Origin of the sequence: Xenorhabdus sp. TH1 (assembly GCF_037260955.1) — a bacterium.
GTDB classification, from domain to species: Bacteria; Pseudomonadota; Gammaproteobacteria; order Enterobacterales; family Enterobacteriaceae; genus Xenorhabdus; species Xenorhabdus griffiniae.
On record NZ_CP147734.1, the window covers coordinates 3,016,029 to 3,073,699 of the forward strand.

54 protein-coding genes (2 of these 54 cut by a window edge) are annotated in these 57,671 nt (G+C 43.3%); 27 read left to right on the top strand and 27 right to left on the bottom strand.

Annotated features, from left to right (window positions below; translation table 11 throughout):
- Both WDV74_RS13160 and WDV74_RS13165 read right to left on the bottom strand, forming a co-directional pair.
- On the bottom strand, nucleotides 1-1,307 hold the 5' portion of the coding sequence (locus WDV74_RS13160) for a SmdA family multidrug ABC transporter permease/ATP-binding protein (protein WP_338883223.1). It extends 442 nt beyond the left edge of the window; only the first 1,307 of its 1,749 coding nucleotides appear in the window; it begins with the start codon at nucleotides 1,305-1,307; its stop codon lies beyond the left edge, outside the window.
- 57 nt (nucleotides 1,308-1,364) lie between these two features.
- On the bottom strand, nucleotides 1,365-1,838 hold the full coding sequence (locus WDV74_RS13165; protein WP_338883224.1) for an Lrp/AsnC family transcriptional regulator: 474 nt from the start codon (nucleotides 1,836-1,838) through the stop codon (nucleotides 1,365-1,367).
- Between the two features lie 122 nt (nucleotides 1,839-1,960).
- Between WDV74_RS13165 and WDV74_RS13170 the strand changes: the two genes are divergently transcribed.
- Together WDV74_RS13170 and queC are read left to right on the top strand one after the other, a co-directional pair.
- Nucleotides 1,961-3,013 carry a PLP-dependent cysteine synthase family protein gene (locus tag WDV74_RS13170; protein WP_338883225.1) on the top strand — a complete coding sequence of 351 codons (1,053 nt, stop codon included), beginning with the start codon at nucleotides 1,961-1,963 and terminating at the stop codon, nucleotides 3,011-3,013.
- Between the two features lie 32 nt (nucleotides 3,014-3,045).
- On the top strand, nucleotides 3,046-3,744 hold the full coding sequence (queC, locus tag WDV74_RS13175; protein ID WP_338883226.1) for a 7-cyano-7-deazaguanine synthase QueC: 699 nt from the start codon (nucleotides 3,046-3,048) through the stop codon (nucleotides 3,742-3,744).
- Nucleotides 3,745-3,819: 75 nt separating this feature from the next.
- Here queC and WDV74_RS13180 read toward each other — a convergent pair whose 3' ends face one another.
- From WDV74_RS13180 to bolA, 9 genes are all read right to left on the bottom strand, one after another.
- Complete coding sequence (locus WDV74_RS13180) at nucleotides 3,820-4,227, bottom strand: thioesterase family protein (RefSeq protein WP_338883227.1); 408 nt, start codon at nucleotides 4,225-4,227, stop codon at nucleotides 3,820-3,822.
- Between the two features lie 147 nt (nucleotides 4,228-4,374).
- Nucleotides 4,375-4,749: a ComEA family DNA-binding protein gene (locus WDV74_RS13185; protein ID WP_338883228.1), complete on the bottom strand. Its 375-nt coding sequence runs from the start codon at nucleotides 4,747-4,749 to the stop codon at nucleotides 4,375-4,377.
- Nucleotides 4,750-4,897: 148 nt separating this feature from the next.
- Nucleotides 4,898-6,778 carry a peptidylprolyl isomerase gene (ppiD, locus tag WDV74_RS13190; protein WP_338883229.1) on the bottom strand — a complete coding sequence of 627 codons (1,881 nt, stop codon included), beginning with the start codon at nucleotides 6,776-6,778 and terminating at the stop codon, nucleotides 4,898-4,900.
- Nucleotides 6,779-6,952: 174 nt separating this feature from the next.
- Nucleotides 6,953-7,237 (bottom strand): nucleoid-associated protein HU-beta, encoded by a 285-nt coding sequence (gene hupB, locus WDV74_RS13195; RefSeq protein ID WP_338885614.1) that lies wholly within the window; start codon nucleotides 7,235-7,237, stop codon nucleotides 6,953-6,955.
- 386 nt (nucleotides 7,238-7,623) lie between these two features.
- Nucleotides 7,624-9,978, bottom strand: a complete 2,355-nt coding sequence (gene lon / locus WDV74_RS13200; protein ID WP_338883230.1) for an endopeptidase La — start codon at nucleotides 9,976-9,978, stop codon at nucleotides 7,624-7,626.
- Nucleotides 9,979-10,181: 203 nt separating this feature from the next.
- Entirely contained in the window at nucleotides 10,182-11,453 is a 1,272-nt protein-coding gene (gene clpX, locus WDV74_RS13205) for an ATP-dependent protease ATP-binding subunit ClpX (RefSeq protein ID WP_338883231.1), read from the bottom strand.
- A 143-nt stretch (nucleotides 11,454-11,596) separates the two neighbouring features.
- Nucleotides 11,597-12,220 (bottom strand): ATP-dependent Clp endopeptidase proteolytic subunit ClpP, encoded by a 624-nt coding sequence (gene clpP / locus WDV74_RS13210; protein ID WP_338883233.1) that lies wholly within the window; start codon nucleotides 12,218-12,220, stop codon nucleotides 11,597-11,599.
- 273 nt (nucleotides 12,221-12,493) lie between these two features.
- Complete coding sequence (tig, locus tag WDV74_RS13215) at nucleotides 12,494-13,798, bottom strand: trigger factor (protein WP_338883235.1); 1,305 nt, start codon at nucleotides 13,796-13,798, stop codon at nucleotides 12,494-12,496.
- 394 nt (nucleotides 13,799-14,192) lie between these two features.
- Nucleotides 14,193-14,516 carry a transcriptional regulator BolA gene (gene bolA, locus WDV74_RS13220; RefSeq protein ID WP_338883236.1) on the bottom strand — a complete coding sequence of 108 codons (324 nt, stop codon included), beginning with the start codon at nucleotides 14,514-14,516 and terminating at the stop codon, nucleotides 14,193-14,195.
- Nucleotides 14,517-14,765: 249 nt separating this feature from the next.
- On the opposite strand from bolA, the gene WDV74_RS13225 reads away from it, so the two are divergent.
- The 9 genes from WDV74_RS13225 (at nucleotide 14,766) to WDV74_RS13265 (ending at nucleotide 24,653) form a co-directional block, all read left to right on the top strand.
- Entirely contained in the window at nucleotides 14,766-15,353 is a 588-nt protein-coding gene (locus tag WDV74_RS13225) for a lipoprotein (RefSeq protein WP_338883237.1), read from the top strand.
- A 71-nt stretch (nucleotides 15,354-15,424) separates the two neighbouring features.
- Nucleotides 15,425-16,954: a muropeptide MFS transporter AmpG gene (gene ampG, locus WDV74_RS13230; protein ID WP_338883239.1), complete on the top strand. Its 1,530-nt coding sequence runs from the start codon at nucleotides 15,425-15,427 to the stop codon at nucleotides 16,952-16,954.
- A gap of 278 nt (nucleotides 16,955-17,232) precedes the next feature.
- Complete coding sequence (locus tag WDV74_RS13235) at nucleotides 17,233-18,000, top strand: outer membrane protein OmpK (protein ID WP_338883240.1); 768 nt, start codon at nucleotides 17,233-17,235, stop codon at nucleotides 17,998-18,000.
- A gap of 350 nt (nucleotides 18,001-18,350) precedes the next feature.
- Nucleotides 18,351-19,316 (top strand): cytochrome o ubiquinol oxidase subunit II, encoded by a 966-nt coding sequence (gene cyoA / locus WDV74_RS13240; protein ID WP_338883241.1) that lies wholly within the window; start codon nucleotides 18,351-18,353, stop codon nucleotides 19,314-19,316.
- A 4-nt stretch (nucleotides 19,317-19,320) separates the two neighbouring features.
- Nucleotides 19,321-21,303, top strand: a complete 1,983-nt coding sequence (gene cyoB, locus WDV74_RS13245) for a cytochrome o ubiquinol oxidase subunit I (protein ID WP_338883242.1) — start codon at nucleotides 19,321-19,323, stop codon at nucleotides 21,301-21,303.
- Complete coding sequence (locus tag WDV74_RS13250) at nucleotides 21,303-21,914, top strand: cytochrome o ubiquinol oxidase subunit III (RefSeq protein ID WP_338883243.1); 612 nt, start codon at nucleotides 21,303-21,305, stop codon at nucleotides 21,912-21,914. The genes cyoB and WDV74_RS13250 overlap by 1 nt, the downstream gene beginning before the upstream one ends.
- Nucleotides 21,914-22,246, top strand: a complete 333-nt coding sequence (locus WDV74_RS13255) for a cytochrome o ubiquinol oxidase subunit IV (protein ID WP_074019286.1) — start codon at nucleotides 21,914-21,916, stop codon at nucleotides 22,244-22,246. Before WDV74_RS13250 ends, WDV74_RS13255 begins: the two co-directional genes overlap by 1 nt.
- Nucleotides 22,247-22,258: 12 nt before the next feature.
- Entirely contained in the window at nucleotides 22,259-23,143 is an 885-nt protein-coding gene (cyoE, locus tag WDV74_RS13260; RefSeq protein WP_338883244.1) for a heme o synthase, read from the top strand.
- A gap of 142 nt (nucleotides 23,144-23,285) precedes the next feature.
- Nucleotides 23,286-24,653, top strand: a complete 1,368-nt coding sequence (locus WDV74_RS13265) for an MFS transporter (RefSeq protein WP_338883246.1) — start codon at nucleotides 23,286-23,288, stop codon at nucleotides 24,651-24,653.
- A 75-nt stretch (nucleotides 24,654-24,728) separates the two neighbouring features.
- On the opposite strand, the gene WDV74_RS13270 is transcribed toward WDV74_RS13265, so the two are convergent.
- Nucleotides 24,729-25,220: a YajQ family cyclic di-GMP-binding protein gene (locus WDV74_RS13270; RefSeq protein WP_189758908.1), complete on the bottom strand. Its 492-nt coding sequence runs from the start codon at nucleotides 25,218-25,220 to the stop codon at nucleotides 24,729-24,731.
- A gap of 125 nt (nucleotides 25,221-25,345) precedes the next feature.
- Here WDV74_RS13270 and panE point away from each other — a divergent pair, with 125 nt between their 5' ends.
- Nucleotides 25,346-26,257 (top strand): 2-dehydropantoate 2-reductase, encoded by a 912-nt coding sequence (panE, locus tag WDV74_RS13275; protein ID WP_338883247.1) that lies wholly within the window; start codon nucleotides 25,346-25,348, stop codon nucleotides 26,255-26,257.
- Entirely contained in the window at nucleotides 26,220-26,816 is a 597-nt protein-coding gene (gene yajL, locus WDV74_RS13280) for a protein deglycase YajL (protein ID WP_338883248.1), read from the top strand. Before panE ends, yajL begins: the two co-directional genes overlap by 38 nt.
- 89 nt (nucleotides 26,817-26,905) lie before the next feature.
- Here yajL and thiI read toward each other — a convergent pair whose 3' ends face one another.
- Nucleotides 26,906-28,354 carry a tRNA uracil 4-sulfurtransferase ThiI gene (gene thiI, locus WDV74_RS13285; protein ID WP_338883250.1) on the bottom strand — a complete coding sequence of 483 codons (1,449 nt, stop codon included), beginning with the start codon at nucleotides 28,352-28,354 and terminating at the stop codon, nucleotides 26,906-26,908.
- A 254-nt stretch (nucleotides 28,355-28,608) separates the two neighbouring features.
- On the opposite strand from thiI, the gene xseB reads away from it, so the two are divergent.
- The 10 genes from xseB to WDV74_RS13335 all read left to right on the top strand — a co-directional run bounded on the left by xseB (nucleotide 28,609) and on the right by WDV74_RS13335 (nucleotide 39,737).
- A complete protein-coding gene (xseB, locus tag WDV74_RS13290; RefSeq protein WP_338883251.1) occupies nucleotides 28,609-28,866 on the top strand; it encodes an exodeoxyribonuclease VII small subunit in 258 nt (85 codons plus the stop codon).
- Nucleotides 28,867-28,870: 4 nt separating this feature from the next.
- On the top strand, nucleotides 28,871-29,803 hold the full coding sequence (ispA, locus tag WDV74_RS13295; protein WP_338883252.1) for a (2E,6E)-farnesyl diphosphate synthase: 933 nt from the start codon (nucleotides 28,871-28,873) through the stop codon (nucleotides 29,801-29,803).
- Nucleotides 29,804-29,912: 109 nt separating this feature from the next.
- Complete coding sequence (gene dxs / locus WDV74_RS13300; RefSeq protein ID WP_338883253.1) at nucleotides 29,913-31,778, top strand: 1-deoxy-D-xylulose-5-phosphate synthase; 1,866 nt, start codon at nucleotides 29,913-29,915, stop codon at nucleotides 31,776-31,778.
- A gap of 115 nt (nucleotides 31,779-31,893) precedes the next feature.
- A complete protein-coding gene (locus WDV74_RS13305; RefSeq protein WP_338883254.1) occupies nucleotides 31,894-32,046 on the top strand; it encodes a 2OG-Fe dioxygenase family protein in 153 nt (50 codons plus the stop codon).
- A gap of 17 nt (nucleotides 32,047-32,063) precedes the next feature.
- Nucleotides 32,064-33,290, top strand: coding sequence for an MFS transporter (locus WDV74_RS13310; protein ID WP_338883255.1), 1,227 nt, complete (start codon nucleotides 32,064-32,066; stop codon nucleotides 33,288-33,290).
- Between the two features lie 418 nt (nucleotides 33,291-33,708).
- Entirely contained in the window at nucleotides 33,709-34,383 is a 675-nt protein-coding gene (locus tag WDV74_RS13315; RefSeq protein ID WP_338883256.1) for a PAS domain-containing protein, read from the top strand.
- Nucleotides 34,384-34,512: 129 nt separating this feature from the next.
- A complete protein-coding gene (locus tag WDV74_RS13320) occupies nucleotides 34,513-35,514 on the top strand; it encodes a LacI family DNA-binding transcriptional regulator (protein ID WP_338883258.1) in 1,002 nt (333 codons plus the stop codon).
- Nucleotides 35,515-35,554: 40 nt separating this feature from the next.
- Nucleotides 35,555-36,994, top strand: a complete 1,440-nt coding sequence (nhaC, locus tag WDV74_RS13325) for a Na+/H+ antiporter NhaC (protein ID WP_338883259.1) — start codon at nucleotides 35,555-35,557, stop codon at nucleotides 36,992-36,994.
- A 1-nt stretch (nucleotide 36,995) separates the two neighbouring features.
- A complete protein-coding gene (locus WDV74_RS13330; protein WP_338883260.1) occupies nucleotides 36,996-38,174 on the top strand; it encodes a MalY/PatB family protein in 1,179 nt (392 codons plus the stop codon).
- A gap of 882 nt (nucleotides 38,175-39,056) precedes the next feature.
- A complete protein-coding gene (locus tag WDV74_RS13335; RefSeq protein ID WP_338883261.1) occupies nucleotides 39,057-39,737 on the top strand; it encodes a LuxR C-terminal-related transcriptional regulator in 681 nt (226 codons plus the stop codon).
- Between the two features lie 189 nt (nucleotides 39,738-39,926).
- Here WDV74_RS13335 and pgpA read toward each other — a convergent pair whose 3' ends face one another.
- The 11 genes from pgpA to queA form a co-directional block, all read right to left on the bottom strand.
- Complete coding sequence (gene pgpA, locus WDV74_RS13340; protein WP_338883262.1) at nucleotides 39,927-40,418, bottom strand: phosphatidylglycerophosphatase A; 492 nt, start codon at nucleotides 40,416-40,418, stop codon at nucleotides 39,927-39,929.
- Complete coding sequence (gene thiL, locus WDV74_RS13345) at nucleotides 40,411-41,457, bottom strand: thiamine-phosphate kinase (protein WP_338883264.1); 1,047 nt, start codon at nucleotides 41,455-41,457, stop codon at nucleotides 40,411-40,413. The genes pgpA and thiL overlap by 8 nt, the downstream gene beginning before the upstream one ends.
- Nucleotides 41,458-41,558: 101 nt before the next feature.
- Complete coding sequence (gene nusB, locus WDV74_RS13350) at nucleotides 41,559-41,975, bottom strand: transcription antitermination factor NusB (protein WP_338883266.1); 417 nt, start codon at nucleotides 41,973-41,975, stop codon at nucleotides 41,559-41,561.
- A 29-nt stretch (nucleotides 41,976-42,004) separates the two neighbouring features.
- Nucleotides 42,005-42,475 carry a 6,7-dimethyl-8-ribityllumazine synthase gene (gene ribE / locus WDV74_RS13355; protein ID WP_189758896.1) on the bottom strand — a complete coding sequence of 157 codons (471 nt, stop codon included), beginning with the start codon at nucleotides 42,473-42,475 and terminating at the stop codon, nucleotides 42,005-42,007.
- An 87-nt stretch (nucleotides 42,476-42,562) separates the two neighbouring features.
- On the bottom strand, nucleotides 42,563-43,669 hold the full coding sequence (gene ribD / locus WDV74_RS13360) for a bifunctional diaminohydroxyphosphoribosylaminopyrimidine deaminase/5-amino-6-(5-phosphoribosylamino)uracil reductase RibD (RefSeq protein WP_338883267.1): 1,107 nt from the start codon (nucleotides 43,667-43,669) through the stop codon (nucleotides 42,563-42,565).
- 43 nt (nucleotides 43,670-43,712) lie between these two features.
- A complete protein-coding gene (nrdR, locus tag WDV74_RS13365) occupies nucleotides 43,713-44,162 on the bottom strand; it encodes a transcriptional regulator NrdR (RefSeq protein WP_338883268.1) in 450 nt (149 codons plus the stop codon).
- 122 nt (nucleotides 44,163-44,284) lie between these two features.
- Complete coding sequence (gene secF, locus WDV74_RS13370; RefSeq protein WP_189758893.1) at nucleotides 44,285-45,253, bottom strand: protein translocase subunit SecF; 969 nt, start codon at nucleotides 45,251-45,253, stop codon at nucleotides 44,285-44,287.
- Nucleotides 45,254-45,263: 10 nt separating this feature from the next.
- The gene (secD, locus tag WDV74_RS13375) at nucleotides 45,264-47,111 is read right to left on the bottom strand and encodes a protein translocase subunit SecD (protein WP_338883269.1); all 1,848 of its coding nucleotides are present in this window, start codon (nucleotides 47,109-47,111) and stop codon (nucleotides 45,264-45,266) included.
- A 28-nt stretch (nucleotides 47,112-47,139) separates the two neighbouring features.
- The gene (gene yajC / locus WDV74_RS13380) at nucleotides 47,140-47,478 is read right to left on the bottom strand and encodes a preprotein translocase subunit YajC (protein WP_189758891.1); all 339 of its coding nucleotides are present in this window, start codon (nucleotides 47,476-47,478) and stop codon (nucleotides 47,140-47,142) included.
- Between the two features lie 124 nt (nucleotides 47,479-47,602).
- Nucleotides 47,603-48,727, bottom strand: a complete 1,125-nt coding sequence (gene tgt, locus WDV74_RS13385) for a tRNA guanosine(34) transglycosylase Tgt (RefSeq protein WP_338883270.1) — start codon at nucleotides 48,725-48,727, stop codon at nucleotides 47,603-47,605.
- A 144-nt stretch (nucleotides 48,728-48,871) separates the two neighbouring features.
- Nucleotides 48,872-49,945 carry a tRNA preQ1(34) S-adenosylmethionine ribosyltransferase-isomerase QueA gene (gene queA, locus WDV74_RS13390; protein ID WP_338883272.1) on the bottom strand — a complete coding sequence of 358 codons (1,074 nt, stop codon included), beginning with the start codon at nucleotides 49,943-49,945 and terminating at the stop codon, nucleotides 48,872-48,874.
- A 118-nt stretch (nucleotides 49,946-50,063) separates the two neighbouring features.
- Here queA and WDV74_RS13395 point away from each other — a divergent pair, with 118 nt between their 5' ends.
- The 4 genes from WDV74_RS13395 to ggt all read left to right on the top strand — a co-directional run bounded on the left by WDV74_RS13395 (nucleotide 50,064) and on the right by ggt (nucleotide 54,400).
- A complete protein-coding gene (locus WDV74_RS13395; protein WP_338883274.1) occupies nucleotides 50,064-50,651 on the top strand; it encodes an ACP phosphodiesterase in 588 nt (195 codons plus the stop codon).
- Nucleotides 50,652-50,833: 182 nt separating this feature from the next.
- Nucleotides 50,834-51,436: a peroxiredoxin C gene (locus WDV74_RS13400; protein ID WP_273559137.1), complete on the top strand. Its 603-nt coding sequence runs from the start codon at nucleotides 50,834-50,836 to the stop codon at nucleotides 51,434-51,436.
- 127 nt (nucleotides 51,437-51,563) lie between these two features.
- On the top strand, nucleotides 51,564-52,463 hold the full coding sequence (locus WDV74_RS13405) for an IS982 family transposase (RefSeq protein ID WP_338882223.1): 900 nt from the start codon (nucleotides 51,564-51,566) through the stop codon (nucleotides 52,461-52,463).
- A gap of 176 nt (nucleotides 52,464-52,639) precedes the next feature.
- Nucleotides 52,640-54,400 (top strand): gamma-glutamyltransferase, encoded by a 1,761-nt coding sequence (ggt, locus tag WDV74_RS13410; RefSeq protein WP_338883276.1) that lies wholly within the window; start codon nucleotides 52,640-52,642, stop codon nucleotides 54,398-54,400.
- Between the two features lie 100 nt (nucleotides 54,401-54,500).
- Here the strand turns inward: ggt and brnQ are convergent, their stop codons facing one another.
- The 3 genes from brnQ to phoB all read right to left on the bottom strand — a co-directional run.
- On the bottom strand, nucleotides 54,501-55,841 hold the full coding sequence (brnQ, locus tag WDV74_RS13415) for a branched-chain amino acid transport system II carrier protein (protein ID WP_338883277.1): 1,341 nt from the start codon (nucleotides 55,839-55,841) through the stop codon (nucleotides 54,501-54,503).
- Between the two features lie 372 nt (nucleotides 55,842-56,213).
- Nucleotides 56,214-57,509: a phosphate regulon sensor histidine kinase PhoR gene (gene phoR, locus WDV74_RS13420; protein ID WP_338883278.1), complete on the bottom strand. Its 1,296-nt coding sequence runs from the start codon at nucleotides 57,507-57,509 to the stop codon at nucleotides 56,214-56,216.
- Nucleotides 57,510-57,528: 19 nt separating this feature from the next.
- Nucleotides 57,529-57,671, bottom strand: partial view of a phosphate regulon transcriptional regulator PhoB gene (gene phoB, locus WDV74_RS13425; RefSeq protein ID WP_338883279.1) — the end only. It continues 547 nt past the right edge of the window; only the last 143 of its 690 coding nucleotides appear in the window; its start codon lies off the right edge, out of view; it ends in the stop codon at nucleotides 57,529-57,531.

Below are 57,671 nucleotides of genomic sequence, written 5' to 3' on the forward strand. Positions count from 1 at the left end.
TCAGGTCGCCCCAACGCAATATTACCTGCAACCGTATCCGAAAACAGGAAAGGAGTTTGATTGACAATAGCCAATCGTGAACGCCACTCTTCTATTCGAAGCGCCGAGATATTTTTTGACTGGAAAAGAATAGTTCCATCGGTTACATCAAACTGCCGTTGTAACAATGCCAATAAAGTACTTTTCCCTGCCCCCGTTGATCCACAAAGCCCCAATAACTGACCAGGTTCTAGTTGGAAATGGATATTTTCCAAAACAGGTTTATCACTTTGGGGATAGGTAAATGTGTTGATATTTGCCTGCAAACTCCCTCGCTCTGAAGACAAAGACAACACACCATCTTCGGTTACCAAAGGTTCCTGCAACAAACTGCGGATACGTGTATAAGCAGCACTTCCTCTCTCAACAATGTTGAACATCCACGCCAACGCCAACATAGGCCAGATCATCAATCCCAGATACATGACAAAACTGGTCAGTTCACCAAGGGTCATGGAACCATTCACCACCATCCAACTCCCTCCGCCGACCGCTAAGAGGTTTGCAACAGTAATAGCAATGAAAATGGTAGGGTCAAAACGCGCATCTACACGCGCAACATGCATATTCTTACGCCCAGCTTCAATAGCAACTTCTTCGAACTGATTAGATTGCAGTTTTTCCAATCCAAACGCTTTTATCATGCGGATACTCGTCAAACTTTCCTGCGCATGGTTATTCAATACAGAGAATGCGCCTTGCGCAGATTTAAAACGATGATGAAGCTGATCACCATAATGCTTAATCGCCAAGGCCATAATGGGCATCGGCGCGAGGGATAACAAAGTTAATTGCCAACTGATCTCCACGCTCATGACAATGAGGACAGAGCACCCCATGACTAAAGCATCAACCAAAGTCAGGACTCCCTCACCTGCGGCAAAAACAACTCTGTCAACATCATTTGTTGCGCGCGCCATGAGATCGCCTGTTCTGTGACGCAAATAAAACTCAGGGTTCTGACTACTCAGGCGCTTGTAGAAGTCACCACGCAGCTTAACAGCTAGCCGATAAGAAGCACCGAATAGCCATACACGCCAAACATATCGCAGGCCATAGATAACCAAAGCAATGAACAGCATTAACCCCAGCAACATGAAGAGCTGACGAAAAGTCATTGTTTTTGTGCTAATGCCATCAACGATAATCCCAACTAAGTAGGGAGGAATGAGTTGCAGCACCGCAATCAAAACGAGAAAAATGACAGCTCCCAGATAACGCCGCCATTCACGAATAAAATACCAGCTTAATTGTGAAAATAATCTCACACACCTATTCCCAAGGTAAAAAATGAAAGAGTTAGCACCTACCGACCAAAGGGATCTTTATGATGTTATTGAATCTGGTATTGGCAGCGCCGTTGTATATTTGATCTTTTCCATGGCAAAGTTAGAAGTCACATCAATCAAACCAGAAACCCCATTTACCATACGTTTGTAGAAATGATCATAACTCTTCATATCAACAACTTCTATATGCATCAGGTAATCATATTCACCCGCCATGCGATAAAATGTTAAGACTTCTGGCATCTCTTTTATAAAGCTGACAAACTGTTCATACCACTCACTGCTATGTTGCTGGGTTTTAATCATCACTATCACTGTCAAACCCAGACCGAGTTTTTCCCCATTTAACAAGGCAACCCTGCCAACAATATAACCTTCATCTTCAAGTCGCTTAAGGCGCTTCCAGCAAGGTGTCGAAGTCAAATTAACGGCTTCAGCCAGTGCGTTCAAGGATAGACTACAATCCTGTTGGAGCAGTTCCAGTAGCTTACGGTCTATTTTATCTAACATATCTATATCCTATAGAAATATTTCCCAAATATAACGGATAATTACAGAAAAATAACAACCTATTTCTCCAAACGTAAGAGTAATCTATATGCCACTACAGTATTATTATTTAGGGTCAATTTATGTCGTCTTTATGGGCTAAAAATGCCATAAAAGCTATCCAAGCTGATTATCAACGCAGCGCTGATACACATCTCATTCGCCTGAATCTCCCAATGTTTCCGGGTATTCATCTTTATCTCAAAGATGAGAGCACTCATCCCACCGGTAGCCTCAAACATCGGCTTGCACGTTCCCTATTCCTGTATGCACTCACGAATGGTTGGATCCAGGAAGGAACACCTATTATTGAAGCTTCATCTGGAAGTACCGCTGTTTCGGAAGCTTATTTTGCCCGCTTACTGGGTTTACCATTTATTGCAGTTATGCCTTTCTGTACTGCTAAACGCAAAATTCAAGAGATTGAGTTCTATGGTGGTAAATGCCATTTTGTAGAGCATTCTGCCTTGATTTATCAAGAATCAGAGCGCCTGGCAAAAGAGCTTAATGGCCATTACATGGATCAGTTTACCTATGCCGAACGAGCAACTGACTGGCGAGGAAACAATAATATTGCAGAAAGTATTTTCCGCCAGATGCAACTAGAGCCCTTTCCTGAACCAACTTACATCGTTATGAGTGCAGGAACGGGTGGCTCATCTGCGACACTTGGTCGTTATATCCGCTACCAAGGATATGACACTAAACTCATTGTTGTCGATCCAGAGAACTCCGTCTTCTACGATTGCTACCACCAGAACCGCCATGATATTTGCAGAGGTACGGGCAGTAAAATAGAAGGAATTGGCCGTCCACGCGCAGAACCTTCTTTTATTCCTACGGTTATCGATGACATGATCCAAGTTCCCGATCTTGCCACAATGGCTACCATTTATTGGCTTGAAAAACTCATTGGTAGAAAAACGGGAGCCTCAACAGGGACTAACGTCTGGGGAGCTTTACAACTCGCCAAGCAGATGCACGATAACAACCAACAAGGGGCAATCGTGACATTACTCTGTGACAGTGGGGAGCGCTACCTTGATACTTATTACAACCCAGAGTGGGTTCGCAATAATATCGGGGATATCACACAGTATCTAACACAACTACCCAAGTTAAACGGTTATGAGTAACATATCTCCTTCAATTTATTGAGGTAAATATCATGAAACGAGCCGTTGTTGTATTCAGTGGTGGACAGGATTCCACCACTTGTTTAATTCAGGCACTCCACCAATATGACGAAGTTCACTGTGTCACCTTTGATTATGGACAGCGTCATCGTGCTGAAATTGATGTAGCTTGTCGTATAAGCAAAGAATTGGGTGCTGCCGCCCACAAAGTACTTGATGTGACTTTATTGAACGAGCTCGCAATCAGTAGCCTAACAAGAGACAATATTCCCGTACCCGATTTCTGTGAAAGTGAAAAAAGTGGCCTCCCAAGTACTTTTGTACCTGGCCGTAATATATTGTTTTTAACTCTGGCAGCAATTTATGCTTATCAGGTTGAAGCTGAAGTCGTTATTACTGGCGTTTGTGAAACAGATTTTTCGGGCTATCCAGATTGCCGTGATGAATTTGTCAAAGCCCTTAATAAAGCAGTTAGCCTTGGTATCGCTCGTGATATTCGTTTCGAAACTCCTCTGATGTGGTTAAACAAGGCGGAGACTTGGGCATTGGCAGATTATTATCAAAAATTAGATTTTGTTCGCAATAGAACCCTTACATGCTACAACGGTATCCAAGGTGACGGATGCGGTGAATGCGCTGCCTGCCACCTCAGAGCTAAAGGATTAAATGATTATTTAAGCAATACCCAAGCCACGATGTTAGATATGAAATCCAAAACACATCTCAGTTAGTCAAAACATTTTATTTCATTAATATTATCCATGAGAGGTTCCCCGAGCCTCTCATTCCACATTTTTGTCTTATCGTTATTCGGCATTGTTTTTATAAAATTCCATTTTTTCTCGTAATTCGCCTTCTAAAACTAACGCTTTTTGCGTTTTCAAATCAATACAAGCAAATGTAGTTAAAGCATCTACAATAATTTGGTTATCACTTCTACGTATAATTTCCTGGAAAAATGTACCGCTTTTGTTACGTAACTCTCGCATCGAAGATTTCACTTCAAGTTCATCTGTAATCATGGCTGGATGGCGATAATTAATATTGATATTCACCACAACAAAACCAATATTCTTACGATTTAACCATTCCAACGTGTTATTTTCAGTAAGTAAATCCCAGCGAGCGGCTTCCATAAATTCCAAATAACGAGCATTATTCACATGCTGAAAAATATCAATATGGTAACCTCTGACTTTGATAATTGTGCTCATTGCTATTTTCCCCCCACACTCATCCGACCAGATAAAATGTAACAATAGCAAAACAATTCAATTACAATAGTATTTAATCAATTATTCTTGATCGATATCACAGCCCTCTTGATTAAATGACTGGCAATACACAAGAGGGCACCACATTTAGTAAGTCAATTTATCTCTATTTTTTTCTATAAAAATCGGACCAATACCTTGTACTTCCTGTAATTGTTCTATTGCTGTAAAAGGACCATATTTTTCACGATATTCAATGATCGCCTGTGCTTTTTTAGTGCCAATCCCATTGAGTTCTTTCGCTAACTCTTCAGCATTGGCTGTATTAATATTAATTCCTTCTTTTCCCTGTATCTGCTGGCCTGAAACTTGCTCTCCCCCTTCTTTCACCTTACCGTTTTCAACGGTGGTTTTAACAGGTTGTTTCACAGTAGACTCATTAACGGTATCGGCATGGGTTAATGGTATGCTGATACACAATGCCATCATGAGTGAATTAAATAATATCCTTAAATTTTTCATGTAAATCTCTCCATGTTTTGTTGGTGAAAGAGAGATTGCCACAACGATATTTCCAGGCAACAGGCAAAGTTTAGATATGCGAAAGGCCACGAAAGTGGCCTTTTTCAATTACTATTTTGCAAAAACAGATGCGAGTAACTTCGCAAGTTTATTCAAGTTGACCGAATTTAATATCCGCATCATCACGTAAATTCATTATTAGTGACTCCAGCATGATATTGCCGGTCTGATACTGATAACCCGCCATATATTGTTTGAGCAGATCATCTGTAACAGTTCCAAGAACAACTTTATCCAATTGGATAAGCACAGCGTTACCAAGTTCATCTTGAGCTAATCCATATACTGGCTTACCCTCTTTAGGATGAGGTAAAGTGAATGCCACATCGGTAGCCTGATTAGTTTGTGGCAGATGTTTTATCACGGTAGGTTGCTCGAACTGAATTCCCGCGGTTTTCAACGCTTGCTCACCTTTGCCTTCTTTCAGGGCAGCCAGTAGTTTTTCACTTTCAACCTGAATTTGTTTTTCTGCTTTCTGGCGTTTCACCAATTCAGTAACTTCAGGTTTAGCCTGTTCAAACGATTGGACTGTCTCAGGCTTAACACTATCAACACGCAGAATAAAAGCCCTATCGCCTTCAACCGAAATGACATCAGAGTTAATGCCTGTCGCGCCTTTATCATCAATCAAGTTACCAGAGAAAATAGCCTGAACAACTTGGTTGAAATTAATATCAGCGGGAACATGATCGCGATCAAACCAGTCCGTAGTCACAGCTTGATAACCAGCCGCTTTTTCTGCAGCCTCTAAAGACTCATTATCATTAGCGGCAGCATCACTCACTTTCCGTTGTAATGCATAGAAAGCATCAACCGCTTTTTCCTGCTTAACAATTTTTTCTATTTCCGAACGTACATCCGCCAAAGGTTTGACTTCCTGAGGTTTAATATCATCTAAACGGAAAATGGCATATCCATTAGACAATTTGACCACATCGGAAAGTTGCCCTTTCTGAGTCAAATTCGCTGATTTGAGCTCCTTAGGCTGAGAACTTTCTTCCATCCACCCCAAATCTCCCCCTTTTTGAGCAGAAAATTTGTCAGTCGATTTTTCTGACGCCAATTGGCTAAAATCAGCCCCTTTCTTTAACTCATCCAAAACCGATTTAGCGGCAGAGTCTGAATCCTGTTGAATAAAACTATACTTCTTCTGTTCAGGTTTAGTGTATTTTACCAAGTTGCTTTTATAATATTTCTCAATATCAACATCAGATACAGTGACATTTTCCAGTTCGTTAGCAGCATCCATTTTGATATAACTGACTTTCACTTTTTCTGGCACAGTGAAATGCTGACTATTTGTGTCATAGTATTTTTTCAGCTCTTCATCGGTAACTGTTTGCTTCTCTTCAATTGACTTCAATTCAAGAGTCGCAAAACGCACTGTCCTTTCTTGCAGAAGTAATGCCACTTCCCGTTTTATTTCTGACGGTAATGCAATTTCCGCATCTATAACAACTTGCTTCAATTGACGATTAATCAGTTCCTGACGAACCTGTTCCGCAAAACTATCAGGACTGATGTTTGAATGGGCAAGCCAGTTTAAATACTCCTGATATTTTTTATTATCAAATTGGCCGTCAGTCTGGAGAAACGGTAGATTACGTATCTCTTGTGCAACCTGATTATCGCTTGCTGATAAACCCAGCTTACGGGCATATTGTTCAATCAAAGTAGCATTGATAAGTCTTTCCAATGATTGGCGCCGAAGCTGCTGTAGCATCTGTTCATTGCTTAACAAAGTTGAGAATTCATCTCCCAGCTTCTCCTGCTGAGCATTTTTTTCTTGCAAAAATGCCTGCTCTAGCTGAGCACGACTAATGGTTTGGCCATTCACTTTGGCAGCATAATTACCCCCTTCGCTTGACAAGTAACCCGTTACACCCGTCACCAAGAAAGTCAGGATAATTAGAGCCAACACAATTTTGAGCACAGGACCGTTCGCCGCCGTGCGTAGGTTGTCCATCATAAAGACGTAAAACTCCGCTTTAGTGAAAAAGAAACTGTCATATTACGACAATTCAAACGCTAAGAGAAAAAAAGCGCACCAATCAATTGATGCGCTTATATTCTAGCCTATCAATACGACCTAGTCAGTTGAAGTTTATTGCAATAACAAAAACTAAGGCCTGTTTTTTGCTCATTAATCATTAACAGCGTCTTTCAAACCCTTTCCAGCCCGGAAAGAAGGTAATTTCGCTGCTGCGATCTTGATTTCTTTGCCTGTTTGAGGGTTACGCCCTATACGCGCAGAACGCTTACGCACAGTAAACGTACCGAACCCTACTAAAGCGACATCATCACCGTTTTTCAATGTACTAGATACGGAAGAAATGAATGCATCTACTACACGTCCAGCTGCTACCTTAGAAATATTGACATCAGCCGCAATTTTGTCGATCAGTTGTGACTTATTCACTCTTATCATCCCCATTTTAGTATTACCATCGTAACGGAACCAACTTACAACGGATAACACGACAGTTCTACTGCCATATCAATCCTTTTCCAGTATTAGCAAGAAATCATGGAACGGCAAAAAATTTAAGCAAATAATTAGCAAAATCCTTGTATCTTAAAATTTGACTACACTATTTCACACAATGGATTGTACGCTTCAGGCTGAGTTAATGGGGTGAATCGTATCATCCTATTAACTCATAAAAATATCGCTTAAGACAATTACTCACCCGATAGGACGAGGAACAGTCACATTAGTCTAACTTGATAATAAAAAAGGCTGGTGAGACTGAATTTACTCACCAACCTGAATTTTATATACAGTTATTATCGAATTAGCTCACTATTCTTGTATTATTTTAGTGATACTACTTCTGCGCCAAATGCTGGTTCCTGCAAAGCAATAGATAAAACATCTTCTATACGCTTAACGGGATGGATCTCCAAATCTTGGATTACGTTCTGCGGGATCTCTTCTAGATCTCGTTTATTATCATCTGGGATCAAAACCGTTGTAATTCCCCCACGATGCGCTGCCAGCAGTTTCTCTTTCAGGCCACCGATTGGCAGGACTAAACCACGCAGAGTAATTTCCCCTGTCATAGCTACATCAGCACGAACTGGGTTACCTGTCAGGCAAGAGACCAACGCTGTGCACATTGCAATACCTGCACTTGGGCCATCTTTTGGAGTCGCTCCTTCCGGTACATGAACATGAATATCACGTTTCTCATGGAAATCAGAACTGATACCCAGTTTATCAGCACGAGCACGAACAACTGTCAATGCCGCCTGGATGGATTCCTGCATCACTTCACCCAATGAACCGGTATAAGTCAACTTACCTTTACCTGGTACACTGGCTGTTTCGATAGTCAGCAAATCACCACCTACTTCTGTCCACGCCAAACCCGTTACCTGCCCAACTCGATTCTCTGTATCAGCACGGCCATAATCCACTTTCTGCACACCCAGATAATCTTTCAAGTTATCCGCGTTAATTTCAATGTGCTTCAGTTTCTTATCCATCAGTAATGCTTTGACCGCTTTACGACACAATTTAGAGATTTCACGTTCCAAACTACGAACGCCAGCCTCACGCGTGTAGTAACGGATAATGCCAATGATTGCACCATCATCGATAGTTAATTCATCTTTCTTCAGTGCATTACGCTCGATCTGTTTTGGCAACAGATGACGTTTGGCAATATTCAGTTTTTCATCTTCGGTATAGCCCGATAGGCGAATGACCTCCATACGATCCAACAGTGGAGCAGGAATATTCATGGAGTTAGATGTTGCCACAAACATGACATCGGAAAGATCGTAATCAACTTCAAGGTAATGATCGTTAAATGCTACGTTTTGTTCAGGATCAAGCACTTCTAACAATGCTGAAGCAGGATCACCACGCATGTCGGATGACATTTTGTCGATTTCATCCAACAAGAATAATGGATTTTTAACCCCTACCTTGGACATTTTCTGGATTAATTTGCCCGGCATTGAACCAATATAAGTACGACGGTGCCCACGAATTTCCGCTTCATCACGTACACCACCCAATGCCATACGCACATATTTACGCCCTGTTGCACGTGCGATAGAACGACCCAATGAGGTTTTTCCCACACCAGGAGGCCCCACTAAACAAAGTATTGGCCCCTTAAGCTTGCTAACGCGACTCTGTACCGCAAGATATTCAAGAATACGCTCTTTGACACGCTCCAAACCATAATGGTCTGTATCCAGCACTTCCTGAGCTTTTATTAAATCTTTTTTTACCTTGCTACGTGACACCCAAGGAACTTGCACCATCCAGTCAATGTAACTACGAACAACCGTTGCTTCAGCCGACATCGGAGACATCATTTTTAATTTCTGCAATTCTGCTTCAGCTTTTTCGCGTGCCTCTTTCGGCATGTTCGCGTCTTCGATCTTGCGTTTCAGCGTCTCATATTCATCAGGTGCATCATCCATCTCACCCAACTCTTTTTGGATCGCTTTCATTTGCTCATTCAGGTAATACTCGCGCTGGCTTTTTTCCATCTGTTTTTTAACGCGATTACGGATACGTTTTTCTACCTGTAGCAGATCGATTTCTGATTCCATCATTGCTATCAGATATTCAATACGTTCAACAACATTAGACATCTCTAAAACTGTTTGCTTGTCGTTGATTTTCAAAGGCATATGTGCAGAGATGGTATCTGCTAATTTTGCCGCATCTTCAATACTGTGCAACGATGTCAATACTTCTGGCGGGATCTTTTTATTCAGTTTGATGTAACCTTCAAACTGATTAATAACCGTTCTTACCAGAACTTCTTGCTCACGTTCATCAACCTCAGGGGATTCAAGGTATTCAACTTGTGCATAAAAATACTCGCCATTATCCGTCAACGTGGTAATGCGAGCGCGCTGTAAGCCTTCAACCAGAACTTTCACTGTGCCATCTGGCAACTTTAACATCTGTAAAACAGAAGCCACTGTACCTACGGAGAAAAGATCATTGACTCCCGGCTCATCAGTAGATGCTTCTTTTTGCGCGACCAACATGACTTGTTTGCCATGCTCCATTGCTGCTTCTAGGCAATGAATCGACTTCTCACGCCCAACAAACAGAGGGATCACCATATGTGGGTAAACCACTACATCGCGCAAAGGCAATACAGGGATTTCTATGCGTTCGGAACGCTCAGGATTCATAGAGCTCTCTCTTCGTTTAGCTTTCGCCAGTTTTAGGAATCTCGTGAAACACGGTTTTCACGAGTTTCACTTCAAAGAATATAAAATATATGGGGACGGGAATCTGACATTCAATAGCCTATGTTTGTAAAAAACAAAATGAGGGAGAACCCCTCATTTTTTTACAATGCATATTGATAATCAGCACTTACTACCCCATTTCTTCACTCACCAGAAACTTGGGCATCCGGCTTGCTATATATCAATAATGGTGCGGAGTTATCTTCAACAACTGTTTCATCAACAACAACTTTCTCTACATGTTCCATCGATGGCAGATCGTACATTGTATCCAGTAAAACACCCTCAACAATTGAACGAAGACCACGAGCACCTGTTTTGCGTGCCATTGCTTTTTTCGCTATGGCAGTCAATGCTTCTTTTCTGAACTCCAGTTCCACACCCTCAAGGTTAAACAGGGCCTGATACTGTTTGGTCAGTGCATTTTTCGGTTCCTGTAGGATCTGGATCAATGCATCTTCATTAAGTTCAGTCAGTGTCGCTACCACTGGCAGACGACCAATAAACTCAGGAATTAACCCAAATTTAATTAAATCTTCCGGTTCAACCTGAGCCAGCAATTCACCTTCAGTTGCTTTCTCCGATTCTCCCCTAACTGTAGCACTAAAACCGATACCTGAACTGACGTTCAAACGCTGGCTGACAACTTTATCCAAACCGGCAAACGCCCCTCCACAGATAAATAGGATCTTGGAAGTATCAACTTGTAAGAATTCCTGCTGTGGGTGCTTACGACCACCTTGAGGAGGAACCGCTGCCACAGTACCTTCAATCAGCTTCAGCAGAGCCTGCTGAACCCCTTCTCCCGATACATCACGAGTAATTGACGGGTTATCAGACTTGCGGGAAATTTTATCTATTTCATCAATATACACGATACCACGTTGTGCTTTCTGCACATCGTAGTCACATTTTTGCAGAAGTTTCTGGATAATATTTTCTACATCTTCCCCAACATAACCCGCTTCGGTTAATGTCGTGGCGTCAGCCATAGTAAACGGAACGTCTAAATAGCGAGCAAGTGTCTCTGCCAACAATGTCTTACCGCTACCTGTTGGGCCAATCAACAGAATATTACTTTTGCCGAGCTCCACACCGTTAGTGGAGTCACCATTACGCAGTCTCTTGTAATGATTATAAACCGCAACCGCTAACACTTTTTTCGCTGCTTCCTGGCCAATAACGTAATCATCCAGATGTTGGCGAATTTCGTGAGGAGTAGGTAATGCGCTACGTTCACGATGTGGTACCAGTTCTTTAATTTCTTCGCGAATGATATCGTTACATAAATCGACACATTCATCGCAGATATACACTGACGGGCCGGCTATTAATTTCCGTACTTCATGTTGGCTTTTTCCGCAGAAAGAGCAATACAGCAGCTTTCCTGAACCGTCTTTGCGCTTATCTGTCATCAGTCAACCTCACTTTATGAACTGTTATCCCAGTCTGTCCGGCATAACAGAAAAAACGCTATTACTCCACCTAGTTTGGCATCAAAATCAAGCTTAGAGAAAAGGCCAGCATTGTTCGGAGTAATAAAGTAACTATTAAATAATTAGCTGCGTTGGGTAAATATACTATCAACCAGCCCGTATTCTACGGATTCTTCGGCTGACAAGAAACGATCGCGTTCTGTATCCTTGACGATCTTCTCAAGTGGCTGCCCAGTATGTTTCGCCATCAATTCGTTCATACGCGCTTTAACCTTGAGTATTTCCTGCGCATGAATCTCAATGTCAGTTGCTTGTCCTTGGAAACCACCTAGTGGCTGGTGAATCATAACCCTGGAATTTGGTAGACAGAAACGTTTCCCTTTTGCTCCAGCAGTCAACAAGAATGCCCCCATTGAACAAGCCTGCCCCATACAAATAGTACTCACTTCTGGTTTGATAAACTGCATAGTATCATAAATAGACATACCTGCTGTAATAACCCCACCAGGTGAGTTAATATATAAATGAATGTCTTTTTCTGGGTTTTCTGCTTCCAAGAATAGCATTTGGGCAACAATCAAGTTCGCCATATGATCTTCGACAGGCCCCGTCAGAAAAATAATACGATCCTTTAATAAGCGGGAGAAGATATCAAATGCACGTTCGCCACGTGCTGTTTGTTCAACCACCATCGGCACCAAAGACATGTTAGGTGCATATTGATCTTGCTTGCCACTGTATGACATTTCCGTCTCCTAATAGAACTCACGCTGGTGCCATTCATAACTGATTCTACTTGAGATAAGCGATGATGACCATGATCCAAAGTTAACTAACAAGGGGCATTCCCCCCCTCTAAAAAGTAGTAAGCTCTTACATAATAGTAAGAAAGGATATGCGGTTAAATCTGTTTTTTTCAAGAAAAATAAAAAAACCCGCAAGCAGAGCCTGCGGGTTTACTTTAGTTCACTTCATTGAGAATCGAGGTTTTATCATCTCAGGTAATCAATAAATGAAACTTATGCCAACTGATTTTGATTCATAAGTTCATTGAAGCCAGTTTCTTTTTCAGAAACTTGCGCTTTACTCAGAACAAATTCAACAGCCTGCTCTTCCAGAGCAATGTTGCGAATATTGTTCATCATTTCTTTATTTTTGCTGTAGTATTCAACAACCTCTTTCGGATCTTCGTAAGCTGCAGCCATATCTTCAATCAACGCAGTAACGCGATCTTCTTCGACTTTCAGCTCATTGCCGCTGATAACTTCACCTAACAGCAAGCCAACAACAACACGACGTTTAGCCTGCTCTTCGAACAGTTCACGTGGCAGTTCCAGGGCTTGTTTTTCACTACCGCCAAAACGCTGAGCAGCCTGGCGACGCAGTACATCGATTTCACTATCAACAACAGCCGCAGGAACTTCAATTTCGTTAGCCTTAACCAGACCATCCAGAACCTGAGTTTTGATGTTGTTACGAACAGCGTTTTTCAGTTCACGTTCCATATTCTTGCGAACTTCAGCACGCAAACCTTCAACAGTACCATCAGCAATACCAAAGCGCTTGATGAACTCTTCAGTCAGCTCCGGTAATTCACGCTGCTCAACTTTTTTCAAGCTGATCGCGAACTTCGCAGCTTTACCTTTCAGGTTCTCTGCATGGTAATCTTCTGGGAAAGTCACATCGATAGTAAATTCTTCACCTGCTTTGTGACCAACGATACCGTCTTCAAAACCTGGGATCATGCGACCCTGTCCCATTGCCAGAACGAAATCAGTTGATTTACCGCCTTCGAATTCTTCACCATCAATGGAGCCTGTGAAATCAACAGTGACACGATCTTCCGCAGTCGCTGCTTCATCGGTTTCTTTCCAATCTGCCTGCTGTTTACGCAGCGTTTCCAGCATGTTGTCAACGTCTGCATCTTTTACTTCAACAACAGGTTTTTCAACTTCGATTTCTTCCAGACCTTTCAGTTCAATTTCTGGATATACTTCAAACTCAACTGCGTAAGCGAAGTCTTCACCTTCTTTAAACTGTTCAGGTTTGTAGCTTGGTGCACCTGCTGGATTGATTTTCTGCTCAATGATCGCATTGATGAAATTGCGCTGCATCAAATCACCCAGAACATCTTGAAGAACAGAAGCGCCATAACGCTGCTTAACGATCTTCATTGGCACTTTGCCCTTACGAAAGCCGTCGATACGGACTTTCTTTGCTACATTAACCAGTTCACTGTCAACTGCTTTTTCGATATCGGCAGCAGGAACGGTGATTGACACACGACGCCCAAGGCCTTGAGTGGTTTCAACAGAAACTTGCATCTTGTTACCTCAAAAAAATCATAGTGCTCGGTCAACTTCAGAACGGCTGCAAGGCTTAAAAAAAGCTGATTGCAGTACTCTTTAAGAACCGGGGCGGTCGCATTTAAAAACCGAGAATCCCTGTGATCAGAAGCGTCCCGAAACCATTCTAAAAATTTAGACGCAGCATTATAGCGGCGCAGACAGTATGAGTCGAGAATTGCAGACAAAAGCCTGCATGATTCGTTGACTTATGTGATAAACGTTGCTCAATGACTGCGTCATAATATTGTTTATGATGATACTGCTTATGCAATATGCATATAAACAAAAATACAGCCCAAAGGCTGCTAGCTAAAATTAAATCCAGATTAATAAAATAGAGACAAACAAGCTATGAGATTAACTCGAAAAATCATAAAGTTGATGTCGTTGTACTTCCGCCTCGACACGCCGGAGAAACCAGAACAGTATCTGCTAATTCTGTCCACTCCTTCTCCGTATAAGTATGAAGAGCCAATGCATGTACACCTTCCTCTAATTCTTTAGCCAAGACACTATATACTGAGCGGTGACGGCTAAGCATTCTTTGTTCAACAAATTCATTGCTTATGATAACAATTTTAAAATGGCTTTCAGAACCCGCTGGCACATTGTGACGATAACTTTCATCGGTCACTTCCAGATGAGAAGGCTTAAATGCCGCCTGTAACTTTGTTTCTATTTCTTGACGAACCATCCCACTCTCCTAAATCACCAAAGGTTATTTATCAACCATATCATTGATTCTAGTTTATTTCCCGTAACTTATAACATCGGGATAACCAAATCGCTTTAACAGTATTTATGTCAGGTATTTCTCACGATATTTCAAACTGTGTTTCAATCATCAGGGATATGCCGCTACCAATGGCGATGCTATGATTACAGCGGTTTAAACTACCTGTATTAGTATTGAATATCCGAATCTTGAATTGAGAAAACCTAAATGCTAAAGAAAATATTTATTCCATTGATCACGCTTTTCTTTTTATCTGGGTTATCTGGCTGTGCAGACTCAGGTAATACATTAGCCATTCAACCCAAAATTACCCTGCCACCAGCAGATCCAACCATGAAAGCGATCACAGTCAGTATTAGTGGGGTCGACCATCGTCAATCTCAAGCCTTGGCCCAAATTAACCGTAATGCACGATTAGTCACCTTGGTTCCTTCCCGTGATTTACGCTTCTTACTACAAGAAGCGCTAGAAAAACAAATGGTGGCTCGCGGCTATATGATAGGCTCTCCTGCTAATGCCAACCTGCAGGTCATTGTTAATCAACTCTACGCTGATGTGAAAGAAGGTAGTCTGCGTCATGAGATTTCAACCAAAGCTGAAATCTCTATCATTGCTTATGCTCAAGACGGTAGTAAACAAATTAAAAACTATCGTACCAGCTACAATGCCCAAGGACCATTAACAGCAACAAACGCAAAAATTGCTGACGCAGTCAATACTGTCTTATCTGATGTAATTGCAGATATGGCTCAGGATGCGTCAATCAGCACCTTTATCAAACAAAACGTCCACTAATAGGATAATGAACAAACTTTCTGCCTAATTCTGACAAAATTAGATAGTATGCAGAAAGTTTTGGGAGGCCCATGACTAACCACCGTTATTTAAACCTGTCTGCATTACGCAACTATCGAACCCTTCTATTACTGGGCTTTGCCTCAGGTCTGCCTCTTGCCCTCACGGCTGGAACACTACAAGCATGGATGACCGTTGAAAACGTCGACATCCGAACTATCGGTTTTTTCACTTTGGTTGGTCAAGCCTATGTTTTTAAGTTTCTTTGGGCGCCCACAATGGATCGATATACCCCCTCCTTTTTAGGTCGCCGACGAGGGTGGATGCTCACTACGCAAATTTTATTGATCGTCAGTATTGCAGCAATGGGGTTCCTTCAACCTTCCCAGCATTTATGGTGGCTTGCTGCATTGGCTGTTGCTATTGCATTCTTTTCAGCTTCCCAAGATATTATTTTTGATGCCTACAAAACCGACTTGTTATCACAAGAAGAACGCGGATCAGGTGCCGCCATTTCCGTATTGGGTTACCGATTGGCTATGCTGGTTTCTGGTGGATTAGCTTTGTTACTTACCACCTATATTGGCTGGCAAAGTATGTATTGGGTTATGGCTGGACTGATGCTGATCGGTGTATATGCCACGTTTAAAGCCAAAGAACCAGAAATCAATATAGCACCACCAAAAACATTACATCAGGCAGTATTCGAACCATTGTTTGATTTTTTCAGCCGTAACAATGCCTGGCTTATCCTGCTATTGATTGTACTGTACAAACTGGCAGATGCCTTTGCTCTCTCACTCAGCACACCTTTCCTTATCCGTGGTGCTGGTTTCAGTCCGGCTGAAGTCGGTATGATCAACAAAACTCTCGGACTTGCGGCAACCATTGTCGGCGCATTGTACGGCGGTTACTTGATGCATCGATTGAGCTTGTTTCGTGCCTTGATGATCTTTGGCATTCTCCAAACTGTTTCAAACTTCGGTTATTGGATACTTGCGGTTACCCCTAAAGATATCTACCTAATGGGTGCTGCGATTTTTCTGGAGAATATCTGTGGCGGCATGGGAACAGCAGCTTTTGTTGCTCTTCTAATGACCTTATGTAATAAATCATTTTCAGCAACACAATTCGCGTTGCTTTCTGCATTATCAGCAGTTGGCCGAGTGTATGTTGGCCCAGTAGCAGGATGGTTTGCAGAATCCTATGGTTGGCCAATGTTTTATCTATTTTCTGTTATTGTCGGATTACCGGGGCTCGTGTTGTTGTTCGTCTGCCGTAAGACACTGACTTATACCGAGAAAAATGATGAGTTTCTACCTCGAACACTATTTAAAAACGCTTATAAATTTGCCTTCACGATAATGATATTGTCCGCCCTGATATTCATAGTTTGGTTAATTATCAATAGCGTACTATTTATCATCATTCATTTAGTGTCTCTGGTATACACGATATCGCCAGAATACATGCTATATCTGCATAAAATCAGTGAGTGGATATCTCCACTATTATCCTGGAGTGTAATCATTGGAACCTTGGGCTTTCTTTTAGGTGGAATACTAGATTATTTGGCTTTGAAGAAAAGTAAGCTCACTTAGGTTACTGTTCCCATTCAACGCCCCTTTCGCACTTGCCTACAGCAGAAGGTTGACACAGCTCAGCCTTCTGTTACCAGTTTATATTGCTGGCTTATCGGGTTTATATAGTGACAAACTTCACAAGAAGAGTAAAAACCTACAATTAGATAGCCTGAAAAACATTTTTTTCAAAGTGAGATTATTTATATTTGAACTAACAAATATTATTATTTGAATGCATATTATTTCGAATTATTCGAAATATCGTTAACCACCTTAAAATTATATAAAGGGAATTTATGAAAAGACGTATTTTGACACTCACCGCAATTGCCGCAGCCTTAGTTTCTGCTTCAGCTAGCGCGGAATACCAGTGGGGATTTGGCAATGTCAGCATGAACTACCTTGACTGGAGCAAACATACCACTCATAAGACTGGACAAACCTCACATAAGGATGATTTTGCTTATTTAGAACTGGAAGGTGGAGCAGGATTTAGCTGGGGCGAACTCTATGGCTTCGCTGATCTAGAGAATCCTTTTAACAGTAAAACAGCTCAGCCGGGTGATAACCAACGTTATACTTTCAAGACAACAGGCCGTTTCTATTTGGGTGATACAGGTTTCAACCTTTATGGTCATGTTTATGGAACCTATTCATTACCAGGAAAAGCAAACGGTGGAAACTTCCATGAAGTTAATACACTCTATGGATTAGGCTATAACGCTAATATTGCTGGCCTGTGGTTCAAGCCTTTTGTCGCATTGCATTATGTTGACCAAACTTTCTATTCAGGAAATAACGGTTATGTCGTAGGCTGGGTTGCAGGATACGATTTCAATCTTTGGGAACAAAAATTCAGTGTTACAAACTGGAATGAAATTGAATTGAATCGCAATGAACGCTACGGTAACGGCGGACGTAAAGGCATTAATGGCGCTATTGCATTATGGTGGACTCCACATCCTTCTTTTACAACTGGAGTACAATACCGCTATGCGGATAACAAACTAGGGGAAGACTTCTTGCAGGATGGTATTGTTTATAGTGTGAAATATAACTTCTAATAATTAGTTTAATCGGTGAGTAGCTTGATGCTGCTCACTAAAACCGATAAATAATAGTTATCTCATCGATAATAAAGCCTGTTTTGAGAGTTTTCATTTGATTATTATCAATTTTTTTCTTTTTAAAATAGAGTGTTATTTGAAATTAATTGTCAATTCTGATTTTTTGGTTAAAATAACCAGCCGAAATTAACGTTTTGTTAAATTTAGAATTACATGTGATCCCTCTAACATAAAAAGCCTACAAGCCAACCTGCTTCTATTACAATTGTTTACACTCCGGTAACCTTACCGTAGAATGCCCGCACTGATGAAACGACAATAAAGCTTTTGTTATCTGGGGTCGCTCAATGAGACTTATGAAATACAAAAAAACTATTGGGTTATCGTCATTACTCGCAGCCACTTTAATGCTAAGTGGTTGCGATATGGTATTGATGAATCCCAAAGGAGCAATCGGCGTCGAACAAAAAACGCTGATACTGACAGCGTTCGGTTTAATGCTGATCGTTGTTATACCGGCTATTGTAATGGCAATTGTTTTTGCCTTACGTTACCGAGAAACCAATAAATCTGCAACTTATCGTCCAAACTGGGCACACTCAAATAAAATTGAGCTTGTCGTTTGGACTGTGCCTATCCTGATTATCATCACTTTGGCAACGATTACATGGAAAACAACTCATGCACTCGATCCCTATAAGCCATTAGACAGTGATGTAAAACCGGTGACGATTGAAGTTATTTCGCTTGACTGGAAATGGCTGTTCATCTATCCGGAACAGGGTATCGCAACCGTAAACGAAATTGTATTCCCGAAAGATGTTCCAATTAACTTCAAAATCACCTCAGACTCTGTGATGAACTCTTTCTTCATCCCACAGTTGGGTGGTCAGATTTATGCAATGGCGGGCATGCAAACAAAATTGCACCTGATTGCTAACTCAGCGGGTAAATACAATGGATTCTCAGCAAGTTACAGTGGTCATGGTTTTTCAGGCATGAAATTCACTGCAACAGCAACTGATGATCGTGCAGGTTTTGAAGAGTGGGTGCAGAAAGTGAAAGCATCACCGAAAACCCTGGATACCGTACAAGCATTCAATGACTTGGCTAAACCTAGCCAAAACAATCCAGTTGAATACTTCTCAAGCGTGAAACCAAAACTGTTCCAAGAGACTATCGCCAAATTCATGGGTGACATGGGCCATGGTGGTATGCATGGTATGGCTGGTCACGGCAAAACAGAACATGGTGAAGCTGCAGATCATAATATGAATATGAGTCAGCCGGCTCATTCAGGTGTTGAGGAATAAAGGCATGTGGGGAAAATTAACACTGGATGCGATCCCATTACATGAACCCATTATTGTGGTGACATTACTTGGGATCTTGATTGGGGGACTGGCGGTTGTTGGTTCCTTGACTTATTTCCGTAAATGGAAATGGCTTTGGAGTGAATGGTTAACCAGCGTTGACCATAAGAAAATTGGTGTCATGTACATCGTCGTTGCCATGGTGATGATGCTCCGTGGTTTCGCTGACGCCATCATGATGCGTGGACAGCAAGCCCTAGCTTCCGCTGGTGAAGCCGGTTTTCTGCCCCCACACCATTATGATCAGATCTTTACCGCCCACGGCGTTATTATGATCTTCTTTATGGCGACGCCTTTCGTCGTCGGTCTGATGAACATTGTTGTTCCTCTGCAAATCGGCGCACGCGACGTTGCATTCCCATTCTTGAACTCTTTGAGCTTCTGGTTATTTGTCGTTGGTGTCGCACTAATCAATATCTCTCTGGGTGTAGGTGAATTTGCACAAACCGGCTGGTTGGCATATCCGCCTCTATCTGGTCTGGAGTACAACCCAGGAGTCGGTGTTGACTACTGGATATGGAGTCTTCAGCTCTCTGGTGTCGGTACATTGTTGACCGGTGTTAACTTCTTTGTGACCATCCTGCGCATGCGTGCACCAGGTATGTCCATGATGAAAATGCCAGTCTTCACCTGGACTTCACTGTGCACCAACATCCTTATTATTGCTGCGTTCCCAATCCTGACAGTAACCATCGCGTTGCTAACCTTGGATCGTTATCTGGGCACCCATTTCTTTACCAACGATATGGGCGGCAACATGATGATGTACATCAACCTGATCTGGGCTTGGGGCCATCCTGAAGTTTACATTCTGGTTCTACCTGTCTTCGGTGTTTTCTCCGAAGTCACTGCAACCTTCTCGAAAAAACGCCTGTTTGGTTATACCTCATTGGTATGGGCAACAATCGTTATTACCATCCTGTCGTTCATTGTCTGGTTGCATCACTTCTTTACCATGGGTTCTGGCGCGAACGTCAACGCCTTCTTTGGTATCGCCACGATGATTATCTCTATCCCAACTGGGGTTAAGATCTTCAACTGGTTGTTTACCATGTACCGTGGTCGTATTGAATTCAAAACTCCAATGCTGTGGACTGTTGGCTTCTTAGTTACCTTCTCCATTGGTGGTATGACCGGCGTTCTACTCGCTGTACCAGGTGCAAACTTCGTTCTGCATAACAGTCTGTTCCTGATCGCTCACTTCCATAACGTTATTATCGGTGGTGTGGTATTTGGCTGTTTCGCAGGTACAACTTACTGGTTCCCGAAAGCATTTGGCTTCACACTGAATGAAAAATGGGGTGTCCGTGCATTCTGGTTCTGGATCACTGGTTTCTTCATTGCCTTTATGCCGATGTATGCGCTGGGCTTCATGGGTATGACTCGCCGTCTGAGCCAGGATATCAACCCAGAATTCCATCCTCTGCTGGTTGTTGCCGCGGGTGGCGTAGTCTTAATCGCCTTGGGTATTCTGTGTCAAGTTATCCAGTTCTACGTCAGTATCCGTGACCGTAACCAAAACCGTGATCTGACAGGTGATCCATGGGGTGGCCGTACTCTTGAATGGTCAACTTCATCTCCACCTCCATTCTATAACTTTGCGGAAGTTCCACACATTCAGACTCGTGATGCATGGTGGGATATCAAAGAAAAAGGCGCTGAATATAGACAACCTACGAAATATGAAGAAATTCATATGCCTAGAAATACCAGCGCAGGTGTGATCATCAGTGCTTTCTGTCTGACCTTAGGCTTTGCTTTGACTTGGCATATCTGGTGGATGGCTATTGCAAGCTTCGCTGGCATCATCATCAGTTGCATCGTGAAAAGCTTTGACGAAGACGTTGATTATTACGTTCCTGTAGCTGAAATCGAAAAAATTGAAAATCAGCGTTATGAAGATCTGAGAAAGGCAGGTGTGAAATAATGTCGACTCAAACCCTTAACAACACAGCCGCCCATGATGCTCATGGGCACCACGATACAGGGGCCAACAAAATATTCGGCTTCTGGGTCTACCTGATGAGTGACTTGATTCTGTTTGCAAGTCTGTTCGCTACCTATGCAGTGTTGGTTAACGGCACTGCGGGTGGTCCATCTGGTAAGGATATTTTTGAACTGCCATTTGTACTGGTAGAAACCTTCTTGCTGCTATTTAGTAGTATCACCTATGGTTTCGCCATGCTGGGCATGAACAAAGGTAAAGTTGGTCAGGTTAATTTGTGGCTATTCATTACCTTCCTATTTGGCCTTGGCTTCGTTTCAATGGAAGTTTATGAATTCCATAAACTGATCACAGAAGGCTTTGGTCCTGATCGTAGTGCGTTCCTGTCTGCCTTCTTCGCACTAGTTGCTACTCACGGTCTGCACGTAACCTTCGGCCTAATTTGGATCGTCATCCTGATGATTCAAGTTTCACGCCGTGGCCTGACTGATATGAACCGTATGCGTCTGAACTGCCTGAGCCTGTTTTGGCACTTCCTTGACGTTGTCTGGATCTGTGTATTTACTGTCGTTTATCTGATGGGAGCTATGTAATGAGTCATCCAAATACTTCTCATTCCGGCGCAAGCCACGGTAGCTTCAAAACCTATCTAATTGGTTTTGTTCTGTCAGTCATACTGACCGTGATCCCATTCTGGATGGTGATGGATGGCACTGCTTCACACAGCACAATCCTGGTGACAGTAGTTGCTATGGCTGTTATTCAGATTTTTGTTCATTTCATCTGCTTCCTGCACATGAATACATCGTCTGAAGAACGTTGGAACCTCGTTGCCTTAATATTCACATTAGTGGTCATCGCTATCGTTGTTGTTGGCTCCCTGTGGATTATGTACAACCTGAACATCAATATGATGGTTGATTAAGGGTTGATTTGAATGATTAAGCAATACCTGCAAGTGACCAAGCCAGGAATTATTTTCGGAAATCTAATTTCTGCGATTGGTGGTTTTCTACTCGCTTCCAAGGGCGTAATAGATTACCCCTTGTTCTTTGCAACGATGGTCGGGGTATCGCTGGTGGTAGCATCCGGTTGTGTATTCAACAACTATATCGACCGCGATATTGACCGTATCATGGAAAGAACGAAAGAAAGGGTCCTTGTGAAAGGACTTATCGATCCGAAAATCAGCCTGATTTACGCCTCAGTGTTAGGTATTGTTGGCATAGTGCTGCTCTATGTAGCAGCCAATGTCTTAGCAATGCAGTTAGCTCTCATCGGGTTTATCGTTTATGTCGGGGTTTATAGCCTCTACATGAAAAGAAAATCTGTTTATGGCACGCTGGTTGGTAGCTTGTCAGGCGCAGCACCTCCCGTGATTGGTTACTGTGCAGTAGCAGGGCATTTCGATACAGGCGCGTTAATCTTGTTGCTGATTTTCAGTCTGTGGCAAATGCCCCACTCTTACGCCATTGCTATTTTTCGGTTCAAAGATTATCAAGCGGCTAACATCCCAGTATTACCGGTGATTAAAGGTATTTCCGTCGCGAAAAACCACATCACTTTGTATATTCTGGCCTTCATGGTTGCCACATTGATGCTGACCATCAGTGGTTATGCGGGTTATAAATACCTTATCGTCGCTGCCGCAGTGAGCATCTGGTGGTTAGGTATGGCATTATCAGGTTATAAAACCTCTAATGACCGTATTTGGGCCCGTAAGTTATTTCTGTTTTCTATTGTCGCTATCATGTCATTAAGCGTCATGATGTCTGTAGATTCAACAGCATCTCCAGAAAACCTACTGACTTACGTCTGGTAATATTTAGATGGCAGGGTAAACCCTGCCATCTTTTTCCTTTCTTTTATCTCTATTCAGTGACAACTTATTTGGTCACAAACGCTTCTTTATGCGTTTGCTCTCACTTAATTGAAATGTCATACCAGATTTTTTTGAGGTATCCATGAACGATAATAAAATGACTCCGCTTGAACTTCGGGCAACATGGGGCTTAGGTTCTGTTTTCTCTCTGCGCATGTTAGGCATGTTCATGGTTCTGCCGGTTCTGACGACCTATGGTTTAGCGTTACATGATGCGACTGAAGCGCTTATCGGAATTGCCATTGGCATCTACGGCTTAACACAGGCAATATTCCAGATCCCATTTGGGCTTCTTTCAGACAAAATTGGCAGAAAACCTTTAATCATCGGCGGGCTACTCATTTTTGCATTAGGCAGTGTTATTGCCGCCTTAAGCGACTCTATTTGGGGAATTATTATCGGGCGAGCCTTGCAAGGTATGGGAGCAATATCTGCTGCTATTATGGCATTACTTTCAGACCTGACTCGTGAGCAGAATCGAACAAAAGCGATGGCATTTATCGGCATTAGCTTTGGCATTACATTCGCCTTTGCAATTGTCGTCGGTCCTATTATCACCCACCAAATCGGTTTAAATGGCCTATTTGGAGCAATTGCAATCTTGGCTTGCTGCGGAATACTTATCACCTTGTTTGCAGTACCCAATACACACAAGCATTTATTAAATCGTGAATCAGGTATCGCGCGCGGCAGCTTCAAACGTGTGCTTTTCGATCCCCAACTCATCAAACTCAATTTTGGTATTCTCTGCCTGCATACCTTATTGATGTCGAGCTTTGTTGCCCTTCCCCTTATTATGGAAAAAGTGGGTTTTCCTCCACAACAACACTGGAAAGTGTATTTAATTACGACACTTATCTCTTTTGTCGCTGTTCTGCCTTTCATTATTTACGCAGAAACAAAACGTCGTATGAAACAGGTATTCTTGCTATGTATAGCTATGTTATTCATCGCCGAAGCTGTTTTATGGTCTCAGGGATCGCATCTTTGGGGGATCTTTGCAGGCATTCAAATTTTCTTCCTTGCATTTAATATCATGGAAGCTATCTTGCCTTCACTCATCAGTAAAGAAGCACCTGCGGGTTACAAAGGCACAGCTATGGGCGTTTACTCGACCAGTCAATTCCTTGGCGTTGCATTGGGAGGCTTCCTTGGGGGGATACTTTACGAATGGCAAGGCGCATCACTCGTCTTTATGGGAGGCATCGCGCTGACCGCACTCTGGTTTATTATCAGCCTGACCTTACAGCAGCCTCCCTATGTCAGCAGCATCAGGCTTATTTTGCCAGAACAACTAAGCAATGCTGAGATTTTAGAGAAAAAGATATTAGCGCAAGCGGGTGTAAAAGATGTTGTCATCGCACCAGAAGAACTTAGTGCATATATCAAAGTCGATACTAAACTAACTAATCGCAAGCAGTTAGAACAACTTGTCTTATCCCATAAATAGCTATTTATAACAAGTACGGTGTTACCAGACACCGTACTATGATTAATTATTCACTCTTGGTGATAATGACGGAAATTAATCGCGGAAATTAGTAAACTGGAAAGGCTGCCCCAATTCTGCACCACGAACCAATGCCATGACACTTTGCAAATCATCGCGCGCCTTACCTGTTACCCGCACTTGCTCACCCTGAATTTGGGCCTGTACCTTCAGCTTACTGTCTTTAATCAGCTTCACTATCTTTTTCGCTAACGGCGTATCGATACCTTGCAGCAAGGTTGCTTCTACACTGTATGTTTTACCGCTATGAACCATATTTTCAGGAATATTAATTACAGAACCATCAATTCCACGTTTAGCGAACTTTTCACGCAGAATATCGACGAGTTGGTTCACCTGAAAATCAGATTCGCTGGCAATTTTGATCGACTCATTCTTTTCGTTTAATTCAAAACTCGCAGGAACATTACGAAAATCCCAACGATTGCTTAACTCACGCTGTGCGTTTTCTACTGCATTACGCACTTCTTGCATATCAACTTCAGAAACAATATCAAATGATGGCATTACCCGTCACCTCCAGCTAATCAATAAATCGGCATGATAACCGCTTTCCATTATTGGCAAAAGCTCTATACTCGGAAGCCCTACGCTCTTTTTGTAATTGTCCTATTTTCAGATCAGGAAGAAATATGAAAATAACCGTTCTTGGCTGTGGTGCTATAGGCAAACTCTGGCTTGCTGCCTTATCTCAACAGGATCATAGTGTTCAAGGATGGCTAAGGGTTCCACAACCTGTTATTTCCGTCCAGATTGAAAACTTTAATGGTCAGGCTTTTAGCCAACAATTTCCTGCCAACGACGAAAAACATCTTGCTGAAAGCAAGTTACTCCTCGTTTGTTTAAAAGCATGGCAAGTTTCTGACGCGGTCAATCACCTTGCTGACAAACTTCCTCCCCATTGTCCAATCCTGTTATTGCATAATGGAATGGGAACCCAGACAGAATTCGCGCCCCTATCAAACCCTATTTTACTTGGCGTGACTACGCATGGAGCCTATCGGAGCAATGGCATTGTGCATTATAAATCACAAGGGATGACTCACATTGGCGCCATAACAGCCAATGCAGCCAAACTCAGCGATCTGGCCGATATTTTACACAGCGCCCTGCCCGATGTAGCATGGCACAATGAAATACATGCTATCAGTTGGATGAAACTTGCCGTCAACTGTGTCATTAATCCCCTCACCGTCATTTATGACTGCAAAAATGGTGAGTTACGGCATCATCAGGCACAAATTCAGGCATTATGTGGTGAAATTTACCAGGTTATGGAACATGATAGTATCCATACAACCAAACAAACATTGATTGATTACGTCATGGACGTGATTGAGCAAACCGCTGAAAATTACTCATCCATGCTGCAAGATATACGGGCACAGCGGCATACAGAAATAGATTACATCACTGGTTTTTTAATGCGTAGAGCTCGCATTCACGGCTTACCAATCAAAGAAAATACGGCTGTTTATCATTATATTAAACGCAAGGAGGAAGAATATGAGCGCCTCAGCCCTTATTTGTCTCGCCCACGGTAGTGAAGAAATCGAGGCTGTCACGACAATTGATTTACTTGTTCGGGCGAGAGTTAAGGTTACTGTAGCCAGTACGGAATCCGATGGTTCCCTCACTTTAACCTGCTCACGTGGCGTCAAAATCCTTGCTGATGTTCCCTTAGTTAATGTCGTTGATGAAGATTTTGACGCCATCATTCTGCCGGGAGGCATAAAAGGTGCAGAATGTTTTCGTGACAGCTTACTCGTAGTGGAAAAAATTCGAACCGCCCAAAGTCAGGGCAAAATCATTGCAGCAATCTGTGCGTCCCCAGCGATCGTATTGGAATATCATCAACTTTTCCCTGTCGGAAATATGACTGGCTATCCCAGTATGCAGGATAAGATTGCACCAGAAAAATGGATTAATAAACGGGTTTATTTTGACGAAAGGGTTAATTTACTGACCAGCCAAGGGCCTGCTACTGCTTTTGACTTCGCCTTGAAACTGATTGAATTGTTGAAAGGAAAAGAAAAAGCCGCAGAAGTTGCTGCACAACTTATCTTACCCCCCGGCATTAATAATTACCAAAACATCCAGTAATTACCCCATCCTATAAAGGGGGAAGAAGATACAACATAGGCTGCCTATCGGAATCAATTCCATAAGCAGCCTTGTGCTTTCACAATAAATTAAGGCCGATACACCTTCACATTGCCGAAACCTTGTTCACGCAGATAAAGCGCCTGTAAACGGCTCATCACACCACGCTCACAATAAAGCAGATAAGTTTTTTCTTTCGGCAGATCCCCAAACTGGGTGCCCAGTTTATAGAAAGGCAATGACTGAATTTCAATACCCTCTATATTTAACGGACGGTTATCCTGCTCATCGGGAGAACGGATATCCAATAACACATCATTAAGGGAAAATGCAGATACCATTTCCACTTCCACCACTTGCTCACTGGATTGTTCTGCAATTTGGCGGATATCCAGATTTTGGGCTTCACTAACCACACGTTCTAAGATCTCAAAGTCAAAATTGTTTTCCTCTGCTTCAATTTTGGCTTTAACAGCTTTCACTGTTGGGCTTTTTGAGATAACCCCACAAAATTCCGGCATCGTGCGGGCAAAATCTTCGGTGCCAATCTCACGAGCCAGCTTAATAATGTGTTCTTTATCATGGGAAATCAGGGGACGGAGGATCAACGTATCTGAAACATTGTCAATCAACCTTAAGTTAGTCAAAGTCTGGCTAGACACCTGCCCCAGAGCCTCTCCGGTTACAATCGCCTGTACACCATAGCGTTCCGCAACTTTAGAAGCCGCTCTGACCATCATTCTTTTCAGCACAACCCCCATCTGCCCGTCATCGACTTTTTCCAGAATTTCAGCAACGACAGGTTCAAAATTGACAGCAACGAAACGGACTTTATGCGAGCTGCCAAATCGGTTCCACAAATAATGGGCAACCTGCTTTACGCCAATTTCATGGGCTGCGCCACCGAGATTAAAGAAACAGTAGTGCACACGGCAGCCACGACGCATCAACATATAGCTGGAAACACCGGAATCAAATCCACCGGAAATTAATGACAGGACATCTTCCTGCGTACCGATAGGAAAGCCGCCAATCCCTTCATGACGGGCTTTAACCAGAATCAGCTTATCCTGATCAATTTCCAGACTCACAGTGACATCAGGCTTGGTCAGTTTCACCTTGGCTGATTCAATATGCTGGTTCAAGCCGCCACCGACATAGCGTTCAACTTCATTGGATGTAAAACTGTGTTTACCACGGCGCTTTACGCGAACACAAAATGTTTTACCCTGCAATAAATGGCCGTAAGTTTCGTAGGTTTGTTCAAAGATATGATGTAGATCACGAAAATCCCGCTCTTCTACTTGCAGGATATGGTGAATACCTGGAATACGTGTCAGCGCGTCACAAATTTCCGCACCGAGGTTATCATCCTTAACCCGAACTTCGATATTATCCCAATGGCGAACCACAGCAATGCCTTCTCCAAAGGTCTTCAACACATTGCGGATATTGCTGGCAAGAATTTTAATAAAGCGCAACCGGACGGTCTGGCTCTTAATCGTAATTTCTGGGAATAATTTAATGATAAACTTCATAATAAGATATAGTAGTTATTCAATATTGAACTCTCATCAACAACATCAATGATTGTTCTTAAGTGTTCAGTTGGATAGGGCGCAGAGTATAACACCATCTGGCTTATCACCTGTAAAAAATCGACTGCAAAAACCGACTATAAAAAAATAGTGGTAACACATGATTTATTTTTCTTGGTGTAGTAGGGTACTCAGCAATTCTGTCACAAACTTGCTTTGCTGTAATTCATTAAATAACCATATGTTAAGTCATTATGCCTAAAGCAAATCAAACATCAGCAACCGAACAAATGCCAGCATTCGAAACCGCTCTTAAAGAGTTAGAGGAAATTGTTATTCGGCTGGAATCCGGGGAACTCCCATTAGAAGATGCGTTGAATGAATTTGAACGTGGTATTCAACTTGCAAGACAAGGACAGAAAACGCTTCAACAGGCGGAGCAACGAGTGCAAATTTTACTAAACCATGATGCACAATCGCCTCTTGATGAATTTTCGTCCGACGCTGAGTAAATTTATGTCTGAACAATATAAGGCTCTTTTTGAAGAGCAATCTTTTGAAGAAAGGCTGAGTGCTTGTCAGCAACACATTAATGCCAAACTGATGGCAATATTTTCTTCATTGCCCTTTTTAAACAGTCCATTAGGTACAGCAATGCAATATGGTGCTGTACTGGGTGGAAAACGGCTACGTCCATTTTTAGTTTACAGCGTGGGAGAAATATTTGGCCTCCCTAAAACAAGTCTTGATGCCGCAGCCATCGCGATAGAGTGCATTCACGCCTATTCATTGATCCACGATGATTTACCCGCAATGGATAACGACGATTTACGTCGTGGGCAGCCTACCTGTCATATCAAATTTGGTGAAAGTCAGGCTATTTTAGCCGGTGATGCCTTACAATCACTGGCTTTTGAGATCCTGGCAAAACAGGATATGCCCCATGTGACCTTATCCGATCGCCTTGCTATGATCGCTGAACTGGCAAGCGCCAGTGGCTTTGCCGGTATGTGTGGTGGACAATCACTGGATTTGGAAGCTGAAGGTAAGCAGATCGATCTTGCTTCACTAGAACAGATCCACCAACATAAAACAGGCGCATTAATACGTTCAGCCGTCCGATTGGGCGCTTATAGTGCGGGACAACGTGGCCGCGAAGTGCTGCCTTTGCTGGAGCAATATGCCCAAGCCATCGGCCTGGCATTTCAGGTACATGACGATATTTTGGATGTCATTGGCAATACTGAAGTTATTGGTAAGCGTCAGGGCAATGATCAGCAACTCGGTAAAAATACTTACCCTGCATTATTGGGTTTAGAGCAAGCCCAACAAAAAGCCAGAGATCTGTATGAAGAAGCGCTCGCCGCCCTTACAGAGCTGGAAAAACGGTCATATAACACCGCAACCTTGAAGAAATTGGCTGGTTTTATCATTGAGAGAAACAGCTAAAAAAACCGATAAAGCGCCTTACGGGGTGAACCCAGAAATTACACACTGATAATAACAGGGTTCGTAATATTCAACTTCTAACGGATATAGCATTTTACACAGGCATAGCATGAGCATTGATATAGCGAAATATCCAACATTGGCATTGGCTGAAACTCCAGAAGAGCTTCGCCTGCTACCCAAAGAAACCTTGCCAAAGTTATGCGATGAACTGCGTCAATTTTTGCTGAACAGTGTCAGCCGCTCCAGTGGTCACTTTGCTTCCGGCCTTGGCGCTATCGAATTAACCGTCGCACTTCACTATGTTTATAAAACCCCTTTTGACAATTTAGTCTGGGATGTTGGTCATCAGGCCTACCCACACAAAATTTTAACTGGACGTCGTGATCGCATTAATACCATTCGGCAAAAAAATGGCCTTCACCCCTTCCCCTGGCGAGAAGAAAGTGAGTACGACACTTTATGCGTCGGCCACTCATCCACATCAATCAGCGCTGGCTTAGGTATGGCTATTGCTGCCGAACACGAAGGTCAAGGCCGCAAAACGGTATGCGTCATTGGGGATGGTGCCATTACTGCGGGCATGGCTTTTGAAGCTATGAACCATGCCGGCGATATCGATCCCGACATGCTGGTTATTCTCAATGACAATGAAATGTCTATCTCTGAAAATGTGGGAGCATTGAATAACCATCTGGCACAGATTCTGTCAGGCAAACTGTATACAACTCTGCGTGAAGGCGGCAAAAAAGTTTTTTCCAACCTGCCGCCTATCAAAGAGTTGTTGAAAAAAACGGAAGAACATCTGAAAGGCATGGTGGTTCCCGGAACGCTGTTTGAAGAACTTGGGTTCAACTATATCGGGCCTGTTGATGGTCATGACGTACTGGCGCTAACCCAAACGTTGAAAAACATGCGCGAACTGAAAGGGCCACAATTCCTGCATATTATGACTAAAAAAGGTCGTGGTTATGCACCAGCGGAAAAAGATCCAATCAGCTGGCATGCTGTCCCCAAATTCGATCCTTCAACGGGTTCTTTGCCGAAAAGTGCTGATACTCGCCCGACATTTTCCAAGATCTTCGGTGATTGGCTGTGCGAAGAAGCCGCATATGATAAAAAACTGATGGCGATCACTCCAGCCATGCGGGAAGGTTCCGGTATGGTGCGCTTTTCCCGCGAATATCCTGAACAATATTTTGATGTCGCGATTGCCGAGCAACATTCGGTCACTTTTGCCGCAGGTCTAGCTATTGGCGGCTACAAACCTATCGTTGCCATTTATTCGACCTTTCTGCAACGCGCTTATGATCAGGTGATCCACGATGTCGCCATCCAAAACTTACCAGTCTTGTTTGCTATCGACCGTGGCGGCATTGTCGGTGCAGATGGTCAAACCCATCAAGGTGCTTTTGATCTTTCTTTCCTGCGCTGCATCCCGAATATGGTAATTATGGCACCCAGCGATGAAAACGAATGCCGCCAGATGCTACATACCGGCTATCATTATCAAGCAGGCCCTGTTGCTGTTCGTTATCCTCGCGGTACAGGGACAGGTGCTGAACTCCAACCTTTGGAAACATTGCCAATCGGCAAGGGCATAATCCGTCGTCAAGGAGAGCGCGTTGCGATCCTTAACTTTGGCACATTATTAGACTATGCGCTGCAAGCGGCTGAAAACCTGAATGCAACTGTTGTGGATATGCGTTTTGTCAAACCACTGGATAAAGCGCTGGTGCTGGAAATGGCAGCCAGCCACGAGTTGCTGGTGACTTTAGAAGAAAATGCCATCATGGGTGGTGCAGGCAGTGGGGTTAACGAATTAGTGATGCAGAAAAAATTGTCAGTTCCTGTATTAAATCTGGGTTTACCCGATAACTTTATACCACAAGGAACACAACAAGAGCTTCATACTGATTTAGGGTTGGATGCGACAGGTATCCAAAATAACATCGAGAAATATCTGGCTGAATAATTGCTAATAAAAAATGGATGAGTGTTTTTATTAAATATTCATCCATTTTACTTCCTATAAAAAATTTAATCTTGCTTCGCCCATTTTAGTATTTTTCCTCAATAAAGCGCCGCCCTTGCTACACCCCGCACTGGAACATTTTCTTGAAACACTCGCAATAAATGATAAACGACTTTATCATCGAGCAAGCGGTATTCGACAAGTATCTCATACAAACACAGAATTTCGGGATCTATTGCTGGTAACTTTCCGACAATTCCCTAAATAATAAGTGAGCGAATAATCATGCCAAGCCAGGAAAATAGTTTGGTTTTGCGTTGGTCTAGCCTTAATGCCTTATTAATCGTTAGTGCTCGATTCGTTTCCGATTTTGGTGCATTCCTGAATATGGTAGCACTCTCCACTTATGTTTATCTGCTCAGTAATAGCGTCATGCACGTCAGTATTTTTCTTGCCTGTCGTGTTGCTGGCGGTATCATTGCCAGCTTGATCGGAACCCCTTTTTTCAGACGATTTACAGGCCGATGGCCGCTGGTCTTTTTTGATCTGGTACGTGTCATTGTACTCTCCCTGTTATTGCTGCTCCCCACATCACAGCAGCTACTGATTTTACCCGTGATCGCCTTCGGCATTGGCTTAGGCAATTCAATGTTTGCTATCGGGCTAAACAGTCAACTGCCATATTGGGTTCATACCTCCCAACGTATATCGACTAATTCCTGGCTTACCTCTGTCGCCGCCACGGGAGCCGTATTTGGCAGCCTTGTATCGGGACTTTTGGTCGCAAGCAGTGGTTATGAAATAGTATTTACCGTCAATATCATGACTTATCTACTGGCTGCGATCCTGATTATGCCCCTTCGTTTTCTCTCCTTGCCAGAGCTTAAAATATCGAGAGAACTGGGTAACGAGTGGCGTGAATTGCGCCACGGGTTGCGCGGTACGCCCATGCTGGCAGGTATGCTATTTCTCAGTCTGGCAGATACATTGGGTAGTGCTGCCCATAACGTTGGTTTTCCCATCATTTCGAAACTCCTTACCCCCAATAACGCCAGTACCACAATGGGATTATTACTGGCAACATGGGCGATAGGAAAATTCGCAGGCGCGCGATTGGCGAGTTACCTGCTACGTAGCCGCAACCTGTTGAGGATGGAGAAACTATTCTTTATCGGTGTCGCTCTGATGTCGACTGGGTTTATCCTCACTTTCCAACAAAACAGCGTATTCTGGCTACTGCTATTCGCCATCTGGGCAGGAATAGGGGATGGGATCGCGGAAGTGAGCCTAATATCACGGGCACAAAGTGAACCGGAAAACTTACGTCTGCCAATTTTCAGTTTACTGACGCTGTTACAGATGACGGGCTTTGGGATAGGAATGTTGCTGGTTGCCCCGTTTTATGTTTGGCTACCACCTTCCATTGTCATTCTGATATTCCACGGCTTTCCACTGACAATATTAGTACTGATCTTGTTGTGGGTACGGCGTTTTACTACAAGCAAAGTGTAATTATTGCAAATTAAATAATCAGCACTGATTGGTAATGTAATTCTACGGTGCTGATTTTTTCCAGTGATAAATAAGGCAAAAAAACAACGAAAGTCACATTTTTACACTCCATGAAACCGGTTACATGAATAGCAAGCTCTTCTCACATTCCATTTGAAATAAATTCGTTACATTTTCCATAACGATCAATTCAAAAGCACACAGATTACTAGAATGAATTGTAACCTTAAAGCATCAACAGCCTCTACTATGCTATGTGATTAGGGAAATTGTGATTAGGGAAATTGTGATTAGGGAAATTGTGATTAGGGAAATTGTGATTAGGGAAATTGTGATTAGGGACATGCTTGAGGGGTGAGTGGAGCTAACCAAGCAGTAATTTGAAAAATAAAGAAAATATCATTATTGAAGGTTATATATGAGTCAAATCACTCCTCAATTAACAAATATGTGGGATAAAAGTCATGAATCTTGGTTTGTAAAAGATCATAAACTCCGTTTTATATATGCAAATAAAACGTTTATGACGTTAAATAACTTACCTGAACAGTTTGATGTTACAGGATATACGGAAAAAGAGTTACAGACACCATTTAATCATCTTGTTCATCTGTTTGAAGAACATGATCGTAAGGTTTTACAATCGATGCAACGAGTATCATCTATTGGAGCTTATTTTCAACAGAGTGATCAACAACTCAAACCCTATTTCTGTGAAAAATACCCATTAATGGATGAAAATAATCAGTGCATCGGAATAATTGGCCATGCCAAAGAAATGAATCATTTTTCCGTACATTATTATATCAAAAATGATATTTCCACATCTATTAACCTTAACCCGCCTAACAATATATTGACAGAGAAGGAATGGTTGATCATTTTTTTGTTTTGCCGTGGCGTTAGTAATAAAGACATTGCTAATGAGCTGAAAATCTCATATCGTACCTTGGAAAGGTATTTTAATGTTATCTATGAAAAATTCTCAATTAGTTCAGTTATTGAATTGAAAACTCTTTGTGAAAAAAATAATTATGATCTCTATATTCCACCCAACTATTTAAAATCCATAGACCATGCTTTGCTATATTAAGGGGGATATCTGCGTGCTAAACCCTCTGTCGCTTAATCAAAAAGGTGATTTAAGCCTTCATACAAGCTTAAATAAATGGGGATATGATCCCACTTCATACTTATCTCACATAATTGCCGAGGAAATAACATGGCCACTATGAGAGATGTAGCACATCGAGCTGGCGTGTCTGTAGCCACGGTTAGCCGTGTTATTAATGATACAGCTTACGTCGAGCCGGGTACCCGTGAACGGGTAGAAAAAGCGATGCGTGAATTCGACTACCGTCGTAACTCTGCCGCGCTTGCATTGGCAAAAAGATGTGGGAATATGCTGGGCTTACTGACGGGTAATTTGGCTGATCCTTTTTTCTCCCTTTTGGCTCGTGGAGTTGAAAAAATTACGCGAAAAAAAGAAGCCAAACTCATGGTTTGTAGTGGCGGGCATCAAGCTGAACTCGAAAAATCTGCATTGAACTTTTTAATCAACCAAGGATGTGAAGCAATCGTTGCCCATATCAGCAGAATGAGTGATGCAGATGTATTACGTTACGCAGCCCATACTCCAGGATTAGTGATTATCAATCGATATATCCCGGCCATCGCTAACCGATGCATTTGGTTAGATAATATCAGCGCTTCCCAAACTGCAACCAACTATCTTCTCCAAAATGGCCATCGCAAAATTGCTTGTGTAACGGCAAATTTACCTATCGATGATAGAAAGCTCCGCTTAGAAGGATACTATGCCGCAATGACTAATGCGGGTATCACAGTACCTAGCAATTGGATTATTAGCGTTCCATTTAATGAAGAAGGTGGGGAACAAGCAGCAGAAAAACTCTTAAGCAGTGGCATCAACTTTACTGCGGTAGTGACATTCAATGATGTTATGGCTGCCGGTATGATGAAATACCTGCATCGGCGGAAAATCAACTTACCTGAACAACTATCAATCGTTGGATTTGATGATGTCGTTACAGCCCGGTATCTCTACCCTACCTTAACGACTGTACGCAACCCAATCGAACAAATGGCTCAACGGGCAGCGAACCTCGCATTACAACTCAGCGCCAAAAAAGAACTACCTCCACAAATGAATATGTTCTCAGCGGAACTGGTCATAAGAGATTCCGTATTTTCAATTAAATGACTTTTTATCTCAATAAGCTACATAAAGCTGGAATTTTTATATGGATGATAAGAAAAAACTAAACCTAGGACTCGCGATACTGCCAATTGCAGCAATGCTCCTTCTGCTAATTATTGGCTATGGTCAACTCAGTCTGCGCATCGAAGCCTTATTGCTCTTTTCAGCGGCAATAGCAGCAACCTTGGCATATTGGCAAGGCTATCGCTGGAATGACATCATTGATGCCATTGTGGCAAAGCTAGCCAAAGCAATGCCAGTGATTATGATACTAGTTTGCGTTGGAGGCTTAATTGGCACCTGGATGTTCAGTGGAACCATACCTTATATGGTTTACTGGGGCTTAAAACTGATTAGTCCTCAATACATACTCATTGCCGCCTTCTTTATCACAAGCTTAATTTCAGTTTGTACTGGCACATCATGGGGATCAGCCGGAACAGTCGGCGTTGCCCTAATGGGAGTCGCTGCTGGCCTTGATGTGTCTTTAGCGGCGGCAGCGGGCGCGGTTGTCTCAGGGGCATATTTCGGTGATAAAATTTCGCCGTTATCTGACTCAACTAATTTTGCTGCAATCGTTGCCGACACTGATCTTTACAGTCATATTCAACACTTAATGTACACCACTATCCCAAGCTTCATTTTGGCCACCATTGTTTATTTTATTGCGGGTCATACAAGCTTAACGGATAACGTAGCAACCCCCGAAAAAATTACAGAAATCCTGTACTCTCTTGAAAATCTGTATCACTTCAATTTATTGTTGATCTTACCTCCAATACTGGTGTTGTGGGGAGCAATAACAAAACGCCCAGTGATACCAACCATGTTAGCGGCTTGTGTATTGGCTATTGCCATCGGCATAGGTCTTCAGGGGTTCACGCTTAAACAAGGCCTTAATGCCTTAATTGATGGTTTCAACCTCTCCATGTTCTCTGATCAAGGACACAATATCACCGGGATCGTTAGCGATGTCCCTCGCCTACTCAATCGCGGTGGTATGTTCTCAATGATGGGTACTATACTGCTTGTATTCTGTGCATTCGCGTTTGCCGGTGCGTTAACGCTCACTGGCGCTTTAACCGTTATTATTAATCGGCTTCTGCAAGCTGTTCGCACAACCGGGCAACTCATCGCTGCAACCCTATCCACAACCATTCTACTCACTGGCGCAACCTGTGATGGCAAGCTGGCCCTTCTCATCCCGGCAGAGCTATTTAAGGGAGCTTATTGCCGGATGGGACTAGATAACAAAAATCTATCACGCACCATAGAAGATGGCTGTACAGTCATCGAACCCCTGATCCCTTGGACGTCTGCGGGCATTTACATGGCGACGACATTAGGTGTCAGTACGCTTGATCTACTGCCTTGGGCAATCCAATGTTATGCAGCCGTCTTTTTGGCTCTCATTTATGGCTTTACTGGTTTCGGTATTGCAAAAAAACCATCGGAAAATGCCCTAAAGAAAAAGGAAATTTAACGTGGAATCACCTGATTTCAACCAGATAATCGATCGCCATAATACAGGTTCTGTTAAGTGGGATTTTTTAGATCGTTACCTACATTTAAATAAAACTGATCTGCTACCTATGTGGGTTTCTGACTTCGATTTTCAATGTCCCAAAGAAGTCCTGCAAGCCCTATCCTGCCGAATTGATCATGGTATTTTCGGTTACAGTGAGCGCGACGATCTCTACTATCAAGCAGCAATAGACTGGTTTTCAAGGCGTCATAAACTAACTTTACACAGGGATTGGTTCACCTCAATAGAAGGTGTCATACCTGGATTAGCTTTACTGATACAAATGCTGAGTAAACCAGGTGAAGGGGTCATTATACAGGGGCCTTATTATTCTTCGTTTGCCAAAATTATTACTATGAACGGCAGGGCAGTTATTGAAAACCCACTTCTCGAAGATCCCAAAGGCTATAAAATTGACTATGCTCATCTAGAACACATATTGGAGCAGCACAAACCACCTTTGCTGTTGCTATGCAACCCGCACAATCCCACTGGCCGCTGTTGGGATCGTGACGAATTGCTCCAGCTATTGGTACTCTGCAAAAGATACGGTACGACGATAATTTCCGATGAAATTTGGGCTGATTTAATTTTGCCTTGGGGAAAATTCACCTCAATATTGCATCTTGGGAGTGAATGGCATAGCCACGTGATTGCGGCGACCTCAGCCAGTAAGACGTTTGGGCTTGCATCGCTGCGTATATCAAATTTCCTTATCCCAGATCCCACTCTCCGGCAAGATTTTAATGATCGGTTAAACGCTCACGGGTTAGATATATTTAATTCATTATCTATGACTGCAGCGACAGCAGCCTACCAGCATGGAGATAGGTGGCTTGATAAACTACAAGATTATCTGGCTGAAAATCGTAGCTGGTTCGAACAGGCTTTGGCGTCTTCTGTCCCCTGGTGTCGCATGATCAAAGCGGAAGGCACATATCTGGCCTGGCTGGATTGTCGCGATTTAGGTTTAGATGATAATACCTTGCAACAGCTATTAATACAAAAAGCCCAAATTGCCGTTTCGATGGGATACAGTTTTGGTGATAGAGGAAAAGGATTTATCCGAATAAATTTAGGTTGCCCTCGTCAATACCTCGAAAAAGCGATTAATGGTTTGGTTCAGTTAAGAACATAAGGTTAATACATAAAAATAAAAAGGTAACCGAGAAATTGTTCCTGTTTTAATTCTATAATCGTACCTGAAACTTTTCACCAGAAAAGTTTCAGGTAATTAACCCTAGCTATTTACTAAAATACATATCCTTCTTTTCCCTTATTTTAGTTATTAAAAGCACTATGTTTATACGCATTAAATTTCAAGTTGCAATTTACAACACGATATGAAACCTGATTTCTCCCCGCTTTGCGGGGAAAAATCACAAGCATCTTGAAGTTAGATTGGTATATATCCTATTTAAGGTTTATTTTTATATTATTACAGGTTGTTCCCTGGAGATGGCGCTCGTGAAAAATACTAATAATAAAACAAAAGATATTCGTATAGATTTTTATAACCGATAACACTCTCAAATAGTTTAGTTATTTTTTGGAATGTTGGAAGCGTATGAAATACTTTAATGAACATCTTTTACCTTAGGGCAAATAAATAGTACTAAGCACTTATCCTCAATTAGATAACATTAAAATGTTAATATTGCGTTAATTAATGGTGAAGGCTTTATAATGCTATCCATTTTCTTCAATTGTAACGTAACATACATTGAACCTTAACCTTATAAAATACTATTTTTCATGTAAGTAATTAATATATTAAAATTAATAAACACCCAATCTTTGGCAGGCTAATTGTTGTACCATATCATGTGGTCAACTTATTTCAACCATAATCAATCAAAATAATAAGTTAATAGTTAATAGTTAATAACATGAAAAAACAAAATAATATCACCTAGAAATTAATTTAATTTACCAGTATCTCTTTGAAAGAGTTGCCACGATTGGTAATAGAAAAATAATCTTATTCTATATACCCAAAATATAAAAAAGGAATAATAACATGAGTAATAAACCTATCATTTCACCTCAAATAATTAACACGCTAGCAATAAGTCACGATCCTTGGGGAATAAAAGATAAAAACTCATGCTTTATCTACGGTAACAAAGCGTTGAGTTCCATTAAGGGATTTTCTGATTCTTTTGATTTTGAAGGGCTTTACGATGACGAACTTCCCTGGGATGGTGCCGAGTTTGCAAAAGCATATGTTCATCATGACCAAAAAGTCATGCAAGATGAAAAATCATATATTTCTCTCGAAACGCATATTTGGGGAAATACCAAAACATTATCCTCTTATTTTTGTGAAAAATCACCACTTTATCATGAAAATGGGGAATGTATCGGAATTATATATCACCTATGGAAAGCTCAGGATTATTCATTGACTCGCTTATACTATGGTAAACTCCCTGCTTCCATTATGTTTCAACCACCAACTCAACTATTTACCCAACGAGAATGGGACGTCATTTTTCTCTCCTTGCACAAATATACCAGTAAGCAAATTGGTAGAATATTAAATATTTCTTATCGTACTGTCGAAAACTATACAGCTCAAATATATAAAAAGGCTGGTGTTAGCTCTGCTCAACAATTGGAAGAATATTGTCGCTTTAATAATTTCGATATCTATGTGCCAGAAAGATTTTTACGTCCTGAAAGCAGGCTTTTTATTTGAATCTCAAATGTTGTAGTAACCCACGTTAATACCGATATTTAATGCCCGTACGGTATCATGGATATCGGTTTTATCCCTTTTGGTCTCCAATTCCCTTTTCATCCAATAAATGTTTTTCATCCAAGATTACCATCGATGGCGGAACAACAAGCTGAAAAAATAGCCACTGGTATTCAGTGGCTATTTAATTTAGAAAGGTAACAGTTGGTAGAAATTCAGTAACCAAATGACAACAACCGCAAAAATTGCCGCGATAATGTCATCCAGCATGATGCCAATACCACCTTTTACATAGCGGTCAAACCAGCGGATCGGCCACGGTTTCCACATATCAAAAATACGAAATACCACAAAGCCAACCAAAATCCATTGCCAGTTGAGTACAGGGATCGCCATCAGTGTAATCCACATTCCGATGAATTCATCCCAAACGACACAACCAGGATCTTCCACATTCATGGCATCGGCAGCTTTCTGGCAAATCACACAGCCAATGATGGTTCCCAACACAATAACCAACCAGATTCCCCATGCCGGTAGCTGCGCCAACAGTAACCAGAAAGGGATCGCCGCCACTGAACCCATTGTGCCCGGAATAATCGGCGATAAACCACTACCGAATCCCGTAGCCAATAGATGCCATGGATTCCTCATTTTTAAGTGGCGTTTTGCGTCATCCATGCGTTCCCTCTGTTTGATCATTTTCTTCTTGGTGTGCAGCCGGACAAGGTACTACCGATTTTTCATCCGTTTTAAAGTGGTCAAAACCGTTCAAATCCAGCTCAATTTCTTTGTTATTGTTAAAATAGCGGATACCTTCTGATTCAGGCCTGATTTGCCCAATACAGCAGAAACTTGCCCCTGAATGGGCCAATGCCATATTTAACGCACCACGGTTAAGCTCAGGTACTGTGAAACACAACTCATAATCTTCCCCACCACTCAGCGCCCATTTCAACGCCTGCTCAGCGGGAATATATTGCTGCATCGCTTCCGAATACGGCAGTGCATCCAGATTAATACGCGCACCGCATTGGCTGGCCGTCAAAATATGGTTGAGATCAGAAATCAACCCATCCGACAGATCAATCGCGGAAGAAGCCAGATCACGCAGCGCCTGTCCTTGTAAAACGCGTGGTTGTGGACGGAGATGACGCTTAACCAGCCAATGGTGGATAGCAGGATCCTCCACGGTCAGATGCTCTTGCAACAAGGCAAGCCCTGCGGCACTATCACCCAGTGTTCCGGTGACATAAATCCAATCACCGTTCTTCGCACCAGCACGACGCAACGCCCTGCCAGCCGGCACCAGTCCATGTACGGTTAACGTCAAACTCATGGGGCCTTTTGTTGTATCTCCACCAATCAACTGCATACCGTAATAGTTCAGTTGTTCAAACAGGCTATCACTAAATCGTTTTAACCAATCCTCATTGACGTCAGGCAACGTTAACGCCAACGATGCCCAGGCAGGATCTGCCCCAACGGCAGCCAAGTCACTGATATTGACAGCCAGTGCTTTATAAGCCAAATCTTCCGGTGAGATATCAGGAAGGAAATGAACACCGGCCACCAACGTATCCGTTGTTACCGCTAATTCTTGCTTATCCGCAACGGTCATCAGTGCACAATCATCACCAATCCCTAGGTTTACATCACGTCGGCGGCTGAGAGGGCGATTGAAGTAACGTGCAATGAGGTCAAATTCACCACATGCCATAATAGAATTCCAAAAAGTGACCAACGATGAGCACATGAGGCCGGATTTCCGGCCTCATGTGTAAAATCATTGAGTTATAATGGGGAACTCCTGGCAAGCAATCACTTTTTCTTACGTGCTGCCGGGCCAGCTTTATCCAACACCCCATTGACGAATTTATGGCTATCTTCAGCACCAAACGTTTTTGCCAGTTCGATACCTTCATTAATAGCCACTTTGTAGGGGACATCATCACGAAAGCTTAGTTCAAACATCGCAACGCGCAAGATGGCTTTTTCTACCTGACCTAACTCTTCGAGCTGGCGGGAAAGATAAGGCGCCATCAAGGCATCCAATTTTGTAGCATTGACTGCTACCCCGGACAGCAATTCACGAAAATAGGTGATATCAACACCGGTTACGTCCTGCTCTGACAGAAACTGCAATTCAACATCAGCAATGCTGTTTTTGGATAATTGCCATGAATAAATTGCCTGAACAGCACACTCACGAGCACGACGACGAGCAGCAGGTTTCACAAAATTCCCCTTAATTAAAACTAAAAAATTCAGCCTTTAATGGCTTTGATTACATTGATCATTTCCAACGCGGTCAAGGCAGCTTCCGCACCTTTGTTGCCCGCTTTAGTCCCAGCGCGTTCAATCGCCTGTTCAATATTTTCTGTTGTCAAAACACCCAATGTAACAGGAATGTTGCTGGACATTGCCACGCTGGACAAACCTGAACTACATTCGCCGGCAACATATTCGAAATGGGCGGTTCCACCACGGATAACAGTACCTAAAGCGATAACCGCATCATATTTTTGGGACTCAGCCAACGCCTTGACCGTCAATGGCAGTTCATAAGCACCCGGTACCCATACTACGGTGATATTGTCTGAAGAAACCTGGCCGATGCGTTCTAACGCATCAACGGCCCCTTCCAGCAGGCTGTCATTAATGAAGTTGTTAAAGCGGGCAACTGCAATGGCAATGCGGGCTTCAGGAGCTGCAACAACACCTTTGATTACGTTCATAGCCTTCCTTATACTTTATTCATATCCGCAGGGGCGCGGATCTTATCACATTATTTTTGATTTAGGGCTATCCCAAAATCAAAACACTTAACACGGCCGTAAGCGGAGACGCACATCAGGACCAATCTGTTGAACATCAAACAGAGTAAATTCAGGAGCATCCGATAATTTTTGCAATTCAGGGATATCGAACAATCCACGGGCACTATTTCCCAATATCTTAGGCGCGATATACAGAATCAATTCATCGACCAACCCTAACGACAATAAAGCCCCAGCCAAAGCGGAGCCACATTCCACCCACACAGAATTTACCTGACGCTTTCCAAGTTGCATCATCAGCAACACTAAATCAACACCAACACCATGTTCTGGCAATAAAATCTGTTCGGTATTATCAGGCCATTTTTGCTGATCTTGCTTAGTACGAGCTAACCAACATTCCCCTGGTTGCTGGACAACTTGATGCTGTGGAGTTACACGATTTTGGCTATCTGTAATGATACGGATTGGTTGGCGAAGCCATTCTTGCGGATAAACCGCTTGGGTTTCAGCATCCAGTTCATTCCAACGGACAGTCAGGGAAGGATCATCTGCCAGTACCGTTGCGCTAGAACTCAAAATAGCACTGCACTGCGCCCGTAGTTTCTGTACATCCTGGCGGGCTTCCGGTGAGGTAATCCACTTGCTTTCCCCTGATGCCAACGCAGTTCGACCATCCAATGATGCGCCCAGTTTCAATTGCAGGTACGGGAATCCTGTACGCATACGTTTAAGAAACCCCTTATTCAAGGTTTCCGCCTGTTCCATCATTAAACCATGTTCAACTGCAATTCCGGCCTGCTGCAATTTATACAAACCACGCCCAGCAACTTGAGGATTGGGATCTTGCATCGCTACCACAACACGGCTTAAACCTGCGGCAATTAAAGCATCAGCACAAGGGGGGGTTTTACCGTGATGGCTGCATGGTTCAAGGGTAACATAAGCCGTAGCGCCTTTCGCTTTTTCACCGGCCATACTCAGAGCGTGAACTTCTGCGTGAGGTTCGCCCGCCCGTAAATGAAAACCTTCCCCGATTATCTGCTCATCCTTAACGATGACGCAACCTACATTCGGATTTGGGGATGTTGTAAAACGTCCTTGATACGCCAGTTCCAGCGCTCTGGACATATATATTTCATCAAGTGTCATAGCGTTTAATCAGTGTTCTGGTTTTTAGTAAGAGTAACAGCGTTTAGTCTTGTAATCTGGCGATCTCTTCACCGAATTCGCGAACATCTTCAAAACTGCGATAAACAGACGCAAAACGGATATAAGCCACTTTATCAAGTTTCTTCAGCGCATCCATGACAAAATTTCCGATCATTTTGGACGGAATTTCACGCTCTCCTGTAGCCCGAACCTGTGATTTAATGTGACTAATTGCCATTTCTACATCATCAGAACTGACAGGACGCTTTTCCAGTGCTTTCTGCATTCCACGACGCAATTTTTCTTCGTCGAAAGACTCTCGAATATCATCACTTTTAATGACTCGTGGCATTACCAGCTCTGCAACTTCAAACGTCGTGAAGCGTTCATGACATTCCAGGCACTGACGGCGACGGCGCACTTGTGAGCCATCCCCTACCAAGCGGGAATCAATAACTTTAGTATCAACGGCTGCGCAAAATGGGCAATGCATATCGTTTCCTGACAGTTAACCGAAGGGATAACAGTTTACCTTGAAGTGATGACGAAAAACACCCTGTCAGTAAGTACTCACAGGGTGTTTAAGCGATATCAGTGCTCGATCATGCAAAATAATTAAGGAAGAATGGAGGGTTGATCTGCCCCTTCTTTCTCAACTTTCTGCTGGATCAGATGATCACGCTTCATACCCAATTTCAAAGCCAGGGCAGAAGCAACATAGATAGAAGAGATTGTACCGATAGAAACACCGATTAACATGACCAGTGAGAATCCCTTCAGCATTTCGCCACCGAAAATATACAGCATCAATACAACCAACAATGTGGTTGCGGAAGTCATGATGGTACGGCTCAGGGTCTGAGTCAGGGAAATATTGGTGATTTCATACGACGTACCACGGCGTATCTTACGGAAGTTCTCACGGATACGATCCGACACTACGATACTGTCGTTCAATGAATAACCGATAACGGACATCAATGACGCAACAATAGTCAGGTCAATTTCGATGTGGAACAACGACAGAATACCCAATGTAATAATCACGTCATGCGCCAGTGCAATAACTGCCCCTAATGCTAGACGCCACTCAAAGCGGAAACCAACATAAATCAGGATACAGATCAGTGCAACCAGTAATGCCATCGCTCCGGTTTGTGCCAGTTCGTTCCCGACACTGGGGCCAACGAATTCGACACGTTTAACCTTGGCATCTTTATCAATATCCTGGTTAATCACCGAGATAATCTTATTGCCAAGCTCTTGCCCTGCATTACCAGCCACAGGTGGCATACGAACCATAACATCACGGCTGCTGCCAAAATTTTGCAAAAGAGGATCAGCAAAACCATTCTGGCTCAGGCTCGCACGCATCTTGTCCAGATCCGCAGGTTGACTCAGCTTCACCTCAATGACCGTACCACCGGTAAAATCAAGCCCCCAGTTAAAACCACGAGTGCTTATCATGACGATGGAAGCGATCAACAGCAGGAACGAAATCCCAAAGGCAACGTTGTCCCAGCGCATAAAGTCGATAACTTTACGCCCATAGTTTAATTGTTCAACAGTATAATCCTGTGCCACAACGTGCTCCTTAAATTGACAACTTATTGATACGCTTGCCACCATACAGCAAGTTCACGATTGCACGTGTTCCCACAATAGCAGTGAACATTGAAGTCGCCACACCAATACTGGTGGTGATCGCGAAGCCCTTGATAGAGCCAGTACCCACTGCATACAAAATAATAGCCGTAATCAGCGTAGTCAGGTTTGCATCGATGATACTGGAGAACGCCCCTTTATAGCCTTCGTGAATTGCCTGCTGTACCGTGCGGCCATTACGCAATTCTTCTTTGATACGTTCGTTGATCAATACGTTCGCATCCACGGCGACGGCAAGCGTTAAGACGATACCCGCAATTCCCGGCATGGTCAGAGTCGCTCCCGGCAACAGGGACATAATACCGACGATCAGCACTAGGTTAGCCAACAACGCAGAACTCGCAATCAAACCAAACTTGCGGTAGTAAATCACCATAAAGACGACAGAAGCAATCAACCCCCACAAACACGCTTCAAGGCCCTGCTCAATATTCTGCAAGCCCAGAGTTGGCCCAATCGTACGCTCTTCTACAATCTGGATGGGCGCAATTAACGCCCCTGCCCGCAGTAACAGTGATAACTGACGAGCTTCTGTCGGATTGCTAATGCCGGTAATACGGAAACTGTTACCCAAGCGTGACTGAATAGTGGCGATGTTGATAACTTCTTCTTGCTTAACCAAAATCGCACGACCGTTGGCATCTTTCTTACCGCTGTCCTTATATTCCACAAACAACGTTGCCATTGGCTTGTGCAGATTATCTTTGGTGAAATTAGACATGGCCGTGCCGCCAGCGCTATCCAGGGAAATATTCACCTGTGGATAACCATTTTCATCAGCACTGGAAGTCGAATCGGTGATATGGTCACCCGTCAGGATAACGCGCTTATACAGTACAACCGGATTACCATCACGGGTATATTGCACTTCTGAATCAGCCGGAATACGGCCATATTGCACAACATTTTGGTCAACATTGGTATTGACCAGACGGAATTCCAGTGTTGCGGTTGCCCCAAGAATTTCTTTTGCGCGGGCAGTATCCTGAATACCAGGCAGTTCAACCACAATGCGGTCTGCACCTTGGCGTTGAACCAGAGGTTCTGCAACACCTAATTGGTTGACACGATTACGCAAGATTGTGATGTTCTGTTGCACTGCATAAGAACGAGCTTCACGCAGACGCTCATCACTCATCACCACTTTCAGCGTGCTGTTGGCTTCATTAGAGAACACCAAATCACGGTGACGAGGTTCAAGATAACTTTCCGCTTTAGAGCGTGCATCGTTATCACGGAAACGAACTTCGACGCCATAATTATCCGTTTTACGGATAGTCGAATAAGGGATACCCTGATCACGCAGTTCAGAGCGCAGGCCATCAATATTCTGTTCCTGCAATTTACCCAGCGCGGTTTCCATATCCACTTCCATCAAGAAATGAACACCACCACGCAGGTCAAGCCCCAGTTTCATCGGCTCAGCACCGACGGCTCTTAACCAGACAGGCGTTGCAGGCGCAAGGTTCAATGCCACAACATATTGTTCACCCAGTGCAGAGACCAAGGCTTCACGCGCACGGAGCTGCACATCCGTGCTATTGAAACGAGCAAGGATTACCCCATTTTCCAACGCAATGGACTTGCTCTTGATTTGATCTTTTTCTAAAACATTACGGACTTGGTCCAGCGTTTTTTCACTGGCGGCGATACCTCGCGCGCCAGTAATTTGTACAGCCGGATCCTCACCATAAAGGTTGGGAAGTGCATAAAGCAAACCGATGAGGATCGCAGCGATCAGCATCAGATACTTCCACAAAGGATAACGGTTCAACACGGCAGTTCCCTTCGGGAAAATCGGAAAATTAAATAGCCTTCATTGTACCTTTCGGTAAAATGGCAGCAACGAAGTCACGTTTGACAGTTATTTCTGTGGTGTCATTCAAGGCAATAACCACGTAGCCGGTATCAGACACTTTAGAGACACGCCCCACCAAACCACCAGAAGTCAGCACTTCATCCCCTTTGGAGATGGAATCCATCAGTTTTTTATGTTCTTTGGTGCGTTTTTGTTGTGGACGCAGGATCATGAAATAGAAAATCAAACCGAAAACAACCAGCATGATAATCAGAGAATATGGGCTTCCCTGAGCTTGTGCTGGTGCGCCAGCAGCTGCCGCAGCTTCAGAAATAAAAAAACTCATCAAATTTCCCTCATTGTTATCGAAAATATGCCTGCCGAAAACATTACTATTGAAAATCGACAGTGGCTCGATCAAAAACCAGCCCAATATGCTACACATATTGAGACTGATTAGTCACGATAAATTATATATTTAACGGCGGAACGGGTTTACCGATCTGCTGATAAAATACTTCAACAAACTGTTCCAGCTTGCCTTCTTCAATGGCCTGACGAATTCCAGCCATCAAACGCTGATAATACCTTAAATTATGTATCGTATTCAGCCTTGCACCAAGAATTTCGTTACAACGATCAAGGTGATGGAGGTATGCCCGGCTATAATTGCGGCAAGTATAGCAATCACAATGCTCATCCAAGGGAGATGTATCCTCTTTATGTTTAGCATTGCGGATTTTAATAACTCCTTCGGTCACAAACAGGTGACCATTGCGGGCATTACGTGTTGGCATCACGCAGTCAAACATATCGATACCACGGCGAACACCTTCAATCAAATCTTCCGGCTTGCCGACTCCCATCAAATAGCGAGGCTTATCCTGTGGGATCTGAGGGCAAACATGCTCCAGAATACGGTGCATATCTTCTTTCGGTTCACCGACGGCCAGTCCCCCTACAGCGTAGCCATCAAAGCCGATTTCCACCAGCCCTTTTATGGAAACATCACGCAAGTCTTCGTACACACTGCCCTGAATAATACCAAACAAGGCATTTTTATTGCCTAGCTCATTAAAACGTTGACGGCTGCGGGCAGCCCAGCGCAATGACATTTCCATGGAACGCTTGGCATAATCCCAATCCGCAGGATATGGCGTACATTCGTCAAAAATCATGACAATATCGGAACCCAAATCATATTGGATTTCCATCGATTTCTCTGGGCTGAGAAACACAGGGGTCCCATTAATTGGGTTACGGAAGTGAACCCCTTCTTCTTTGATTTTACGCATGGCGCCGAGGCTGAACACCTGAAAACCGCCAGAGTCAGTCAGAATAGGGCCTTGCCACTGCATAAAATCATGCAGGTCACCATGCAATTTCATGATTTCCTGCCCCGGGCGCAACCAAAGGTGGAAAGTATTCCCCAACAAGATTTGCGCTCCGGTTTCTTTCACCTCTTCCGGTGTCATCCCTTTTACCGTGCCGTAGGTTCCCACAGGCATAAATGCCGGCGTTTCCACAACGCCACGATCAAAAATCAAACGACCACGACGGGCATTCCCATCCGTCTTTTGTAACTCAAATTTCACTTAACCTCCAGACATCAGAAAAACAGTCTGATGCTATGTTTAGACGCCATTCAACTCAACGAAGCTGAAATGAAGAGTATTTTGATTTTAAAATCTTTTATTGCAAAGCATTTAATTTTATATCAGCACCGTTTCTTGCGGTATTTACTCTTCTGATACCCGTTCTTTGGCTGCCATTTTATTGCGATTAATAAACATTGCATCACCATAACTAAAAAAACGATATTCTTCTGCTATCGCTTCTTTATAGGCATTCATCGTATTCTTATAACCGGCAAACGCAGAAACCAGCATGATAAGTGTGGATTCTGGCAGATGGAAATTGGTGATCAGTACATCAACAACCTGATATTCAAATCCAGGATAGATAAAGATTTGGGTATCATCAAAAAATGGTGCAATAATCCCATCCTGACAAGCTCTTGCGGCACTTTCCAGTGAACGAACCGATGTTGTTCCTACAGCAATCACCCGATTACCACGCGCTTTACATGCCAGAACTGCATCCACAACATCCTGTGGCACTTCCGCATATTCGGCATGCATCACATGGTCTTCAATGGATTCCACTCGCACAGGCTGAAAAGTACCGGCCCCAACGTGCAGGGTGACAAAGGCCATTTCAACCCCCTTTTCACGTAAGGCAGCCAAAAGCGGTTCATCAAAATGTAATCCCGCAGTCGGTGCAGCCACGGCTCCTGGACGTTCACTATAAACTGTCTGGTACAATTCACGATCCGCATCTTCATCAGGACGAGCGATATAAGGCGGCAAAGGCATATGACCAATCTGCTCCAAAATGGTCAACACATCACGCTCATCATCAAAACGGATTTCAAACAACGTATCATGACGCGCCAGCATCGTTGCCTTAATGCTCTCCTCTTCACCGAGGATAAGTTCAGCGCCTTCTTTCGGTGCCTTGGAAGCCCGAACATGAGCAAGTACTCGCTTATTATCCAGCATCCTTTCGACTAAAACTTCCAACTTTCCCCCCGTCGCTTTGCGGCCAAACAGGCGCGCAGGAATAACGCGGGTGTTATTGAAAACCAATAAATCTCCAGCTTCCAGCTTATCCAGCACATCAGTAAAAACACCGTGCGCCAGCTTGCCTGTTTCACCATCAAGGGAAAGCAGGCGGCAAGCACTTCGCTGTGGCTGGGGATAGTGAGCAATCAGCTCTTCTGGCAGTTCAAATGTAAAATCAGCGACACGCATTTTATCTGTATCATTCAAAAAAACAGGCGGACTAGTCTAGTGCTGCAAGTGCAAGGGTGCAACAAAGAAGCATCGGGTTTAACTATTTACGCTGCATTCTTTGCGATATATTCTCACTATGAATTTTCTCGCACACCTTCATTTAGCTGCCTTAGCGGAAAGTTCCTTACTAGGGAATTTGATGGCAGATTTCGTCCGCGGCTCTCCAGAAGGCGCATTTCGTTCTGACATTGTAGCGGGTATCCGTATGCACCGTCGGGTAGATAGCCTGACGGACAAGCATCCGCTTGTCCTGGAAGCACGCAAATTATTTCGTCCCGAATATCGGCGCGTTGCCCCCATTACTCTTGATATCATCTGGGATCACTTTCTCTCGCGACATTGGAGCAAATTTGAAAAAAATTATTCCCTGCCCGAATTTGTCCATCTTGCCCGCAACACTATAGAACCTCAGCTTGCTTCAACCCCTGAAAAATTTCAGGAATTGAACAACTACCTCTGGTCACAAAATTTATTTATCCGTTATGCCGATATGTCATGCATCGCCAATGTCTTGCAGAGCATGGCTCGCAGGCGCCCCAAATTATCCGCACTGGCCGGCTCGTATCAGGATATAGAAAATCATTACCTTGATTTTGAAACACTATTTTGTCAGTTCTACCCAGAAATGATGACGCTGGCAACAAATAAGCATCTACTTGAGTAGCAACTATCTTGAACTTTTCATAAATAGTTTTATCTTATGTAGTCTAAAAGGAATTAAAAACAGTTTATCGATAGGTAAAATCTATTATAACAATTGGTATTTTATCCTTTATTGCTATAACCTAATTCCTTATGCTGTAACCCGTTTTTACATAACACCTTTTAAAATCACAGGAGTCAATTATGGTTTTAGTAACCCGCCAAGCCCCTGACTTTACAGCTGCTGCAGTTCTCGGTAACGGTGAAATTGTTAATAACTTCAATCTGAAAAAACACCTGAATGGCCGTGCTGCTGTTATTTTCTTCTGGCCAATGGATTTCACTTTCGTTTGCCCTTCTGAGCTGATTGCTTTCGATCATCGCTATGAAGAATTCCAGAAACGTGGGGTTGAAGTCGTTGGTGTCTCCTTCGACTCTGAATTCGTTCACAACGCATGGCGTAAAACTCCAATCAGCGAAGGTGGCATTGGCGAAGTCAAATATCCAATGGTTGCTGACATCAAACGTGACATCATGAAAGCTTACGGCATCGAGCACCCAGAAGCAGGTGTTGCTCTGCGTGGTTCTTTCTTGATTGACAAAAATGGCGTTGTACGTCACCAAGTCGTTAACGATCTGCCACTGGGCCGTAACATCGATGAAATGCTGCGTATGGTTGACGCTCTGCAATTCCATGAAGAGCACGGCGAAGTTTGCCCTGCACAATGGGAGAAAGGCCAGGAAGGTATGGGCGCTTCACCGGAAGGCGTAGCAAAATACCTGACCAAAAACGCTGACAAGCTGTAATCCCGTTAGGATTCAATCTGTTCATAACTTTAACGCGATGCTCGACTTTTATGGTGAGTTGAAATGACATAGCCGCTCCTTTATAACTTTAAGTCGCCAAACTGAGAGAAATAAAGGAACAAAGGCTATGTCACAGCAAGATTTTATCATTTGGGTGTTTTGTTGGGTAGACGATAATTTAACGGCGTTACAGCAAAGCTCTCGATTCAGAAGCCGGGGATACCCACCTAAGCTGAGCGATGCGGAAGCCATCACGATGGAAGTGGTGGGTGAATTCTTAGGCTTTTCAACGGATAAAGGAATTTGGACGTACTTTCGTGATCACTGGTGCGAGTGGTTTCCGGGACTGGGTTCACGCGCCAATTTTGCTAAACAGGTTGCGAATCTTTGGGCTGTTAAACAAAAGCTGCAAGAAAAGCTGGCGAGGTTATTGGGTGCGTTCGATAGGCCGGTACATATTGTCGACGGATTTCCGTTGCCCATCTGTGGATTCAAAAGAGCGAAAGGCAGTGCCAGCTTTAAAGGACAAGCTGATTATGGGTACTGCGCCGCCAAAAACGAAACTTACTACGGCTTTAAAGGGCATCTCATGATAGATGAAATTGGCGTAGTAACGGGATTCACATTGACGCCCGCCAATGTCAGTGAGCGTGAAGCGGTCTGGGACTTGACTAGCCCAATAAAAGGCTGTTTGCTCGGCGATAAAGGTTATTTAGGTTTTGAATTTCAAGAGGAAATGAAGCAGTCGGGTATTGAAATGATAGCCCCGGTGCGTGCCAATATGGATGACCCAGTCCCCAGAGAAACAAGAAAGCGCATTAATGCCAAACGGCGCTTAATTGAAACCGTCATTGGTCAACTCGCTGGGCAATTTGCTATCGAGAAGTGCTGGGCACGGGATTTGTGGCATTTGAGTAATCGAATAGCCAGAAAACTGCTTTCTCATACACTGGGTATTTTTGCCAATTTTAAACAAGGTAAAAGTCAACGCGACTGGCTTCAACAAGCCCATGTTATAGGGAGCTAAAGTTGAGCATCGCGTTAACTTTACGTTATGAAGCATTCCAAACCAGCCGCTCAATCGGCTGGTTTTTTACTTTCCAAAATCCTGAGCTTTCGATAAGGTAAATTACTTATTCGCAACAAAAGCACCACAAATACCCAAATCAATTAACAGTTGACCTATCCTCAGGAGAACAACACATGTTCAAGGCATGGAAAATACCACTTATCGCTGTATCCCTGCTCATTTCTACTCCTCTTTATTCTGCCACTGAGCCTGCGGTTGAAGCTAAACAAGGCATGGTTGTCAGCTCACAGCGCCTTGCTTCACAAGCTGGCATAGATATTCTCAAAATGGGTGGTAACGCCATTGATGCTGCTGTTGCCGTTGGATATGCCCAAGCCGTGGTTAATCCCTGTTGTGGCAACATTGGCGGTGGTGGCTTTATGACCATCCATCTCGCTAATGGAAAAGATACTTTCATCAATTTCCGTGAAACAGCCCCTGCCACGGCTAACGCTGATATGTATCTGGATAAAGATGGAAAAGTGATCAAAGGTGCCAGTCTGTATGGTTATAAAGCGATTGCTGTACCAGGTACAGTGATGGGATTTGAAGCGGCACTGAAAAAGTACGGCACTTTAACCCGCGAACAAGTCATGGCACCCGCTATCAAGCTGGCGCGCGAAGGCTATATACTGACCCGTGGCGATACCGATATTTTGGATACCACAGTCAAGCGTTTCGCCCAAGATCCAGAAGCTACCCGTATTTTCCTGCGTAAAGATGGTACGCCATTCAAACCAGGGGACAGGCTCATCCAAACCGATTTAGCCAACACGCTGGAAATGATTGCCAAACAGGGACCTGATGCTTTTTATCACGGCAAAATTCCCCAATTAGTTGCACAAGCATCAAAAAAAGCAGGCGGAATTATTACCGCAGCCGATTTCGCCAATTATCACATCACAGAAACGACGCCTGTTACCTGTAGTTACCGAGGCTACAAGTTTATCTCTTCTCCACCTCCCAGCTCTGGCGGGGTGACGTTATGCGAGATATTAAACATCGTTGAAGGCTATGATCTTAAGTCTATGGGATTCAACTCTGCTGCTTATATTCATACATTGACAGAAGCCATGCGCCACGCCTATATGGATAGAAATACCTATTTGGGCGATCCGGCATTTATCAACAACCCACTTGATCGACTGTTGAGTAAAAGTTACGCTGAATCGATCAGAAAAGAGATTCAACCAAATAAAGCCACTCCATCGGTAAATATTCAGCCAGGCATTGGTCCCCATGAAAAACCGGAAACTACCCACTATTCCGTGGTAGATAAAGAAGGAAACGCAGTATCAACAACTTACACCATCAATGGACGCTTTGGTGCTGGCGTCATTGCCCCAGGAACAGGCTTTTTCCTCAACGATGAGATGGATGACTTTACAACTAAAGTCGGTGAGAAAAACCTGTATGGGCTAGTACAAGGTGCAACCAACTCAATCGCCCCTGGTAAGCGCCCACTATCATCAATGAGCCCAACACTTGTGACCAAAGATAATAAAATCTTCCTGGTGTTAGGTTCTCCAGGAGGCTCACGCATTATCTCCATTACTTTACAAACGGCGCTGAATATCATCGAATTCAACATGCCACCACAAGAAGCCGTCAATAGTCCACGGTTCCACCACCAATGGCTACCTGACGAAGTCTATTATGAGCAACGTGGTTTGTCGAAAGACACCCTAAACTTACTGGAAAAAATGGGCTACAAAATGGTGAAACAGACACCTTGGGGAGCAGCAGAATTAATTATGATTGGATTACCGGGGGCTGCTGGAGTGACTCCACAATCATCAGGCAATGATTCTGCTGTATCAGGTGTTGTCCGTGAGGGTTACATTTACGGTGCCAACGATGCACGACGACCTGCCGGTGCCGCCATTGGTTATTAATCCAGCATAAATCAACAAAAAAGGTGGGCTGTTTTCAGCAGCTCACCTTTATTGTTTTATAACATCACTTATCCATGTTTATCATGAACAGACTTTATTCCTACTTTTCTTCAGCCTGTACTTCATACTTTGGGAGCTTTACGCCTCCTACGACGCGGTCATAAATAGCGCACACAACAACCGTCAGTAAAGTAGGCATCAACCAAGCCAAACCTTGATCCGCTAATGGCAGATGCTTTGCCCACTCAGGCAGCAAATGGTACAGGTACTCAGAAGCTTTTATTGCATCCAAAATCCCAAACAGCAAACTGACAGACATGGCCGGAGCCAAAATGCGGATGAAATTATTCCACCAACGAATTGTAAAGCTCAATAATATCAGTGCAATACAGGGTGGATAAATGGCCGTCAGCACTGGAATTGAGATCTTAATCAAATGGCTTAAGCCCACGTTAGAAACCAGCATGGAGAATGTGCCTAAAATCAGTACCAGAGCACGATAAGATAATGGCAAATAACGGCAGAAAAATTCAGAGCAAGCACAAGTCAAACCGACAGCAGTCACCATACAAGCAATGAAAATCAGTATCGCGAGGAAGAAGCTGCCGTAGTTACCAAAAATATTTTGGACATAAGCGTGCAAAATCACAGCACCATTATCTGCGGTAGGCACTAATGTGCCACTACCTTCCCCAAGCTTGAACAAAGAGAGGTACACCAGTGTCAGGCCAAGACCAGCAATCAGGCCGGCCCACATAGCATAGCGCGTCAACAGGGAAGAAGCCTCAACCCCTCTGGAACGGGCTGCATTGACAATAACAATGCCGAATACCATTGCGGCCAGTGTATCCATTGTCAAATAGCCATTGACAAAGCCATTTGAGAACGGAATTTCCTGATAACTTTCAATAGCAGGAACAGAGCTACCTGCCGGCCACAACACCGCCGCAATTCCTAAAATGGCTAATGCTACGATTTTGATTGGAGCCAATATATGGCCAACACTATCCAGTAGTTTGCCCGGATATAATGAAATCAGCACCACGAGTGCAAAATAGATCACACTATAGATAAATAGAGGAAGATCACCTGTTCCGGTAAGTGGAGCAATACCCACTTCAAAAGAAACCGTGGCAGTCCTAGGGGTTGCAAACAGAGGGCCGACCGCTAAATAGCAGACAGTTGCCAAAATGAGACCCGCAGTTTTTCCAATCGGCGCACTGAGTGCTTCAATGCCCCCACCCACTTTTGCCAACGCAATGACAGTAATGACTGGCAAGCCAACAGCGGTTAGCAAAAAGCCGGCGGCTGAGATCCAAACGTTCTCTCCTGCCTGCAAGCCAACCATAGGCGGAAAAATAATATTTCCCGCACCAACAAACAAGGCAAAGGTCATAAAACCTAATGCCCAAATATCCTTAGATGATAAACGGTATGCCATAATGATTGTTAATGTATTATTGTCAAAAGAGATGCATCTGCGACAGTAACTATCGCAAGTACTTGAATTTTCACTGGCGAGACCGGATTCTGATTTAACAATCAGTGACCTGCATGATACTCACTGATAGTCGTAAGATACAGAATGATAGTAATAATAACAGCTAGAATCGCCAACAACTGCCCCCAAGTAAAACTTTTATAGCGCTAAAAGGCAAGCGGTAAACCAAAAACCAGAACAATATTCTGAACTGTTTTTTAAAATCAGTTATTATTGTTATCTATCATTGAATACACACTATATGATTTGTGTATTTTTTTATTCGCGCGTGTTTTTTGCTCACATCTGTCAATAAATCATTTTGTTATAAAACTATTTTTTAGCAGAAACAATAAGCTGAGACGCTAATAAAAAACTAAAAACTGAACCCTTTCCTAAAGTGCTCTCAATATCGAGATGGGTATTGTAGTGATGCAATGCATGTTTCACTATCGCCAAGCCTAACCCATTCCCCCCCGTCTGACGCGAACGGGCGCGATCAACGCGATAAAAACGCTCAGTCAGGCGTGGCAAATGCTCCGCACTAATCCCACCCCCATTGTCTTTCACTGTGAACAACGCACCTTGGGAAACATTTCGCCAACTCACCTCAATCCTTGTGCCCGGAGAAGTATGTCTGATGGCATTATAAACAAGGTTGGTCATTGCACTGCGTAGTTGCTCTTCATTACCAAACACTTTCAGCTTTTCATCAATATCAAACACAATATCGTATTGCTCATTTCCCAAGGCCAACGCCTGCCGTTGTAATACCTCCAACAGGTTGGGAACATCCACAACTTCATTCATGTCCACTTGCGCCCCCCCTTCAATTTTGGAAAGATGCAGCAGTTGTTGCACCAAACCATCCATCCTTAGTATTTGTTCCCGCATCGTACCGATAACCTTTTGGTTCATCTTATTGTCGAACGCCTGATCTTCCATCATTTCCAGATAACCTTGCAGGACAGTGAGGGGGGTTTTAAGTTCATGACTTACATTGGCAAAAAAATCCCGTCTGGCATTTTCCAGCTGCCGTTTTTGGGTGATATCGCGTGCGACCATCAATAATTGCTTCTCAGAATAAGGCATAATGCGAAACTCCATCATATTGCCATTATTCAATTCGATGGACAGAGGGTGGGAAAAATCATTCGCGGTAATATAACGGCTAAAATCAGGGTAGCGAAGCAAGTTGAAAATATGCTGGCCATTATCCTCAGGCCAGCGGAACCCGAGTAAACGTTGTGCCAGGCGATTACACCAAAAAATATTGCCTTCCGTAGTCATGATCACAATAGCATCCGGCAACGATTCAGCCCCACTACGAAAGCGTTTGATGAGTAATGCGAGTTCACGACGTCGTTTGCGATTGCGTTGTTGCAACTGATAAATACCATAAAAGATAGGTTCCCAGCCGCCACGACCGGCTGGCGGTAACATATTGCGATCCAACCATAACCAATCGGATAATTTCAGCAAATTATAGCCATGCCATACCAAAGCCAAAAATAGTGCGATAACCAGCAGCCATGCCAAGTGACCGATAAAAAGAGACAAAATGACAGCGGGCAAGCAAAAAAGCACAAGCCCCCATACCAACTTTTTCCAAGATAAACGCTCAAGCACGCGACTTTACTCCAAACAGTCAATAGCGGGTAGAAAAACGATAACCTGTACCACGTACCGTCTGTACCATCCTGGCGTGATCCCCTATCTCCAACGCCTTACGCAAGCGTCGAATATGTACATCAACCGTACGATCTTCCACATAAACATTTGTTCCCCATA

Coding starts and splice junctions, on each gene's coding strand:
- WDV74_RS13165 (WP_338883224.1), bottom strand. CDS start 1,838: ATGTTAGATAAAATAGACCGTAAGCTACTGGAACTGCTCCAACAGGAT.
- WDV74_RS13170 (WP_338883225.1), top strand. CDS start 1,961: ATGTCGTCTTTATGGGCTAAAAATGCCATAAAAGCTATCCAAGCTGAT.
- queC (WP_338883226.1), top strand. CDS start 3,046: ATGAAACGAGCCGTTGTTGTATTCAGTGGTGGACAGGATTCCACCACT.
- WDV74_RS13180 (WP_338883227.1), bottom strand. CDS start 4,227: ATGAGCACAATTATCAAAGTCAGAGGTTACCATATTGATATTTTTCAG.
- WDV74_RS13185 (WP_338883228.1), bottom strand. CDS start 4,749: ATGAAAAATTTAAGGATATTATTTAATTCACTCATGATGGCATTGTGT.
- ppiD (WP_338883229.1), bottom strand. CDS start 6,778: ATGATGGACAACCTACGCACGGCGGCGAACGGTCCTGTGCTCAAAATT.
- hupB (WP_338885614.1), bottom strand. CDS start 7,237: ATGATAAGAGTGAATAAGTCACAACTGATCGACAAAATTGCGGCTGAT.
- lon (WP_338883230.1), bottom strand. CDS start 9,978: ATGAATCCTGAGCGTTCCGAACGCATAGAAATCCCTGTATTGCCTTTG.
- clpX (WP_338883231.1), bottom strand. CDS start 11,453: ATGACAGATAAGCGCAAAGACGGTTCAGGAAAGCTGCTGTATTGCTCT.
- clpP (WP_338883233.1), bottom strand. CDS start 12,220: ATGTCATACAGTGGCAAGCAAGATCAATATGCACCTAACATGTCTTTG.
- tig (WP_338883235.1), bottom strand. CDS start 13,798: ATGCAAGTTTCTGTTGAAACCACTCAAGGCCTTGGGCGTCGTGTGTCA.
- bolA (WP_338883236.1), bottom strand. CDS start 14,516: ATGGTTCGTCAAGAAATAGAAACAAAGTTACAGGCGGCATTTAAGCCT.
- WDV74_RS13225 (WP_338883237.1), top strand. CDS start 14,766: ATGCTAAAGAAAATATTTATTCCATTGATCACGCTTTTCTTTTTATCT.
- ampG (WP_338883239.1), top strand. CDS start 15,425: ATGACTAACCACCGTTATTTAAACCTGTCTGCATTACGCAACTATCGA.
- WDV74_RS13235 (WP_338883240.1), top strand. CDS start 17,233: ATGAAAAGACGTATTTTGACACTCACCGCAATTGCCGCAGCCTTAGTT.
- cyoA (WP_338883241.1), top strand. CDS start 18,351: ATGAGACTTATGAAATACAAAAAAACTATTGGGTTATCGTCATTACTC.
- cyoB (WP_338883242.1), top strand. CDS start 19,321: ATGTGGGGAAAATTAACACTGGATGCGATCCCATTACATGAACCCATT.
- WDV74_RS13250 (WP_338883243.1), top strand. CDS start 21,303: ATGTCGACTCAAACCCTTAACAACACAGCCGCCCATGATGCTCATGGG.
- WDV74_RS13255 (WP_074019286.1), top strand. CDS start 21,914: ATGAGTCATCCAAATACTTCTCATTCCGGCGCAAGCCACGGTAGCTTC.
- cyoE (WP_338883244.1), top strand. CDS start 22,259: ATGATTAAGCAATACCTGCAAGTGACCAAGCCAGGAATTATTTTCGGA.
- WDV74_RS13265 (WP_338883246.1), top strand. CDS start 23,286: ATGAACGATAATAAAATGACTCCGCTTGAACTTCGGGCAACATGGGGC.
- WDV74_RS13270 (WP_189758908.1), bottom strand. CDS start 25,220: ATGCCATCATTTGATATTGTTTCTGAAGTTGATATGCAAGAAGTGCGT.
- panE (WP_338883247.1), top strand. CDS start 25,346: ATGAAAATAACCGTTCTTGGCTGTGGTGCTATAGGCAAACTCTGGCTT.
- yajL (WP_338883248.1), top strand. CDS start 26,220: ATGAGCGCCTCAGCCCTTATTTGTCTCGCCCACGGTAGTGAAGAAATC.
- thiI (WP_338883250.1), bottom strand. CDS start 28,354: ATGAAGTTTATCATTAAATTATTCCCAGAAATTACGATTAAGAGCCAG.
- xseB (WP_338883251.1), top strand. CDS start 28,609: ATGCCTAAAGCAAATCAAACATCAGCAACCGAACAAATGCCAGCATTC.
- ispA (WP_338883252.1), top strand. CDS start 28,871: ATGTCTGAACAATATAAGGCTCTTTTTGAAGAGCAATCTTTTGAAGAA.
- dxs (WP_338883253.1), top strand. CDS start 29,913: ATGAGCATTGATATAGCGAAATATCCAACATTGGCATTGGCTGAAACT.
- WDV74_RS13310 (WP_338883255.1), top strand. CDS start 32,064: ATGCCAAGCCAGGAAAATAGTTTGGTTTTGCGTTGGTCTAGCCTTAAT.
- WDV74_RS13315 (WP_338883256.1), top strand. CDS start 33,709: ATGAGTCAAATCACTCCTCAATTAACAAATATGTGGGATAAAAGTCAT.
- WDV74_RS13320 (WP_338883258.1), top strand. CDS start 34,513: ATGGCCACTATGAGAGATGTAGCACATCGAGCTGGCGTGTCTGTAGCC.
- nhaC (WP_338883259.1), top strand. CDS start 35,555: ATGGATGATAAGAAAAAACTAAACCTAGGACTCGCGATACTGCCAATT.
- WDV74_RS13335 (WP_338883261.1), top strand. CDS start 39,057: ATGAGTAATAAACCTATCATTTCACCTCAAATAATTAACACGCTAGCA.
- pgpA (WP_338883262.1), bottom strand. CDS start 40,418: ATGGATGACGCAAAACGCCACTTAAAAATGAGGAATCCATGGCATCTA.
- thiL (WP_338883264.1), bottom strand. CDS start 41,457: ATGGCATGTGGTGAATTTGACCTCATTGCACGTTACTTCAATCGCCCT.
- ribE (WP_189758896.1), bottom strand. CDS start 42,475: ATGAACGTAATCAAAGGTGTTGTTGCAGCTCCTGAAGCCCGCATTGCC.
- ribD (WP_338883267.1), bottom strand. CDS start 43,669: ATGACACTTGATGAAATATATATGTCCAGAGCGCTGGAACTGGCGTAT.
- nrdR (WP_338883268.1), bottom strand. CDS start 44,162: ATGCATTGCCCATTTTGCGCAGCCGTTGATACTAAAGTTATTGATTCC.
- yajC (WP_189758891.1), bottom strand. CDS start 47,478: ATGAGTTTTTTTATTTCTGAAGCTGCGGCAGCTGCTGGCGCACCAGCA.
- queA (WP_338883272.1), bottom strand. CDS start 49,945: ATGCGTGTCGCTGATTTTACATTTGAACTGCCAGAAGAGCTGATTGCT.
- WDV74_RS13395 (WP_338883274.1), top strand. CDS start 50,064: ATGAATTTTCTCGCACACCTTCATTTAGCTGCCTTAGCGGAAAGTTCC.
- WDV74_RS13400 (WP_273559137.1), top strand. CDS start 50,834: ATGGTTTTAGTAACCCGCCAAGCCCCTGACTTTACAGCTGCTGCAGTT.
- WDV74_RS13405 (WP_338882223.1), top strand. CDS start 51,564: ATGTCACAGCAAGATTTTATCATTTGGGTGTTTTGTTGGGTAGACGAT.
- ggt (WP_338883276.1), top strand. CDS start 52,640: ATGTTCAAGGCATGGAAAATACCACTTATCGCTGTATCCCTGCTCATT.
- brnQ (WP_338883277.1), bottom strand. CDS start 55,841: ATGGCATACCGTTTATCATCTAAGGATATTTGGGCATTAGGTTTTATG.